Annotated in this window: 50 protein-coding genes, 2 tRNA genes and 1 pseudogene (1 of these 53 running past the window's edge); 30 read left to right on the top strand and 23 right to left on the bottom strand. The window is 57.7% G+C overall.

Translation table 11 applies throughout. The annotated features are described in order from the left end of the window. The first annotated feature begins 106 nt into the window (after positions 1-106). The 10 genes from mobC to HMPREF9720_RS09720 all read left to right on the top strand — a co-directional run bounded on the left by mobC (position 107) and on the right by HMPREF9720_RS09720 (position 13,540). Complete coding sequence (gene mobC / locus HMPREF9720_RS09675; protein WP_009598258.1) at positions 107-2,119, top strand: conjugal transfer protein MobC; 2,013 nt, start codon at positions 107-109, stop codon at positions 2,117-2,119. Between the two features lie 114 nt (positions 2,120-2,233). Continuing rightward, on the top strand, positions 2,234-3,511 hold the full coding sequence (locus HMPREF9720_RS09680; protein WP_009598178.1) for a DUF3945 domain-containing protein: 1,278 nt from the start codon (positions 2,234-2,236) through the stop codon (positions 3,509-3,511). Between the two features lie 12 nt (positions 3,512-3,523). Continuing rightward, positions 3,524-4,036 carry a DUF1896 family protein gene (locus tag HMPREF9720_RS09685; protein WP_009598276.1) on the top strand — a complete coding sequence of 171 codons (513 nt, stop codon included), beginning with the start codon at positions 3,524-3,526 and terminating at the stop codon, positions 4,034-4,036. Between the two features lie 27 nt (positions 4,037-4,063). Beyond that, complete coding sequence (locus HMPREF9720_RS09690; protein ID WP_009598198.1) at positions 4,064-5,095, top strand: DUF4906 domain-containing protein; 1,032 nt, start codon at positions 4,064-4,066, stop codon at positions 5,093-5,095. 61 nt (positions 5,096-5,156) lie between these two features. Then, positions 5,157-7,754, top strand: coding sequence for a DUF4906 domain-containing protein (locus tag HMPREF9720_RS09695; protein ID WP_009598130.1), 2,598 nt, complete (start codon positions 5,157-5,159; stop codon positions 7,752-7,754). Between the two features lie 27 nt (positions 7,755-7,781). Next, positions 7,782-9,275: a DUF4906 domain-containing protein gene (locus HMPREF9720_RS09700; RefSeq protein WP_009598242.1), complete on the top strand. Its 1,494-nt coding sequence runs from the start codon at positions 7,782-7,784 to the stop codon at positions 9,273-9,275. Positions 9,276-9,279: 4 nt separating this feature from the next. Then, complete coding sequence (locus HMPREF9720_RS09705; RefSeq protein WP_009598318.1) at positions 9,280-11,112, top strand: DUF4906 domain-containing protein; 1,833 nt, start codon at positions 9,280-9,282, stop codon at positions 11,110-11,112. A gap of 23 nt (positions 11,113-11,135) precedes the next feature. Further along, positions 11,136-11,693, top strand: a complete 558-nt coding sequence (locus tag HMPREF9720_RS09710) for a DUF3575 domain-containing protein (protein WP_009598168.1) — start codon at positions 11,136-11,138, stop codon at positions 11,691-11,693. A gap of 2 nt (positions 11,694-11,695) precedes the next feature. Further along, positions 11,696-13,351, top strand: coding sequence for an OmpA family protein (locus HMPREF9720_RS09715; protein ID WP_009598310.1), 1,656 nt, complete (start codon positions 11,696-11,698; stop codon positions 13,349-13,351). A 9-nt stretch (positions 13,352-13,360) separates the two neighbouring features. After that, positions 13,361-13,540 carry a hypothetical protein gene (locus HMPREF9720_RS09720; RefSeq protein WP_009598202.1) on the top strand — a complete coding sequence of 60 codons (180 nt, stop codon included), beginning with the start codon at positions 13,361-13,363 and terminating at the stop codon, positions 13,538-13,540. 16 nt (positions 13,541-13,556) lie between these two features. Here HMPREF9720_RS09720 and HMPREF9720_RS09725 read toward each other — a convergent pair whose 3' ends face one another. Further along, positions 13,557-14,123 carry an AbiH family protein gene (locus HMPREF9720_RS09725; RefSeq protein ID WP_083817623.1) on the bottom strand — a complete coding sequence of 189 codons (567 nt, stop codon included), beginning with the start codon at positions 14,121-14,123 and terminating at the stop codon, positions 13,557-13,559. Between HMPREF9720_RS09725 and HMPREF9720_RS09730 the strand changes: the two genes are divergently transcribed. Further along, positions 14,115-15,092, top strand: a complete 978-nt coding sequence (locus tag HMPREF9720_RS09730; RefSeq protein WP_009598283.1) for an IS982 family transposase — start codon at positions 14,115-14,117, stop codon at positions 15,090-15,092. The genes HMPREF9720_RS09725 and HMPREF9720_RS09730 overlap by 9 nt on opposite strands. Here the strand turns inward: HMPREF9720_RS09730 and HMPREF9720_RS09735 are convergent. After that, a complete protein-coding gene (locus tag HMPREF9720_RS09735) occupies positions 15,089-15,904 on the bottom strand; it encodes an AbiH family protein (RefSeq protein ID WP_009598187.1) in 816 nt (271 codons plus the stop codon). The two genes, HMPREF9720_RS09730 and HMPREF9720_RS09735, sit on opposite strands and share 4 nt — an antisense overlap. 209 nt (positions 15,905-16,113) lie before the next feature. Here HMPREF9720_RS09735 and HMPREF9720_RS09740 point away from each other — a divergent pair, with 209 nt between their 5' ends. Together HMPREF9720_RS09740 and HMPREF9720_RS09745 are read left to right on the top strand one after the other, a co-directional pair. Then, the gene (locus tag HMPREF9720_RS09740) at positions 16,114-16,431 is read left to right on the top strand and encodes a DUF2958 domain-containing protein (protein WP_009598209.1); all 318 of its coding nucleotides are present in this window, start codon (positions 16,114-16,116) and stop codon (positions 16,429-16,431) included. A gap of 69 nt (positions 16,432-16,500) precedes the next feature. Further along, a complete protein-coding gene (locus tag HMPREF9720_RS09745; RefSeq protein WP_039940391.1) occupies positions 16,501-16,890 on the top strand; it encodes a hypothetical protein in 390 nt (129 codons plus the stop codon). Between the two features lie 27 nt (positions 16,891-16,917). On the opposite strand, the gene HMPREF9720_RS09750 is transcribed toward HMPREF9720_RS09745, so the two are convergent. The 6 genes from HMPREF9720_RS09750 to HMPREF9720_RS09775 all read right to left on the bottom strand — a co-directional run bounded on the left by HMPREF9720_RS09750 (position 16,918) and on the right by HMPREF9720_RS09775 (position 20,429). Further along, entirely contained in the window at positions 16,918-17,214 is a 297-nt protein-coding gene (locus tag HMPREF9720_RS09750; RefSeq protein ID WP_009598269.1) for a helix-turn-helix domain-containing protein, read from the bottom strand. Between the two features lies 1 nt (position 17,215). Beyond that, the gene (locus tag HMPREF9720_RS09755) at positions 17,216-17,500 is read right to left on the bottom strand and encodes a helix-turn-helix domain-containing protein (protein WP_018696786.1); all 285 of its coding nucleotides are present in this window, start codon (positions 17,498-17,500) and stop codon (positions 17,216-17,218) included. Positions 17,501-17,861: 361 nt separating this feature from the next. Next, positions 17,862-17,947: transfer RNA gene (locus tag HMPREF9720_RS09760), tRNA-Leu, on the bottom strand. A 42-nt stretch (positions 17,948-17,989) separates the two neighbouring features. Next, positions 17,990-18,895 (bottom strand): tRNA (adenosine(37)-N6)-dimethylallyltransferase MiaA, encoded by a 906-nt coding sequence (miaA, locus tag HMPREF9720_RS09765; protein ID WP_009598191.1) that lies wholly within the window; start codon positions 18,893-18,895, stop codon positions 17,990-17,992. Then, positions 18,888-19,397, bottom strand: coding sequence for an IS1096 element passenger TnpR family protein (locus tag HMPREF9720_RS09770; protein WP_009598246.1), 510 nt, complete (start codon positions 19,395-19,397; stop codon positions 18,888-18,890). The genes miaA and HMPREF9720_RS09770 overlap by 8 nt, the downstream gene beginning before the upstream one ends. Before the next feature lie 48 nt (positions 19,398-19,445). Beyond that, positions 19,446-20,429: an acyl-CoA reductase gene (locus HMPREF9720_RS09775; protein WP_009598164.1), complete on the bottom strand. Its 984-nt coding sequence runs from the start codon at positions 20,427-20,429 to the stop codon at positions 19,446-19,448. Positions 20,430-20,586: 157 nt separating this feature from the next. Here HMPREF9720_RS09775 and HMPREF9720_RS09780 point away from each other — a divergent pair, with 157 nt between their 5' ends. Both HMPREF9720_RS09780 and HMPREF9720_RS09785 read left to right on the top strand, forming a co-directional pair. Further along, positions 20,587-21,189, top strand: coding sequence for a nitroreductase family protein (locus HMPREF9720_RS09780; RefSeq protein WP_014776542.1), 603 nt, complete (start codon positions 20,587-20,589; stop codon positions 21,187-21,189). A 109-nt stretch (positions 21,190-21,298) separates the two neighbouring features. Beyond that, positions 21,299-21,371, top strand: a tRNA-Gly gene (locus HMPREF9720_RS09785). A gap of 167 nt (positions 21,372-21,538) precedes the next feature. Here the strand turns inward: HMPREF9720_RS09785 and HMPREF9720_RS15180 are convergent. After that, positions 21,539-21,733 carry a helix-turn-helix domain-containing protein gene (locus tag HMPREF9720_RS15180; RefSeq protein WP_009598271.1) on the bottom strand — a complete coding sequence of 65 codons (195 nt, stop codon included), beginning with the start codon at positions 21,731-21,733 and terminating at the stop codon, positions 21,539-21,541. Between the two features lie 810 nt (positions 21,734-22,543). Between HMPREF9720_RS15180 and HMPREF9720_RS09795 the strand changes: the two genes are divergently transcribed. The 7 genes from HMPREF9720_RS09795 (at position 22,544) to HMPREF9720_RS09825 (ending at position 30,216) form a co-directional block, all read left to right on the top strand. Then, positions 22,544-23,119 (top strand): hypothetical protein, encoded by a 576-nt coding sequence (locus HMPREF9720_RS09795; protein ID WP_014776545.1) that lies wholly within the window; start codon positions 22,544-22,546, stop codon positions 23,117-23,119. 357 nt (positions 23,120-23,476) lie between these two features. Then, positions 23,477-24,631 carry an acyltransferase family protein gene (locus tag HMPREF9720_RS09800; protein ID WP_009598319.1) on the top strand — a complete coding sequence of 385 codons (1,155 nt, stop codon included), beginning with the start codon at positions 23,477-23,479 and terminating at the stop codon, positions 24,629-24,631. A 22-nt stretch (positions 24,632-24,653) separates the two neighbouring features. Continuing rightward, the gene (locus HMPREF9720_RS09805) at positions 24,654-26,267 is read left to right on the top strand and encodes a hypothetical protein (protein WP_009598195.1); all 1,614 of its coding nucleotides are present in this window, start codon (positions 24,654-24,656) and stop codon (positions 26,265-26,267) included. A gap of 215 nt (positions 26,268-26,482) precedes the next feature. Next, positions 26,483-26,938: a hypothetical protein gene (locus HMPREF9720_RS09810; protein ID WP_009598148.1), complete on the top strand. Its 456-nt coding sequence runs from the start codon at positions 26,483-26,485 to the stop codon at positions 26,936-26,938. Between the two features lie 94 nt (positions 26,939-27,032). Continuing rightward, positions 27,033-27,683, top strand: coding sequence for a hypothetical protein (locus tag HMPREF9720_RS09815; protein WP_014776548.1), 651 nt, complete (start codon positions 27,033-27,035; stop codon positions 27,681-27,683). Between the two features lie 91 nt (positions 27,684-27,774). Next, positions 27,775-29,106 carry a hypothetical protein gene (locus HMPREF9720_RS09820; protein WP_009598128.1) on the top strand — a complete coding sequence of 444 codons (1,332 nt, stop codon included), beginning with the start codon at positions 27,775-27,777 and terminating at the stop codon, positions 29,104-29,106. A 21-nt stretch (positions 29,107-29,127) separates the two neighbouring features. Next, positions 29,128-30,216, top strand: coding sequence for a serine protease (locus HMPREF9720_RS09825; RefSeq protein ID WP_009598248.1), 1,089 nt, complete (start codon positions 29,128-29,130; stop codon positions 30,214-30,216). Positions 30,217-30,321: 105 nt separating this feature from the next. On the opposite strand, the gene HMPREF9720_RS09830 is transcribed toward HMPREF9720_RS09825, so the two are convergent. The 6 genes and pseudogenes from HMPREF9720_RS09830 to HMPREF9720_RS09855 form a co-directional block, all read right to left on the bottom strand. Further along, the gene (locus tag HMPREF9720_RS09830; RefSeq protein WP_009598170.1) at positions 30,322-31,632 is read right to left on the bottom strand and encodes a hypothetical protein; all 1,311 of its coding nucleotides are present in this window, start codon (positions 31,630-31,632) and stop codon (positions 30,322-30,324) included. Between the two features lie 98 nt (positions 31,633-31,730). Further along, positions 31,731-32,108, bottom strand: a pseudogene (locus tag HMPREF9720_RS09835) (4Fe-4S binding protein); the annotation flags it as partial. 10 nt (positions 32,109-32,118) lie between these two features. After that, positions 32,119-32,676, bottom strand: a complete 558-nt coding sequence (locus HMPREF9720_RS09840; RefSeq protein ID WP_009598160.1) for a flavodoxin — start codon at positions 32,674-32,676, stop codon at positions 32,119-32,121. A 19-nt stretch (positions 32,677-32,695) separates the two neighbouring features. Next, positions 32,696-33,235, bottom strand: coding sequence for a flavodoxin family protein (locus tag HMPREF9720_RS09845; RefSeq protein ID WP_009598263.1), 540 nt, complete (start codon positions 33,233-33,235; stop codon positions 32,696-32,698). 16 nt (positions 33,236-33,251) lie between these two features. Beyond that, entirely contained in the window at positions 33,252-34,718 is a 1,467-nt protein-coding gene (locus tag HMPREF9720_RS15185) for a cupin domain-containing carboxymuconolactone decarboxylase family protein (protein ID WP_009598311.1), read from the bottom strand. A gap of 34 nt (positions 34,719-34,752) precedes the next feature. Next, entirely contained in the window at positions 34,753-35,604 is an 852-nt protein-coding gene (locus HMPREF9720_RS09855) for an aldo/keto reductase (RefSeq protein WP_039940401.1), read from the bottom strand. A gap of 232 nt (positions 35,605-35,836) precedes the next feature. Here HMPREF9720_RS09855 and HMPREF9720_RS09860 point away from each other — a divergent pair, with 232 nt between their 5' ends. After that, positions 35,837-36,733 (top strand): helix-turn-helix domain-containing protein, encoded by an 897-nt coding sequence (locus HMPREF9720_RS09860; RefSeq protein ID WP_009598129.1) that lies wholly within the window; start codon positions 35,837-35,839, stop codon positions 36,731-36,733. 175 nt (positions 36,734-36,908) lie between these two features. On the opposite strand, the gene gpmA is transcribed toward HMPREF9720_RS09860, so the two are convergent. The 4 genes from gpmA to HMPREF9720_RS09880 all read right to left on the bottom strand — a co-directional run bounded on the left by gpmA (position 36,909) and on the right by HMPREF9720_RS09880 (position 40,721). Further along, positions 36,909-37,652, bottom strand: coding sequence for a 2,3-diphosphoglycerate-dependent phosphoglycerate mutase (gene gpmA, locus HMPREF9720_RS09865; protein WP_009598232.1), 744 nt, complete (start codon positions 37,650-37,652; stop codon positions 36,909-36,911). A gap of 3 nt (positions 37,653-37,655) precedes the next feature. Continuing rightward, entirely contained in the window at positions 37,656-38,672 is a 1,017-nt protein-coding gene (locus HMPREF9720_RS09870; protein ID WP_009598270.1) for a 2-hydroxyacid dehydrogenase, read from the bottom strand. 57 nt (positions 38,673-38,729) lie between these two features. Continuing rightward, positions 38,730-39,782: a class I fructose-bisphosphate aldolase gene (locus HMPREF9720_RS09875; protein ID WP_009598180.1), complete on the bottom strand. Its 1,053-nt coding sequence runs from the start codon at positions 39,780-39,782 to the stop codon at positions 38,730-38,732. Positions 39,783-39,872: 90 nt separating this feature from the next. Then, entirely contained in the window at positions 39,873-40,721 is an 849-nt protein-coding gene (locus HMPREF9720_RS09880; RefSeq protein WP_009598196.1) for an AraC family transcriptional regulator, read from the bottom strand. 162 nt (positions 40,722-40,883) lie between these two features. Here HMPREF9720_RS09880 and HMPREF9720_RS09885 point away from each other — a divergent pair, with 162 nt between their 5' ends. The 4 genes from HMPREF9720_RS09885 to HMPREF9720_RS09900 are packed head-to-tail and all read left to right on the top strand — an operon-like array spanning position 40,884 to position 47,183. Beyond that, positions 40,884-42,041: an efflux RND transporter periplasmic adaptor subunit gene (locus HMPREF9720_RS09885; RefSeq protein WP_009598234.1), complete on the top strand. Its 1,158-nt coding sequence runs from the start codon at positions 40,884-40,886 to the stop codon at positions 42,039-42,041. A gap of 3 nt (positions 42,042-42,044) precedes the next feature. Further along, positions 42,045-45,224, top strand: a complete 3,180-nt coding sequence (locus HMPREF9720_RS09890; protein WP_009598268.1) for an efflux RND transporter permease subunit — start codon at positions 42,045-42,047, stop codon at positions 45,222-45,224. A 4-nt stretch (positions 45,225-45,228) separates the two neighbouring features. After that, on the top strand, positions 45,229-46,602 hold the full coding sequence (locus HMPREF9720_RS09895; RefSeq protein WP_009598125.1) for a TolC family protein: 1,374 nt from the start codon (positions 45,229-45,231) through the stop codon (positions 46,600-46,602). Continuing rightward, positions 46,602-47,183 carry a TetR/AcrR family transcriptional regulator gene (locus HMPREF9720_RS09900; protein WP_009598266.1) on the top strand — a complete coding sequence of 194 codons (582 nt, stop codon included), beginning with the start codon at positions 46,602-46,604 and terminating at the stop codon, positions 47,181-47,183. The genes HMPREF9720_RS09895 and HMPREF9720_RS09900 overlap by 1 nt, the downstream gene beginning before the upstream one ends. 152 nt (positions 47,184-47,335) lie before the next feature. Here HMPREF9720_RS09900 and HMPREF9720_RS09905 read toward each other — a convergent pair whose 3' ends face one another. Continuing rightward, a complete protein-coding gene (locus tag HMPREF9720_RS09905; RefSeq protein WP_009598153.1) occupies positions 47,336-49,519 on the bottom strand; it encodes an LruC domain-containing protein in 2,184 nt (727 codons plus the stop codon). Between the two features lie 387 nt (positions 49,520-49,906). On the opposite strand from HMPREF9720_RS09905, the gene HMPREF9720_RS09910 reads away from it, so the two are divergent. From HMPREF9720_RS09910 to HMPREF9720_RS09920, 3 genes are read left to right on the top strand one after another with little or no spacing between them, the layout of a single operon-like run. Next, positions 49,907-51,190 (top strand): O-acetylhomoserine aminocarboxypropyltransferase/cysteine synthase family protein, encoded by a 1,284-nt coding sequence (locus tag HMPREF9720_RS09910; protein ID WP_009598260.1) that lies wholly within the window; start codon positions 49,907-49,909, stop codon positions 51,188-51,190. Next, positions 51,190-52,206, top strand: a complete 1,017-nt coding sequence (locus HMPREF9720_RS09915; RefSeq protein ID WP_009598176.1) for a homoserine O-acetyltransferase family protein — start codon at positions 51,190-51,192, stop codon at positions 52,204-52,206. Before HMPREF9720_RS09910 ends, HMPREF9720_RS09915 begins: the two co-directional genes overlap by 1 nt. Before the next feature lie 18 nt (positions 52,207-52,224). Continuing rightward, positions 52,225-53,427 (top strand): homoserine dehydrogenase, encoded by a 1,203-nt coding sequence (locus tag HMPREF9720_RS09920; RefSeq protein WP_039940461.1) that lies wholly within the window; start codon positions 52,225-52,227, stop codon positions 53,425-53,427. A gap of 103 nt (positions 53,428-53,530) precedes the next feature. On the opposite strand, the gene HMPREF9720_RS09925 is transcribed toward HMPREF9720_RS09920, so the two are convergent. From HMPREF9720_RS09925 to HMPREF9720_RS09935, 3 genes are all read right to left on the bottom strand, one after another. Next, positions 53,531-54,871, bottom strand: a complete 1,341-nt coding sequence (locus tag HMPREF9720_RS09925; protein WP_009598290.1) for a fimbrillin family protein — start codon at positions 54,869-54,871, stop codon at positions 53,531-53,533. 72 nt (positions 54,872-54,943) lie between these two features. After that, a complete protein-coding gene (locus tag HMPREF9720_RS09930; protein ID WP_009598138.1) occupies positions 54,944-56,146 on the bottom strand; it encodes an MFS transporter in 1,203 nt (400 codons plus the stop codon). A 97-nt stretch (positions 56,147-56,243) separates the two neighbouring features. Continuing rightward, on the bottom strand, positions 56,244-57,671 hold the 3' portion of the coding sequence (locus HMPREF9720_RS09935; RefSeq protein WP_009598265.1) for a hypothetical protein. It continues 39 nt past the right edge of the window; 1,428 of the gene's 1,467 nt are visible here — the last part of the coding sequence; its start codon lies off the right edge, out of view; its stop codon occupies positions 56,244-56,246.

Raw genomic sequence — 57,671 nt, forward strand, 5'->3', positions numbered from 1 at the left:
CATCGGAGCGTTCTTTATGCGGTGCGGACAGTGACGGACTGGAGCGGACATGGGTACCTGTTTTTCTGCCGGAGATGTATCTTCGGGACTTTTAATATTCTCTGCCATGCAACAGGAAGATGATTTGAAAGCCCTTGAAAATATCGTGCAGTTCGCCCGCGGGCTGGGCGTGTTTTTTTTGGTGCTGCACGTGTATTGGTATTGCTACGAATGGCTCTCGTCATGCGGCCTGACCTACGGTTATGCCGACCGTCTCCTGCTCGATATCCAGCGGACAACTCTTCTTTTCTCCTCTCCCGTCATTACGAAACTCTGCGCCTTTCTGTTCCTCGCGCTTGGCTGCTACGGCACGAAGAGCGTCCGCAACGGCAGGGTCGACAGGCGGCATATCGTCGCTGCCGCCTGCCTCGGCTTCCCGCTGTTCTTTCTGAACGGCTTTCTGCTGTCGCTGCCCGCTGGGATCGGCTTCCAGGGCTGGAGCTACACGCTGACCCTTGGTGCGGGCTACCTCAGCCTGCTGGCCGCCGGCGTGTGGCTGCGGCGATTGATGAAACAGCCGCTTATGGACGATCCTTTCAATGACAATAACGAAAGTTTTCTTCAGGAGGAACGTTGTATTGACAACGATTGCTCGGTGAACTTACCTACGCGTTACCGCTATAAAGGACAATGGCGGAACGGGTGGATATCGGTTGTAAACGTCTACCGTTCAACGGCCGTTATCGGATTGCCCGGCTCCGGGAAAAGCTACGCAGTACTGAACAACTATATCAAACAGCATATCGAGAAGGGATTCTCGATGCTCATCTATGATTATAAGTTCGACGATTTGACGCGCATCGCCTATAACCACTTGCTCCGGCATCTGGACAAATACACCGTCAAACCGAGATTCTGCATCATCAACTTCGACGATCCCCGCCGCTCGAACCGCTGCAATCCCATCGACGCCCGCTTCATGGACGATATCTCGGATGCCTACGAAAGCGCCTACGTCACGCTTTTGAACCTCAATAAGACGTGGGTGGACAAGCAGGGTGACTTCTTCACCGATTCGGCCGTCATTCTGCTGGCGGCGATCATCTGGTACCTGAAAATCTATGACAACGGACATTATTGTACCTTCCCGCACGCCATCGAGTTTCTGTGCCAACCTCTCGAAAAGATTTTCCCGATTCTTTCATCTTATCCCGAACTGGAAAACTACCTCTCACCCTTTATGGATGCGTGGAAAAGCAATGCGCAGGATCAGTTGCAGGGACAGGTGGCATCGGTGAAAATCCCGCTCTCGCGTATGATCTCTCCGCAGCTCTATTGGGTGCTTACGGGCAATGACTTTACACTCGACATCAATAACCCTGAGGAGCCGAAAATCCTCTGCATGGGCAACAACCCCGACCGGCAGAGCATCTACGGCGCGGCGCTGGGACTCTATAATTCGCGCCTTATCCGGCTTATCAATAAAAAGGGGAAATTGAAATCGTCGCTTATCATCGACGAACTACCGACGATTTATATCCGGGGGCTGGATAACCTCATAGCCACGGCCCGCTCGAACAAGGTCTCCGTCTGTCTGGGATTTCAGGACTTTTCGCAGTTGGAGCGCGACTACGGGGAGAAAGAGGCCAAGGTCATCACTAATACTGTGGGCAATATCTTCTCGGGACAGGTCGTGGGCGACACGGCCCGCACCTTGTCGGAGCGTTTCGGCAAGATCGTGCAACTGCGCGAGTCGCACTCGGTATCGAACGAGAACGTCACCACCTCGACCAATACGCAGTTGGAAACACTGATCCCTGCCTCGAAAATCTCCAACCTCACGCAGGGCATGTTCGTCGGCTCGGTCGCCGACAACTTCGACGAGCGTATCGAGCAGAAGATCTTCCATGCCGAGATCGTCATCGACAACGATAAGGTCAAGGCGGAAACAGCAGCCTATGTCCCCATTCCCGAAATATCCTCTTTTGTCGGTGAGGACGGCAAGGATCACATGGAGGAGATCGTCAAAGAGAATTATTACCGTGTCAAAGCCGACGTTGCGGAGCTTGTCCGCCGGGAGATCGCACGTATCGAAGCCGATCCGGATCTCGCGAAACTTTTACCCAAGAAAAAACCGTAATTTTTGCCTCGGTGCGGACTGGAGCGGACTGGAGCGGACATGGGCATCGTTTCGGAAAACATGCTTCTATATTCGCGGCATGAACCTTTTGTTTCACTTAAAACATTTTGTGTTATGCCCGAAGAAAATCAGAATCAAAAACCGATTCAGACCCCCGAACAGGCCGATCCGAAGTACAAGGAAACGCTCCTGCTCTACAACGAGCAGAACGGCGCCGTGGAGGCCGTCTCCGACCTCAAACAAAGCGGTAACCAATACAAGGTTACGACGACGCAACCGCTCACGGCCAACAAACCGGCGTTCTACGAACTTCGCAACAGCTCCGCAGTCGCGGCCTTCATCAAGGGCTTCATGTCGCAGGAGAACGCCAAGCCGTTTCATTTTCTGAAAGTCGCCGCCGACAAGGCCAGCGAAGTCACACAATCGCTGCTGCGCCTTGCCGACAATCCCAAAGACCCTGAGGGCCTCAAAGCCCTTTACGATCATCGCGTCACCTCGTACCAACTCGAAAAGGTCAAGTTCGACACTCCGGATCTGAAGTTGCAGGAGCTGAAAGAGATGGGTATCATCGTTACTCCCAAAGAACTGGAGGCGATGAAGCACGGCCTTCCGACGACGGACCTGCATGACGTGACCCTCAAGATCGGCAATATTCCCGTCGCAGGTCAGTTCGCCCTGCATCCCTATAAGGACATGAACGGTGATGTGCAGGTCGGTCTGACGAGTGCCCTTCCGCGTCCGGAGTTCGAGCGCGAAGAGTACCGGATGATGTTCTCCACGAGTGAGAAGGAGCAGCTGTTGGCCGGAAAGACCCCCGACCGGCTGTACGAACTTCCCAATCCGCACACGGGAGAGAAGGAGTGGTGCTTCGCCACGCTGAATCCCGCGACGAACCGCCTTGTCACCATTCCGAAAAACGAAGTTCCCGATCTGCGTTATTTCAACGGCGTGCGTCTGGATGATACGCAGCAGAACGAACTGGCTCTGGGCGGCCGCGTCTTCGTCGAAGGCTGCTCCATGCGCGGCAGCGACATCACCTATTCAGGCAAAGTGGGCTTCGATGTCCTCTCGAACGAATACAAGATGACCGACTACCAGTTCAGCCGCCCCTATATCTCTCCGCAACTCGACAAACAGCTCGACGACCGTCAGCGCACGGCCCTGCTGAGCCCCGAAGGTCTGGATTGTTCGAAAGAGAAGGAACATCCCATTCTGGGCAAGAACGGCAAGGCGCTGAATTGTATCCTGCGTATCGACCCCCGCTCGAACGGCGTGGTCTACGATTTCTCGCAGCAGCGCCGTCAGGAGCAACAGGAAAAGCAGGAGCAGAAGGCCGAGAAAGCGCAGGAGCAGGCTCCGGATCAGGGTCAGGGCCGCGGTCGCAAACGCTAATCCGCTCCTGCGATGGAAACCCCCGATGAAAAATGGTTCCGGGAGCGCCTGCGGCATTTCCTCGAAATACGCCATCCTCCGCGTCAGTTCCACCATGTGATGATCGAACGGCGCAGCCGTCTGGCCTTCGAAAGCTACGCACAAAGCGTCGAGCTGGGAGTGCCTGCCGCTTCGGCTGTCCGTGCCGCCGACAAAGTCCTGTTCCGGGGCCTGCTTTTCTCGAAATACGACACCGTTCACCTGATTCTCACCACGGACTTTCCGGCTATTCCGGAAAACCAACGGCAGGAGATCGCCCTGCGACTGGTGCGTATCTGCGCTCCGATCTTTCGGGCCTACGATCTGAAAGACGACTTTTCGGAACGCCCGGAATTCCGGCAGCTCAAAGAAGAACTCCGCACCGGTATCCGCAGCTGGATCGATGAGAACGGCGTTCCCGGCTACCGCAGCCCGGCGCGCAAGGAAAAGCCGCCTGCCCCATACTCCGAACAACCCCGATATTCAAAACGCAACAAGCGTAAGTAGTTCATTCACTTAATTTCTTATTACCTTATGAAAAAGATTCTTTTTGCAGCGACCGCTCTGGCCGCCGCCCTGTTCGCCTCGTGCGACAAAGACAATGACACAATCAACCCCGCGCTGCCTGAGACCTCCGACGGCGCACGGATCGCCATCACGCTCACCGGAGCGGACGAGGCCGACACCCGCGCGTTCTTCGACGCTTCGGCCAAGGCCGAGTCGTGGGAATCCTCGCTCTCGTCGCTCTCGGTCTTCGCCTTCGACAATAGCGGAGCACTTATCATCCGCCGTGACTTCACTTCGTCGGAGCTCGCTTCCAAATCGGCGACCTTCGCGCTTCCCAAATCTGCGGCCGGCACCGAGTGCTCATTCTACGCCGTAGCGAACTACGACGCCTCGTCGGCCAAGACCCGCGCAGCCCTTACGGTCCTCGTGGAAAAGTCGGCTGCCGACTATAACGGCACCTTCGCCGAAGTGTCCTCCGCGGCCAAACGTTCGGGCGGCTTCGTGATGTCGGGCTCGACATCGAAAACCATCGGCGCCGTGAATTCCACGACGTCGGTAGGCATCACGCTCAAACGTACCGTAGCCAAAGTGGCCCTCCAGACGACCATAGACCCGTCGTTCGCCGACAAGTACGCCGGAGAGCTCACGATCAACTCCGTAAAACTCTCCAAGGCAGCCTCTCAGTCTTCGGTCGTAGCCGGCACGCCGACGCCCGGGGCCATGAGCTACACGCATACCCAAACCCTCGCCGCGGCATCGGGTAAATACAACGCCCTGTTCTACTGCTTCGAGAACGGCTCTTTAACGGCAGGAAACCGTGTGCTGCTGGAAATCAACGCTACATACGATCTGGACGGCAACGGCTCGACCACGGACGACCGCTCGGAGGTGACCTACTCGGTGGAGCTGACGGGCAAGGCCGCGGGCGAGATCCTGCGCAACGGCTACTACCGTATCGCGGCCAATATCACAGGTCTCGTAGGTCAGGATTGCGCCGTGACGGTGACCGTCGCCGACTGGGAGACACCCGTCACGCAGTCCGTCGAACTGGGAGCATAGTCCGCATGTCGTACCGGGTTCCGTCCTGTGTTTCGGGCGGAGCCCTTTTTCTTTCAAAGCTATGAAAAGATTATTATATATCCTGTCGATAAGTCTTGCCGCGACCCTTATGGGCTGCATCGCCGAAGACAGGTCGGCATGCCCTCATCCCCGCGGCGTTTCGGTTCGGCTGACAGTATGTCCCGACCCGATGACGGCCGTAACCCGCACTACGGACGAAGAGGCGCTCCGCGACCTGAACCTCTATCTCTATGACGATGACGGCGAGATCGTCCTGCACCGCTACCAGAGCTCTTCGACGCTGCGCTTCACGTCCTTGCCCGGCAACTACCGGATGCGTATCGCCGCCAATATGGGCCGTGACCTTGGTGAGAATCCCGCATCGGAAGACTTCACCGTTACGCACGCCGACGAGTACGATACGCTGCCGATGTCCTATGAGGGCGACGTTACGATCACGTCCTCGTCCGGCGGTATTCTGACACTTCCGGTCGTGGAGGTGCAGCGTGTCGTGACGAAGGTATCCTACGATATCGCCGTCAAACCCGCAGACATCGAGCTTCGCTCCGTGCAGCTTTGTTCCGTGCCGCGTGCGGTGTCGGTCTTCGACGTGGCGGCCCGGCCGTCGGACGCCCCCGACGACTACACGGACTGCCCGGAAAGCGGGATTTCGGGACAGCATATTTCGGGGAACTGCTATCTGCTTCCGAATATGCAGGGCACGGTTCCGTCCATTACCGACCAGCGCGATAAGAATCCGGACAATGCCCCCGCGAATGCGTCGTATCTTCTGATCCGGGCTGTACGGGGAGCTAAGGTATTGGCCTATTACATTTACCTGGGCGATAACAACACCACGGATTTCAATGTCCGGGCCAACGTACATTACCGGCTCGCGATTTCGATCCTTGGCGACAGCGAGGTCGACACCCGTGTCAGCAGCTATACGCTCAACGTCTATGACTCTTACGCGGAAAATGCGATCGGCGGCTACTGCACATACGACGTGATGGGCGAACTGTTCGTCGAGGTGGAGGGCGATCCCGCGCCCCTGACGCTGCGGGGACGTATCACGGCCTCGCAGGGCGACAAGAACCGCCTGCTCGTAGACGACGCTTCCATTGGCACGGGCCGCGATCTGGAGCTTGCGAACCAACCGGGGCTGAATGAATATTTCCTTTACTACGACCTTCCGGTCTACACCGCGGCGAACTCCCAAGTAGCCTATACCGTGACGGTCGCAGACGATGCGGGCCTTGCGCAGTCGTTCGATTTCGAGCGCCGCTTTGCAAACCGCCTTCAGGTCGTCGTTGAGACTGCCGACAACGGCAAAGGTTGGGTGAACGTCTCCCGAGCGCTCTATACCGCTGAAATCGCCGGAACGCGCAACCATGTGGTCATGTGTCACGAGATGGGCTGTACGCTGGTGGCGCTTCCTGCCGCGGGCTACCGCTTCGAGGGATGGTACACGACGGACGGCTATACGCAGCGGCTGTCGTCATCGACGACCTATCTCTACACTCCCGCATCGAACGATGCGTCGATCTTCCCGAAATTCACGGCCAACACCCGGCCGCTCGACGACGAGGGCACGGCCAACTGCTATATCGCTCCCGCGCTGAACACCTCCTATTCGTTCGACGCCACGACGATGGGCAACGGCTGCACGACGCTCAACGTCACTCCCAAGCGTCTGTCGGGCGTCTCTGCCCGCATACTGTGGGAAACGGGAACGCTGAGCGAGGCGATCGTTAAGGATGTGCGATATCAGGACGGACGAATCACCTTTACGACCGGTACGACGCACGGCAACGCCGTGATCGGGCTTTTCGACAGCCGTGGGGAATGCCTCTGGTCGTGGCATATCTGGGCGACGGACTACGATCCGGCGGCCACGGCACAGACCTATGCTTCGGGAGCTGTCTTTATGGATCGCAACCTCGGAGCGCTGGAAACGGATTATACACTGCCCGCCTCGCGCGGCCTTTACTACCAGTGGGGTCGCAAAGACCCGTTCCCGTATCCGGCCACGGCGACGGACGCTTATATACAGGCTCCGACCATCTATGCCGCGGGATTCGAATATGCCGAGAGCGATCCGCGGACTTCCGGAACCGAGTCGCCCTACGACGTGATGACCCTCGAATGGGCCACAGCGCATCCTACGACCTATATGGACGGCGTTTCCTTCGAGGACTGGGAAGAGTGGGCTTCTTCGCTGGACTGGCTCTGCGACCACCACCCGAACCTCTGGGGCAACGTCACGACCGGGAAAAATAATATCAGCCGCACCAGCCATAAATCCATTTACGATCCGTGCCCTCCGGGCTGGAAAGTACCCGGTGCCGAGGATTTCGCGGGAATAGAGCGGATAAGCGTATCGGCACCTTATTACGTTACGATCCGCTGCAACGGCACGCAGACGGCGAAGATACCTTTGGGCGGAACATTCTATGAGGGGCGTTACGACCGCAACGGGTCGCTCGGAAGGCTCTACACCAATGCCCCGTATTATCTGCATTGGGGAGGCTCGACCGGCGTGTTCCACGACGTGGCCTGCACCTCGATCGTATTCGACACGAGCAACTACCCGCCGTTCGTCAATACGACGGATTTTTACCGCTATGCCGCCAATCCCGTGCGTTGCGTCCGGGAATAGTTGAAACCTCGTAAAATTCCCACTGCCATGAAAAGATACCTGTGGATATTCGCAGTGCTCCCGTTTCTGTGGAGCTGCATCGCCGAGGACAGCTCGGCATGCCCGCAGCCCCGCGGCGTTTCAGTCCGCATGTCCGTATGTCCCGACCCGATGACGGCCGTGCCCCGCGCTGCGGACGAAGAGGCGCTCCGCGACCTGAACTTCTACCTTCTCGACGCCGACGGCAATGTCGTCCAGCACCGTTACCAGAGTTCCCCGACGCTGCGCTTCGAGTGCCTGCCGGGCAATTACCTGCTGCGCATTGCAGCCAATATGGGCCGTGACACGGGCGATAGCCCGGCATGGGAGAATCTCGCCGTTACGCACGCCGACGACTACGATACGCTGCCGATGGCTTATGAAGGCGAGGTGTCGATTCCCTCGTCGGATGAAACGGTGACGCTTCCGACCGTCGAGGTGCAGCGCGTCGTGGCGAAAGTCACCTATAACATCTCTGTCGCACCGGATGCCGGCGACATCCGCCTGCACAGCGTCCAACCCGTGAACCTCCCGGCCCGGATGCCGGTCTTCGACCCCGGGCTGCGGGCTGCGGAATATACGGCGGGAGAAATCGTCGGCTCGTCGTCGCAGACCCTGACGGGGACGTTCTACATGCTTCCGAACCTGCAGGGCGAGGTTCCCTCGATCGCCGACCAGCGGGACAAGGGCCCCGCGAACGCCCCGGCGGATGCGACGTTCCTGCGCATCCGCGCTCTGCGGGGCTCCAAGGTGCTGGACTACTATATCTATCCGGGCGGCAACAACACCTCGAACTTCGACATACGGGCCAATACGCACTATAGACTCGATATTATGATCCGTGGCGACGCCGAGGTCGACACCCGTATCCGGGCCTATACCGTAGAGGTGCTGTGCACGCCGGAGGCTGCGCTGTCGAACGGTTTCCTGCTGGAGCGGCAGCCGATGCGCCTGACGCTGCGGCTCGGCGGGGCCTACGAAGAGACCGGGGTCGAAGCCTTCGTGGAGCTGAAGACCGGAGATGTGCGGTATTTCGGGTTCGAGGGCCAATGGGGCGCCGTTGCAAGGACGATGGAGATCCGGGGCCCGGAGAACGACTACGATATCCGTTACTGGCCGCCGTCCTTCACGCGCGAGGAGTGCCGCTTTATGTTCCGGGTTCAGATCCTCGACCGTTACGGGGAGGTCGCCTCGTTCAGTTTCCCGTACTGTTACGCCCACCTGCTTCGGGTCTACACCAAATGGTTCGACGGCAGCAACGGGAAAGGCACCGTCGCCTCGCCCGATGCGCTGCGTGTGGTCGAAGACATGACGCTCGCTTCGTGGTACTCGCTCATATATTGTCCTGACGAAGGCTGTACGCTCGTCGCCACACCCGATGCGGACCGGTTGTTCGAAGGCTGGTGCCGGAATGCCGACCATACCGGGGTTCTGAGCTACGAGGAACAGTACCGTTTCTCCCCGGACGACGATCCCGCCGTTATTTACGCTTATTTCAGATAAAACCATGAAAACCCTCATTCATATCCTTTTGGGAACGCTGCTTTTCGCCGGCTCCTGCTCGGACGAGATGCCCGTATGCACTCCGGCCGTACACGGCCCCCGGCATGTGACCTTCACGTTCTCCTGCGACGCTCTGCCCGGCACGCGGGCTGTTGCGGACGAGAGCCGCGTCGAGGATATCAACCTTTACCTGTACCCGGCAAACGATGCTCAGGCACGGCACGTCTACGCCGCCTCGCAGCGCACTGTCGCGCTGGAGCTTCCCGACGGCCGATACACCCTCTATGCCGTCGCCAACCTCGGCACGGACACCGGGCCGCTGCCCGAAGCCGAGGTGCGGGCGCTGCGCAGCGCATGGAACCCTGACGGATCAGACTCCGGAACGCTTCCCATGTCCGCCATGCGGACGTTTACCGTGCGCGGCACGACGCAGATCGCTATTGAACTCGTGCGGGCCGTGGCGAAGGTCGATTTCAGCTATACGGTGGCTGCCGATTTCAGAAATTCGCTCTCCGTGCGTTCCGTACGTCTGTGCAACGTCCCGCGCTTCGCGGCGCTCTTCGGCGAGGGCCGCATCACCGCAGACGGGGAGTGCGCCGCGACGGAAGCCTTCCCGGCGGACGGCGACGGCTATTCCGCCGTTTACTACCTCCCGGAGAACCTGCAGGGCAAGAACGTCTTGATTCCGGGACAGGAGCAGAAGAACGAGGCCAATGCCCCGGAATATGCCGCTTATATCCTGATCGAGGGCGAGGCGGACGGCCTGCACGTCGTCTACCGCATCTACCTGGGGGAGAACAACACCTCGGACTTCAACATCGCCCGCAACCGGGTCTACCGCATCGAGGCCCGGATTCTGGGACGCAATACCGTGGACTGGCGGGTTTCGACCACCGAGGTATCCGTGACGCCTTTCACCGAACGTCATGCGCCCGGCAGAACCGCCACGGCGCAGCTCCGGGTCGTCAGCACGAACAACGATCGGAGCACCTGCTTCCTGACCTGCGAGCGGGAAGAGGGTGACGGCGATGTTACCTTGGACGGCGAGCCGATCCTCTTCGGAGTGCCTTATCCGTTCCTCTCCGGCGACGGGGAGAGAATCGCGGAGATCGCCTATACGCAGCAACGGGAGGGCGACGTGCGGCTGCGCCTCGTCCTGACCGACGAAACCGGGCTGCATGCCGAGCGGGTGCTGCAGACGAGCTATGTCCGCGAGCCGCTGCGGGTATCCTTCACGCAGGACAAGTTTGAACTGGCGGCGCTCGACCGCGCCCGCGTGAACTTCACCGTCGAGCAGGACGACTACGACGGGACTTATACCGTGCAGGTCGAAGGTACGCCGACCCTGTTCCGGAACCTGACGGATGACATCGGGCCCGTCACGGGCTATACGGTGGCGGGGAACGGCACCTACCCGCTGCGTATTCGTCCCGAGGCCGTCGGGGAGAATCCCTACCGCATCACCGTGACGGATGAAAAGGGCAACAGCGCCTTCTTCGACTCCTTTGTCACGGGAATCAAAACCGTTTCCTGCTTTACGTGCTCCTTCAGTAAAATATCGGGCGGTATCGAGGTCGTTGCGGAAGGGACCTATCCGGTTATGAACGATCTGACGATTACCCTAAACCCCACAGTGACGGTAGTGCTGCGGGGCGGGGCGACCAAGACGCTGACCTGTACGATGAACGTAAAGATCGAGGCGGACCGGATGAGGGGACGCGCCTCGGCGACGCTCGATCTCGGAACTGGCTACACGGACTACTTCATGACCGATTACGAAGCGACTTTCTCCCGCACGGCATCCGAGAACGGAATGGTCGAATACGCCGTACGATAACTTTCAAACAGACAAAAAACGACATGAAAAAACAACGAATATTCATTACGGCGGTTTTGCTGCTGGCGGCTTTGTGGGGAGCGCCCCGCAGGGCTGCGGCGCAGATCTTCGCCGTGAGGGCCAACGCCCTTGCGGCATGCAGCGCGACGCTGAACGTCGGGGCCGAAACGGCCCTGACGGACAACTGGTCGCTGGAGCTGTCCGGCTATTGGAATCCGGTGAATACCGCATCCCTCTCGATGAACTTCCACGCCGTACAGCTCGGCGGCCGCTACTGGTTCTACGAATCCTTCGTCGGGCACTTTCTCGGGCAGCACCTCACTTATGCCGACTACGACCTCGGAAGCCGGACAAAACGCTATAAGGGCAATGCCTACGGTCTTGGTGTCAGCTACGGATATGCGTGGATGCTCTCGAAACGATGGAATATCGCCCTCGAAGCCGGCATAGGGCTGTTCCATACCGAAGACACACGCCGCGACCCGACCGTCTCTGACTGGGAGGATGAATACATCTACCGTTACCGACGCTGGACGCTGGCGCCGACAAAACTGGAAGTCTCATTCTCTTATATCTTTTAGCCATGAAGATATGCAATAAGATATTGCAGATAGGTCTGCTGTCGGCAGCGCTCGGAAGCCTGTTCGGCTGCTCGGTAGCCGGACGGCTTCAGCGGCAGCAGGCGACGGCAGGTTTGGCGCAGCTTACCCGCGCCGAGCGGCAGGAGCGGCAGCAGGACTCCCGCCTGCAGGTCGTAAAACTCCAGCGTGACAGCAACACATTCTTTCTTGCACTCGTGGATACGCTTGCCGACGGAGAACGCGTGATGGCGCTTCAGATCGAGCAGGTGACGGTCGTGGCGAAGATGCGGTCTATTCCCGAACGCAACGGGCGCGTCGTGCTGGATTTCATCGTGACGCTGCCCAAGCAGTTGTTGGGCAAGAGCCGCAGCGTCGTAATCACGCCGATATTGCACAAGCCCGACGAATCCGTGGCGCTCGAAGATCTGGTGATCCGCGGCGGACGCTTCTCGCTGCTGCAAGAGCGCGACTACTGGCAGTACGAAACCTATGTCGAACGCTTCCGCCCCGATACCGAGGGGCGCGAGGCGGCCTTCAACCGTTTCGTGAAGTTTCCCTATCCCGAAGACGTCCGGCTCGATTCACTGGTCGAAGGACGAAGCACCGTCACGTATTACTATTCCCAAGCAGTGAAAACCGACGAGACCTCGAAAAAGATGCTGGTAACGCTTCAAGGACAGGTGTTGGCCGTGGACGACAGCGCCTACCGGCTGCCGCCGTCCGATACGTTGAGCTACGTCGTATCTTCGATGCTCTCCTTCGTAGATACCGTGCCGAGGTATCGCATCAAGGTCATCGACAAGTTCGTGACCGTCGAAGATCGCAATTACATTCAGTTTTTCGTGGGCGATACCCGCGTGGTCGATACGCTGGGCGACAACCGGCAACAGCTGGACAAGATCACCGGCCTGATACGGCAGATCGTCGAACAGCAGGAGTTCTGGGTCGATACCATCACGCTGACGGCGGCATCGTCTCCGGAAGGAGCTTACGCTTTCAACGACCGTCTTTCGCAAGGACGGGCACAGGCATTGAAACGCTATCTTGTCCGCCGATACGGCAGAAGCATCGACACGATGCTTATCGTGCGGTGGGTGGCCGAGAACTGGCCGGAGCTGACGCAGCGCATTCGCACGGACAAAAGCATTGAAAACCGCGAGGCGATTCTTGCGCTAATTGCATCAGAAAAGAATCCCGACCGGCGGGAGCAGGCCATCCGGCTGCGGTTCCCGAAAGAGTATGCCTATATCCGTTCGGTGATCTACCCGCAGCTGCGAGCCGTGAATTTCCGTTACAATCTGCGCCGCAAGGGGATGGTAAAGGATACGATTCACACCACGGAGTTGGACACGACCTATGCCCGCGGCGTGGAGCTGTTGCAGAAACGCAAATACGCCAAAGCACTCTATATTCTGAACGACTACAACGACCGCAACACGGTCGTGGCCCATCTGTCGCTGGATCACAACGAGCGGGCGATGGAGTTGCTGGCCGCGATGCCCGAAGATGCCGCGACGGAGTACCTGCGGGCTATCGCCTGCTCGCGGCTGGGGCGCAAGGAGGAGGGCCGCCGCCATTTCCTCGAAGCCTGTCGATTGGACGAGCGCATGGAGTATCGGGGTAATCTCGATCCGGAAATTGCTGAACTCTTAAAATGACAAATTATTATGAAGCAACAAAAAATCAAGCATGCAATTCTGTTCTGTCTGCTTGTTGCAATTTGGGGTACACTGGCAGCTTCTCTTTTCGGCAGTTGCAATGTTTATGAATACGAAGAAGTGGAAATCATTCACTGTCCCCAAATACAGGACACAATACAGATTCCGGACTGGGAACCGGAGGAATAGACACAAGTGGCAGCGATCATTCAATCGCTGCCACTTTAGGTTTTTGCGGCAAAGGCCGACAATACAATTTATTTACGATACGGTCGCGCATCAACTGCATGGAGTTGAAATTACGCGAAATATTCTGGATGATCTCGATATAATTATCGCTATGACCTCCTTCTTCGTCAGTCCATTCGTAATAATAAGGTTTTATCGATACACAATTTTTATGCTCGAATAAAGTATTGAGCAATGTGCGGTCCGAATTGCCGCACGAATGCCCCATGATATAGATCTGATAGGGACCGGTGTCAATAAACTGAAGTAATTGACGGTAATTGTCCGTTTCCAGATAACGGATAGATTTGATATTGGTTAGGTAGCTATTATCATTCAGATTCGAAATAGTCTTATAATCCTCGTCCAGTTCGTCCCCATAACCGAAAATAACAGGATTCTGCTCATTATCCAATTCTCCGTGAATATGATTTACGGGAATGTCTGAATTTGCTGGAAGATATAAGTCGGCAGTCTTCGTATAGTTGAAGTTCAATAATAGGGTTACCCGTTGTTGAATTAAAAAGTTAGTAAAATGACAAATGAAAGGTTGTGCATATTTCTGGTTTTTAGTAACTTAATAGCATCCAAACTATTGAGTTCAAACCGTCGTATGCACAACTTCATCGAAAAATTCACAAAAATCAACGACATCTGCAAGAAATTTGCAGGAAATCGTGTAAATGAACATGGCAATGTATCTCGCCGTGGAGTTATTCCCACCTTTTCTGATTTGGAAGTTATAGCTCTTTCTCTTACAGCCGAAGCATTCGGTTATGACAGCGAGAACAACCTCTTTAAGAGATTGGCTGAATCTCCCGAACATATCCCTAACCTTATATCCAGAAGACAGTTCAACGTCCGTCGCAAACTCACGGCTTGTCTTGCAGAAGACATCCGCAGGGATATTGCCAAGAGCATAGACGGTGGGGAAAATGTCTTTGTGATAGACTCCAAGCCTGTCAAAGTATGCCAGCTGGCACGAGCCAAGCGTTGCGTTATGGGAAATGATAATCCGCAAAGCGCACCTTCCAAAGGCTTTTGCGCCTCCCAACAAATGTATTACTATGGGTATAAGCTCCACGCTATCTGTGGAATAAGTGGTGTTATTCACTCTTATGATATAACGGCTGCAAATGTTCATGATATACATTATCTGGATGATGCAAAGTGGGATTATCACGACTGTCTTATGCTTGGAGATAAGGGGTATTTAAGTGCTGAGGTGCAACAAGACCTTTTCGAAACGGCTCATATCAAGCTTGAAGTCCCGTATCGCTTGAACCAAAAGAATTGGAGAAATCCTTCGTGGGCTTACAGGCGTTTCAGGAAGCGAATCGAAACCGTTTTCTCTCAACTTAACGACCAATTCATGATGGTACGCAATTATGCAAAGCAGACAGGCGGACTGTTTACACGTACTGCCGCAAAAATCGCTGCTATGACCGTGCTGCAATACATCAACTTCTGTAACCATCGTAAAATTGGTCTTGTTAAAGATGCTTTATTTTAATTCAACCAACGGGTTAGGGTTCTCTCCGGATATGCAAATTCGTCGCAAACTGCACCATTGCCGTTTTTAATTTCTTCAATGAATTTGGACTTCAGCCCTTCATTTTCCCAGTTTGTTACGAGGTTTGATGCTATTGCAGCGAAACTCTCATCCGCCTTGGTTTCTTCGCCTGTCGATTCAATCCTGTTTTTCTCGGCCCACTTGTTCACGATATATTCCAGAAATTGCTTTTGAGCACTCACGGCGACATCACGAAAGTTAAATGGCTCATGAATAATTTGTTCAATATCCGGATTCCTTAACTCTGATTTGATATAATGCTTTTGAACAGATTTTAGATAGCCCGTCAAAGCCCCCTTTATCAATTCCAGTTCTTCATTGAGTTGAATGGGATCTCCATACTTACAAGACTTGTCCTTGAAAACTTTTTTGAGCAGTGAATAGTATTCTCCCTCGATATCTACCCATTTTTTTGATTCGACGGCTTTATTTATTGTTTCGAAGAACTTACTTTCATAAATTAAATGATCACTGACGAAATGATCATATTGTTCTGCTGGTGTTATTTCTCCCAAATTTCGTATAAACCGAAACGTATTATCTTGCAACATCCAGCGAAACTGTTCCAGGGTTTTCCTATCCTCCGGATCAGAAATATTGACAGAACATAGACCATCATATCGCTCATATTCACCCTCCAGCAATCCTAATTTCAAAGTGATATTGTATCCACGAATAAAATCCGCATAACTCGTCGGCAGTCCGTGCGCCAGATCGAAGCCGTTACCGATTAATATGATCCGATTCATCATCTGCTTGTCATTTAGAGTAGTCCATAACAAAGATAACCATTTATCCTGCTGTGAACAAGGATTGTAAATGATTTTTTCTTACGCCGACCCGTCCAGCAAGATAGCCGCTGCGGACGACACGCCAAGGTCTTCGCCTTGTCTTTGTCGCATGCAGCGGCTATTCGTCTCTTGCTGTCCGGGCGTTCCGGACAGTCAAAATATTATTTCTTATGAAACTGCTCACGAAAGAAATTATCTCGAAATTCGAGAAACACCCTTTCCACTCACAGGATGGAAAAGGAATGGATGCCGAAGTCCTCGTCAAATATTTCAACCCCTGCGGTACGGGGACATGGCTCATTACCGAAGCCGAACGTGAAGGCGACGACTGGCGCCTGTTCGGTTATTGCCATATCTACGAATGGGAGTGGGGCTACCTAATGCTCTCCGAGCTGGCATCTCTTCGTCTGCCGTTCGGACTTACCATCGAACGCGACATTTACACGGCCAGGAAATACGTCCGGGATTTTCTGCCGCAGGATGAATGACGGCAAAGGCCTCGGAATTTTACTGCCCCTTGCCGACAACAGAATCATTACACAAAAAGAACTATAAATATGGCCACATTCGAAGAAAAAGCCGAACGGTTGAAGAAAGAGTTGGAGGAAGCTACAAACGACGACCAACGTCGAAATCTGTCCCGCGAATACGAACTTACCTTGCGTCTGCTGCGCATCATCCGCGGAGAGGTCTTTACGCTCGACGACATCAATAAATGCCGCATGGAGATCATGCGACTATATCCCGGATACGATCGTCCCATAACGGCCGAATCGGGAATCCTGCTGGCTGCGGAGGCAATCCGCAAGTCCTTCGGAAAGAAATACTATCTTCCGCTTTACAAATATCCGATCCTCATTGATTTCGGGACACCGGATGGGCAGATATGCGTGATCCATTCGAGCAACTATATCAGTTATACGTCCAAAAAAGGAGGGGAAGAGTGATTTGATCTTCCCCTTATACAGGCTACATCAGCGCTGCGCTTTCATATAATGCTGTTCCAGCAGTTTATAAAGCGAGGACTGTGGATAAAGAATCTTTCCACCAAGAGTAGTATAAGGGATTTGGCGGTTGTCCCGGTAATTCTGCAAGGAGCGTTTCGAGATGCTGAAGATGCTGCAAATCTCCTCACTGGTCAGGTACAGTTCATTTCCGATGGTCGGGCGGTGCGTGTCGATCAGAATATCGACAGCCCGGATGGCTTTGACGATGTCGCGGTACAGTTCCTTGAACGCGGCGCTGTCGCGGGTGATGATCTCTTCGGGCATGCTACAGGCTTTTTATCAGATTCTTTTCCAGGAGATGCCGGATGTCGTCGTCCCGGAACAGTACTTTATTCCCTAATGCTGTATAAGGGATAATGCCGGCGGAGCGGTAGTATTGCAAGGCCCGCTTGGTGATGCTCAAGGCCTTGCAGACCTCCTCGGCCGTAAGCCACCGGACAGTTGTCGGTTGGGCGGAGAGGGAATGGAGCGCAGACACTCGCTCCAGAAGACGTTGAAGGTGCGCCTGCAACTCTTTATAGGCGCTCGTTTCCATAAGGACGCAATCCATAATGCTGAGGGTTTAGGTGATTTCTGCGTTAAGGATGTGCAAGATAATCCAAGCCTTCAGAAAACGATTCCTATGTCCGCTCCAGACCGTTCCAGTCCGCTCAAAGGAAAAAATGATCGACGGTGACGCTGATGTCCGCCATAAATCGGCAAATGGAGTAATAAAAATCATATTTGCTTTTTTTATCAGATATTTCGTATATTTGTATAGAGTTGTTTGACAGGATGAACCTCGATGTAAGTTTATTCGAGACTTGCGTTTCTAAATCATTACCTCATAAAAAAGCAATGCCGTAACTCATTCAGTTACAGCATTGCTTTGTAAATCCCCGGAAACTGTTCCGATTGACCGGAGTTTTACGTACTCGGAGCGGGAATCGAACCCGCACGACCATTGCTGGTCACAGGATTTTAAGTCCGGCGTGTCTACCTATTCCACCATCCGAGCCACTGTCTTTCGGCGAAAGACGTCGGCAAAAGTACGATTTTTTTACGATTTACCAAAATCTATGTAACTTATAATCGCGTCGGTTTCGTCGGACCGGAACCAGCGGATCTCCCCGTCGCGGCGAAACCACGTCAGCTGACGCTTGGCATAGCGGCGCGAATTGCGCTTGATGAGTTCGACAGCTTCGTCGTACGAAATACGCCCGTCGAAATAGTCGAAAAACTCGCGGTAACCGACGGTTTGCAGGGCATTGAGACTGCGGTAGGGGTACACGGCGCGCGCTTCGGCTTCGAGTCCGTCGGCAAGCATCCGGTCAACACGGCGGTTGATCCGGTCGTACAGCTCCCCGCGGGGCATATCGACGCCGACCTTCACGATGTCGAACCAGCGCTCGCGGCGCAGGCCGGTCCGCAGCTGCGAATAGGGCAGTCCGGTCAGCAGGCAAACCTCCAAAGCCCGGACGACACGCGCGGGATTGCTGCGGTCCACTTCGGCGTAATAGGCCGGATCGAGCGTCCGAAGCTCTTCGGCGAGCCTCTCCACGCCTTCGGACGCCAGCCGCGCGGCGAGATTCCGCCGCAGGGTTTCATCGGCCTGCGGAAGGTCGTCCATGCCTTCGCACAAGGCGCGGACATAGAGTCCGGAGCCGCCGACGGCCACGACGTAATCGTGTGCGGCGAACAGTTCGCCGAGACGCACCAATGCCTGCGTCTCATATTCGCCGCAGTTCAAGTTGTCGTTTATGTCATGGGATGCAATAAAATGATGCTCAACTGCCTGCAACTGTTCGGGCGTAGGCTGGGCCGTGCCGATGGGCAGCCCACGGTAGACCTGCCGCGAATCGGTCGAGAGAATCGGGGCGTCGTAGTTGAGCGCAAGGCGGATGCTCAGGTCCGTCTTGCCCGATCCCGTCGGTCCCACGACGACGATAAGCCGTTTGTCACTCATCGTCGTAATTGTCGTCCCCTTCGAAATCGCTGAATTCGCTCATCACGTCGTCGAAAATCGAGCCTTCGCCCGAAACGACATTCTTGGACGGATCGTACTGGTCGGGGGCTTCGGCCTGCGCATAGATCTCGCGCGGGTAGGAGATGCCGGGCTTCGATTCGAAGCTGCCCGTCAGTTCGAGGAAATAGGCCCGGTCGCCGAAGATGTCGAACAGATAGATGAGCCGGTCGCGGTTGTTGTGGATGATCTGCCCCAGCGTCACCTTTTCCATCGCCAGCGGGGCGTCTTCCGCACCGTCGTCCATATCCATCCGCGTGAATTCGCGCAGTTTCTCCCAGCGGTCGTCGGCCGTGAAGAAGGACGCCATACACTCCTCGTATTCGAGCGAACGCAGAATGAAATCATGAAATTCGAGCAACGTCGTGTCGTACAACACTTCGTAATCGCGCACGAAGTTGTCGTTTTCATCGCTCAACATCCGGAATCGGAAAACCATCGACATAGCTGTAGGTGTTTAGAATATATCTCTATACAAATATAATACTTTTTGTCAATTCAGCGCCGCGAGAAACGCAATTACATCCCGGTCGTCGGGATAATCGGTCAGCGCCGGGGACTGGGCGCGGCCGAATCCCGTGCGGCGGCCGTGGGAAACGCACTCCGAAACGACGCATTGCAGTTCGGCGTCGTGCTGCGCGAGCCACGCTTCGACTTCGCCGAGCGTTTTGTAGCGCGAGCAGGCGATGCGGCTCAGCGCGGCGGGAAAAGCCCGCTCTTCGACGGCGACGGCGCTCCCTAGATCCCGGAAAGGACGGCCCGTCATCGTCAGCAGGGCTTTTTGCTGGCGGTAATTGTTCCGGTATTTTTCGTTCACCGCAGGCATCCGCAGCCGCAGGTCGTACCCCTCCGGAACGAAAAGCAGCGACACGCTGCGGCACCCAAGCCCCGAATAGGCCCAGATATCGTCGGCAAGGCCCTCCAACTGCGCTTCGGTCTCGCGGCCCGACAGCACGGCGACCGACTGGCGGCTGCCGCGCAGCAGGGCGGGGATTCCGGCGTACTGCGTCCGGAAATAGCGGTTGGCGTTGTCGCTGCCCGTGGCGATCACCGCATCGACCGGCGACGAGCCGTCGCAAAACCCGACCGGAACTTCGGGATCAAGCTCCCGCAGCATCCCGACGACGTATTCCGTCAGCACCCGGTCCTTGGCCGAAGGCTTCACCAGACAGCGATGGCCGGCGGCCAAGACGCACAACAAGTCGAAGAAGCCGACCAGCGGAATATTCCCGGCCATGACGACCAGCACGCGGCGCGGCACGGCGACCGGAACGGGGTAGGGGGCGAGCCATGTTTCGAGCCGGTCGCGGCGAAGCATGCCGTCGGCGATTGCGGCCACGGCGCGGCGGACATCCGCAGGCGTGAACCAGCCGTTGGCCCGGCAGGCACGCTCCGCGACCTCCTGCGTAGGGACGTCGCCGCCGAAGTCGGCCAGCCTGCGGCCCAAGGCCGAAAAGAGTTCGATTGCGCTTTTCATGGGGACAAAGATAGTGAAAGCCGAACGGCAAAAAGAAAAACTCGTTTGCATTTTTTTGCCTGAGGCGCATCCTATTTTCCGTAAAGATCGTGAAAACCGCATAAAATATCCAAAGTTGTGCTATATTTGTATTATACGGAAAGTAAAACTCACGACTATGGAAAGAACATTCAAAGAGGCACTCCGCCACCGCCGCAGTTATTACGCGCTGGCCCCCGAATCGCCCGTCGAAGACGCACAAATAGAGGAAATCGTACGCTTCGCAATCAAGCACGTACCGTCGGCCTTCAATTCGCAGTCCACGCGCGCCGTGCTGCTGCTGCACGAACACCACGAGGAGTTGTGGAAAATCGTGAAGCGCACGCTGCGGGCGATCGTTCCCGAAGATGCGTTCGCACGCACCGAGGAGAAAATCGAGCGCAGTTTCGCGGCGGGATACGGCACGGTGCTCTTCTTCGAAGATACGAACGTCGTCCGCGACCTGCAGCAGAAATTTCCGGGTTACGCCGGCAATTTCCCCGTCTGGTCCGAACAGACCTCGGCCATGCACCAGCTGGCGATATGGACGATGCTCGAAGACGCCGGGTTCGGCGCGTCGCTGCAACATTACAACCCACTGATCGACAACGAGGTGCGCAAACGCTGGAGTCTGCCCGAAGAGTGGAGGCTGATAGCGCAGATGCCGTTCGGCACTCCGGCGGGCGAGCCGGGCGAAAAGACGTTCAAACCGCTGGACGAACGCATCCGGGTGTTCAGATAAGGGCATTCAGGCCGGTTTCGCAATAAAAAAATCCGCAGAACCCGCAGAAAAAATTTGGAGTTTCGGATTTTTTGTTTACCTTTGCACTCGCAATTGCGAAACACGCCATGCGGAAATAGCTCAGTTGGTAGAGCGCAACCTTGCCAAGGTTGAGGTCGCGGGTCCGAGTCCCGTTTTCCGCTCTCGTAAATGGTTGATAATCAGTCGATTATCAACCATTTTCTTTTTTTTCGAAAAATACGGAAGACGGGCAGAATGTTTGCCATAACAAGCAAAACGGCGGATAAAACAAGCCGGGCATCAGAGTTATAAACTGCTCCGATGCCCGGTTATTATTTTTGCAATCACATTATTTCTTTTGTCCTTTTGGATAGGTCATTCCCGCAAAAAAATCTTCCAAAGAAATATCGTAAAATTCGCAGAATTTAGAAATCGATCCTAATGAGGGGAATTTTTGTTCACTTTCATAATCCCATATCTTTAAGTGAGTATTATTGGATAAATACTCTTGTGTATGGTCATGCTGTTCCCGAATTTCACGCATTCGTTGAGCGACCAAATTTACTAATATGGGATTTGTCGGTTTCAGTTCGCTGAATTTTTTACAAAAAAATCACCATTTCAATCTTTTTCATTACCCCATAAAAGGGAAATCCGTTTTTTTGTTTATATTTGTAGACCAAACTTTCATGTATGCAGAAATTATGATAACTTTGTATCAATATAGCTCGGCATAGCCGACGGACATAACAATAACATATAGAGAGCAGCAACTCTTTATACCGCTCAGAAAATTTGGGCATTTTCACAAGTCAGGTATAGATGTTGCCAGTCCTTGTTATGTCCTGCCTTCGGGCAGGACTTGCAAGGGCGCGGTACACATTTCCTGACTTTAGGCCGCCTAAAGCCTTCTGAGAGGATTTGTTATCGCGTCCCTTGCTTTTTTTATGCCCTTGCGGGACGCGGATTCACACCAACGAAAACCGAAGAAAATGTCCCGTCGCATCCGATTCCGGAATTACCCGAAAGCCCAAAATCCCCATTATATTTTACTGCTCTGGCACAATACGGGCCGGACGTTCCTGCCGTTCGATTTCGCGCGGCAGGACGTCCGTTTTTGGGCCGGGGAGCGGGGGAACGCCCTCACGCCGCACGATCCGGCGCGGCGGGCGTCATAAGGCTCTCTGAGCGACACGTACAATCCCGCATTCCGGATGCAGCCGGCAGGCATTGCGCCGGAAGCGGTCCCTGAAATCTGGCAGCCGGGGCGGTCTCCGCATTGAATTCTTCCTAAAGTGAAGTTGCGTCACTTGTTCGGTCGGAACCGCCCCTTTTTCAAACCCAAAACCACGCGATGAACGAAGAGGACCCCGAATTCGAGAAGACCCTGCGGGCCATCAACCATTATTACATAACGCAGGTGGGCATCTGCACCGCGGCGCTGAGCAAACTGCGGTCGGCGGAGCTAAGCGACAAGAACATCATCATCCGGGCGATCATGTGCGACATGCCCGACTGCGGCGTCGAGACCGAAGCGTCGGCCGACGATTGCGGCGTCGATCTATGGGCCGACCGGGCGGAGTATGTGAACGAGACGTCGTTCAATCTCTACGTCACGCAGGCCGAGGAAAACGTGCTCTGGAACGCCGGGGAGAAAGGCCGGAAACCGGGGCGTCTGGCGGTTCCGCAGCAGCGGATCACGGTGCGGAGCGACGGGATGGGCACGGCGCCGGTCATTCCGCTCATCTACCTGACACTGCTGAGCGCCAAACTGCTGGCGATGGCGTTTCCCGACGGGTGCACGGACGCGGAATTGTCCGGCTACAACGACGAGCGGACGATGGCGGCCCTGACGGACCGTGTGATGACGGTACTGGAGCAGCTGGCCCTGCGGGACGGGGAGGAGGAGACCCGAAGCCCGGCAAGCTGAGCGGGGACGGGCAGGGTAGAGTGCGGAGCAGGCGACGGGGAAACGGGCCGGGCCGGAACGCAGGGCAGGGACGCAGAGCAGGGACGCAGAGCAGGGACGCAGAGCAGGGACGCGAAGCGGGCGGCCGGGAAACAGGCGCCGGGGCCGCGGATGCAAACGGGAGGGGCGCAAGAGGGCGGGCGGAGACGGACGACGGAAGCGGGCAGCAAAGCGGGCGGCGAAAGCGGGCGGCGAAGCCGGCGAAATACGGCAGAAGAGATGAAAAGTGGGGTTCATGACCGATTTGAACCGCACTTTTCGTATATTTGCATCCTGTAAAAGCCAATTCACCCCAAACAACAGCAAAAACAACCACCCATGTCGGAAACAAAAGTCTCTGCGGCGGCATTTGCAGATACGAAACCCCACTACAACATACTCGACGGATTGCGCGGCGTAGCGGCGCTGATGGTCGTCTGGTTTCACGTGTTCGAAGCCTTTGCGACAAGTCACGTCGATCAGAGAATCAACCACGGCTATCTGGCCGTCGATTTCTTCTTCATTCTGTCGGGGTTCGTGATCGGCTACGCCTACGACGACCGGTGGAAACGAATGACGGTAAGGGAGTTTGTCACGCGACGGTTCATCCGTCTGCATCCGATGGTGGTAATCGGCGCGGTGATCGGAGCCGTCATGTTCTACTTTCAGGGCTGCTCCGTATGGGACGTCTCGAAAGTCTCGGTGACGATGCTGCTGGCAGCGACCCTGATGAACGCCTGCATGATTCCGGCCACGCCCGGCATGGAGATCCGGGGCGTGACCGAAATGTTCCCGCTGAACGGTCCGAGCTGGTCGCTGTTTTACGAGTATATCGGCAACATCCTCTATGCGCTGTTCATCCGCAGGCTGCCGACCAAGGTGCTCGCGGCGCTGGTGCTGCTCGCCGGATGCGGACTGGCGGCGTTTGCCGTATGGGGTCCCTACGGCGACATATGCGCGGGGTTCTCGCTGACGGGCGACAACATAGCCGGAGGGTCTCTGAGGCTGTTGTTCTCGTTCTCGGCGGGACTGCTGATGTCGCGCGTATTCAGGCCCGTGAAGGTAAAGGGGGCGTTCTGGATATGCAGTCTGGGCGTCGTCGTCCTGCTGGCCGTGCCGCGAATCGGCGGAGAGGAAAACTACTGGATGAACGGGCTGTACGACACATTGTGCTTTGCGCTGGCCTTTCCGCTGCTCGTCTACCTCGGAGCGTCGGGCAAGACGACGGACAGGACGACCGCAAGGATATGCAAATTCATGGGAGACATATCGTATCCGCTCTACATGGTGCACTATCCGTTCATCTATCTGTACTATGCGTGGGTGAAAAACGGGAACCTGACCTTCGCGCAATCGCTGCCCGGCGCAGCGGCGCTGGTCATCGGGTCCGTGCTGCTGGCATACCTGTGCCTGAAACTGTACGACGAACCGGTGCGCAGGTTCCTGACGAAGCATCTCCTGCGCACGCAAAAGCCGGTACGGCAGACACCCTGAGCCACATAACACGAAACAGACCATGCACCGCATCCGCCTCGCCATCCTCCTGTTCCTGTGCGTCTCAGCCGCAGGCTGCCAGCCCGTTCCCGGCGTTCTGCTCGACGCCGAAGCGATCGTCATGGAGCACCCTGACAGCGCCGCACGGCTGCTGGAGGGCGTTCCGGCTCCGGAGAAAAGACTCTCCCGACGCAACTATGCGCATTATGCGCTGGTGCTGACCCAAGCCCGGTGGCTCGCGGGGGAGAACATGATCGACGACACGCTTTCGGACGTAGCCCTCGACTATTACCGCACCCACACCGACGATTTCGCCGCAGCGCACAAGGCCTATTATTATGCGGCCAAGATCGCCCATCAGCGCCGGCAGCCGGAGGTGGCGATGACGCTGCTGCTCAAAAGCCGCGACATGCTGCCCCCGAAAGGGGAGTGGAGGCGGCATTACGTCGTGGAGACATGGCTCGGCGTATTCTGCGGCCAGCAGCATCTCTTCGAGGAGAAGATACGTCACGCGCAGCAGGCGTACGCCTACGCCGACAGCATGGAGCGTTACGACTGGATGTGCATATCGCTCGGCGACATGGCGCACGCCTATATGGGGCTGGACAATTATGACAGCATGGAATACTATGCGATCAAGGCGCTCAGGCTCGCCGAAGAGAAGGGCATAACCGAAAACACCTCCCCGAAGTGGGCCATGCTGATCGAAAGCGCCCTGAAACGGAAAGAGTACCGCAAGGCCGAAGAGTATTGGGAAAAGGGGTTCGGGCACGCCCCGGCATGGACCCGGTATTCATGGCTGAGCACCAAGGCCGACATCTGCAACCGCACGGGCCGCTACGACACGGCGCTGGAGCTGACAGACAGTTCCCGCCGCATGTGCGCCGACACGACGCACCTCACCTCGCGGGCGTTATGGGCGCTCAACACCTCGAACGCATGGGAGGGGAAAGGCGACGCGGCAAGAAGTCTCGAAGCCCTGAAGCAGTACATCCGGCTCAAGGACTCGATCGACGAGAAGGTGCACAGCGCCGAAGTGCTCAATATCCGCAAACTCTGGCGTTACGAACAGCTCAAAACCCAGAACGCCGCCCTTCAAAGCCAGAAACAGCACCGCGAACGCATCGTCTACGAGACGATTCTGATTTGCGCGGCGCTCATGCTGCTCGGCGCATGGTTGGGACTGCGCATGTGGCACCGCGCCAAATTGCGGGAATTCGCCCAGCAAAAGCGCATCCTGCGGCAGGAAAACGAACTCGACGCCATGCGGCGCAAGGAGGAACACCTGCGCACGACCTTTTTCCGCCAGCTCAACAGCCGTTTCATCGCGCAGGTCCGGCAGGGCGGGGAGAGCAGGAAATGCCGCATGTCGGACGAAGACTGGAAGACGATCTTCACCCATGCCGACGCCGTATTCGACAATTTCACGGTCCGTCTCCGCGGGCAATTCCCGGCGCTGAACGAGGAGGACATCCGCTATTGCTGTATGGTGCGCATGCACCTGTCGCAGGCCGAAATCGCGAGCGTCGTCTGTCTGGAAAAGGATTCGGTGAAAAAACGGCTGAAGCGCATCCGCACCGAGAAGCTGGCTTCCGCGAAGGGTTCGACGCTGGAGGAGATCCTCTCGCGGCTGTAAAATATACCCCCGGCTGCCGCCCCCGACGAATGGAAACAGCAGGCGGTCAGTCTGTTGAAAAACGCCCCGTACATTGCGATATCCCCCTGCAAACCTCCGGAAATAGCCGCGGGGCGTTTAACTTTGCACACGAAACAAGCCCTGCAATCCGGCTCCCGCAGCAGACCCGGAGAGACATACGGCAAGATTTACTAATCCCAAATTCATAGAAAAAAATGCAGAAATTCAACTACACCCCCAGCAACCCGTTCAGCGGCTCGGTCTCCTCGCTGGCCATCGGAGCAGGCATGGTCGTCGTACCTTTGGTCTATCCCTTCGGCATCCGCATCGGCCGCATGCGCATCCTCGGCCCGACGGCCGTCACGATCATCTTCGTGATCGGCGGTCTCGCGCTGCTGGCATTCACGGTCCGCGAAATCATGCAGGCCCGCAAACTCATCGCCCAAGGCGGCGAGATCACCGTGGAGGGCGGCAAGGTGACGATTCCCGTCGTCCGGAAAAAAGAGGTCGTCAACGAGTCGTTCCTGCTTTCGGAGGTGGAATACACCAAATTCGACGAGGAGGAAAACGAATTCAAAATTTCGCTGCCCGCCGACCATCACGTCATCCGCGGCGCGTTTTTCGAAAACGCGGAGGCGTTCGACGCGTTCAAGTCCATTTTCGACAAATAGCATTGCCGGCCGGAAATTCCGGCCGGTCTGCAAACACGACGTACGGAAACCTGCGCCGCTGAAACTTACCGTATAAAACAAAACTCAAACGAATATGACAATGCGCCCAATTATCAGACTCCTCGCCGCAGCCGTCGCCGCTGCCGCAACGATCCAGTCCTGCTCCACCCTGACCGGTTATCCGACCGACGCCGAAGCCAGCTACGCCAAGGCCATCGAACTGACGAAAAAGAGCGTGGACACCGACAAATTCAAAATCTACTCGCTTTCGATCATGGAGGGAGAAACGCTCTCCGACAACCTGTTCCTCGTGACGGTGAAACTGGTGAACAAGGACGATCAGGCATTCAGCCAGAGCTACTACATGAACGGTCTGGAGCCTACCGACCTGCGCGACGTACAGAGCACGTTCGAAGCTCCCGAATACGAAACGACCGTCGGCATCGACCTGTCGGAACTCGATCCCGCCCGGATCGCCGCCCAGATCGCCCAAGCCAAAACGATGCTTCCCGAAGGACACTCCTACAAATCGGTAGGCCGCTACGAAATCGAGGAGGAGGTTCCGGCCGGCAATTCCGCATTCAACCGCAACCGCAAACCGGGCCAACAGCACACCTCGTTCATCGTCCGCTTCACCGAGGACGGCAAGGAAACGGAGAGCAGCGCCGGCAAAACCTCGTACATTTATTACGAAGCCAAAGTGACCGTGGGGCCGGACGGCACGCTCACGATCGAAGAAAATTGAGATTTCGATCCGAAAAAACGGGAAGTTTCCCGTTTTTTTTCTAATTTTATATCCCGATGCCCCGCTGGGACATTCCGATAATACCAAAACTATGAAAACTACACACTCATTCGTCGCTCCGGTACTGAACTCCACGCAGAGCAAAGTCAATACGGAGGCCTATGAGCAGGCTATCGACAACTATAACGAGGGCAAACACCTCGAAGCGTTCCGATTGCTGCTCGATCACCTGAACCCGGAATTCCGCACGAAATACGGCAACGCCGAAGGTACGGAATTCCATATTCCCCACGGTTCGATTCTGGTAAACATCCGCATCGGGGAGGGGAAGCTGCACATAAGCGCGGACTTTCTGGAGCTGCCCGAAAAGGGCCGCGTCGCCATGCTGCGTCAGGTCGCCGACCTGAACATCAACCGGCTGATGCTGCCGCGCTTCCGCAAGGAGGGCGACAAGCTGAAGATGGAATACGTGTGCCCGCTCTCGCAGAGCCATCCGCACAAGCTCTATTTCATCCTGCGCAACATCTGCCATATCGGCGACCGCTACGACGATGAATTCTGCGCCAAATTCGGTGCCAAGCGCAGTTACGAACCGCAGGTGACGCCTTATTCCGAGGAAGAGGTGACGCGAATCCACGAGGCGGTGCGGCAGACCTGCCGCGAGACGCTCGAAGCCGTGAAGGAGTATGAGGCGGAACGCAAATACGGCTACTCATGGAACGTGATCGACATCGCGCTCTACAAGATTTCCTATTTCGCCCAGCCGCAGGGCCAGCTGATGAACGACCTCGACAAGGCCGTCGACGACATGGACAAGGAGCTGCCCGTAGCCGAGCTGGTGACCAAAGGCAAGGCGTTCCTCGAACGCCTGCTGGCGATGCCCCGCGAAGAGCTGGCGCGCGACCTCTATTTCGTCGATACGCTGGTTTCGGCCAAACGCCGCTCGTCGCTGAACAACGTGCAGGAGAATTTCAAGGAGGTTTACAAGGAGGCCGCGGATGCCATCGAAGCGGAGAACTATGAACGGAGCGCGGTGCGCATACTCTACAAGTTCTATGAGATGTACTTCTACAACGACGTGCAGGACGACCTGAACGCCGTGATCGCCAATGCGTTGCGCAAATCGGCCGGAAAGTCGATGGAGGAGGCGTCGGAGATTCTGTTCGAAGCGCTCGAAAAGGTGATGGACGACGATCTGACGACGGACGACGACGACGACGAGGAGACCGGAGAGCTGGGAGCCGCCGCGGCCGCAGCCGTGGAACAGGTACAGCAGATGGCCGCCGCCATGCAGGGCGAGATCGTTCAGATGCAGGCTGCGATGCAGCAGGCGCTGATGAAGGGCGACATGGCCGAATACATGCGTCTGGCGCAGGAATTCCAGCAGAAAATGATGGAACAGGCACTCGGACAACAAAAATAACAGCTCAAAATCCGTATATCCATGGAACATAACAATATCTACAGGTCGGTATTCAAAGTAACCCACTCAGGCGGCTCCGGCAGTTGTTTCTACCTGAAAAACTACGATCTTTTCGTAACGAATTACCATGTGGTCGAAGGGTACCGCACCGTCGCCGTACACGACAACGACCGCAATCCCTATCTGGCGAAGGTCGTGCTGGTCAATCCGGCGCTGGACATCGCCCTGCTGGCCGCCGAAGGCGACTTCTCGGCGCTGCCCGAAATGACGCTCGCAGCGGACGACTCGCTTACCATCGGTCGCAAGGTATACGTCGCGGGATACCCCTACGGCATGCCCTTCACGATCACCGAAGGTTCGGTATCGTCGCCCAAACAGCTGATGGACGGCAAATACTACATCCAGACCGATGCCGCGGTGAACCCCGGCAACTCAGGCGGTCCGATCCTGAACGACGCGGAAGAGGTGGTAGGCGTGACGGTCAGCAAATTCACGCAGGCCGACAACATGGGCTTCGGCATCCGCGTCGAAACGCTCCACGGCCTGCTCGAATCGCTCGGCGAGCTGGACCGCACGGCATTCCAAGTGCAGTGCGGCAGCTGCGAGGAGCTGATCTGCGAGGAAGAGGAGTTCTGCCCCTCGTGCGGCGACAAGCTGCCCGAAGGCGTTTTCGACGAGCGCGAGCTTTCGCCGCTGGGCGGATTCGTCGAAGGCGCGATTCGGGAGATGGGCGTCAATCCGGTGCTTGCACGCGACGGATACGACTCATGGCTCTTCCATAAAGGCAGTTCCGAAATCCGCATCTTCGTATACGACGGCAACTACCTCTTCTCGACCTCGCCGATCAACCTGCTGCCGAAGAAGGAGGTGGAGAACGTACTGGACTATATGCTCAGCGAGGACTTCGGCCCCTACAAGCTGGGAATCGAAGGCCGGCAAATTTACATCGCCTACCGCATCCATCTGGCCGACATCACGGACGAATCGGAAGACGAAATCCGCAAAAACATCGTCGGACTCGCACTGCGGGCCGACGAGATGGACAACATGCTCGTAGAGCGTTTCGGCTGCGAATTCTCGGAATATTCGAAAACCGACGCCGAGGCATGACCCTCGACAGCGAACGGAAAATCCGGACCTTTTTGAAAAGGTCCGGCTTTTTCGTATCCGCGTCCCGGCCGGGGGATGCGCAGGATTCCCGCGGCGCAAGTCCGCTCAGCGGAAAATCTCCTTCATTTCGAGCCAGAGATTCATCGGCCGGCGGCCCTTGTAAACGCAGTGCTCCGACAACGCTTCGCACAATCCGTTATAGTTTTTGAGGTAGAATGCGGAGACGCGGACGACGCGCCTGCCGGCCTTCATCAGATAACGGTATTCGTACGCGCCGCCCCGGCTGACGAGTATCGTCGAAGTGATGGCGTCGAAACTTTTCAGATCGTATCTGCGCGTAAATCCCAGTCCCGCGAACGACGTGACGGCAAGGGTGTCGCCGTCGATACGCAATCTCACGGCCGAGCGTCTCAGCTCCCCGAACACCAGCCAGCAGACACAGAACAGCATCAGGAGCGTCACGCCGTAAACCGGCAGCCGGGATGCACCCTCCGCCCGGAGGGCACCGCAGATGAACAGGCCGCAAAACCCGATAAAGAGCAGGGCGGCCGCCACGACGAAATACACCTGCCACGAGAAGCGGGAAACGACGGCGTTACGGCCTGCGGCGGGTGCATGATCGCGCACGAAAATCGCCGTCCACAAAAAAAGGAGCACGCCCGCAAAAGCATATACGATCCGCCTCCGGCCGGGCGTCGCAGGCTCAGTACCTTCGGGACCGGCTTCGCCTTTCAGCCAGACGACGTAAGAGGGGGCTTCGAACGGTTTTCCGCCGAACGACAGCCGCGGCGTAAGGATATGTTTTCCGGGGGTGTCCACGTCGATCCGGTATCGGTAAATACACTCTTCCCGCCCGTTCCTGCTGGAATAAGCGGTCGAAAACGGGGTGCAGGTCTCCGTATCGTCCAGCACCAGCACCGGATCGGCCTTGTCGGGCTTGCGATCGCAGACCAGCCGGACGATACAGCCGCCCATGGCCGCCATAGCCGCCGAATCCGGTTCCAGCCGGCACTGCGGCTCGCAATGCGCCGAATCGGGAAGCACCGTAATCCTTTTCCGCTCAAAACAACATTCGCGACCGCCGACGACGGCCGTCGTTCCCGGCACGAAGACCTCGCCGCTCACGCGCGAACGGACCCGGTAGCGGTAAGAGAAGAGTTCGGAGTCGGTCCGGACGCCGTTCACGATCGACAGCTGCGAGCCGTGCGACTGTCCCAGTTCGCGGACCAGCGTCAGAGCACCCCAGCGCGGCGGCGCGATCGACTCGATCTCACGGTCCGCCGTGTATGCCACCTCGAACTCCTGAAATACCGTCGGACACGCAGGCGTGACCTCGACGCCGAGCCGCTGCGCCCTCAGGGCGACACTCCAAGACAACGCCGGCAGGAGCATGAACAGAAAATAAAGCTTCCTCATTGCGGGATTTCGTAATTGCACCCCAAAGATACGAATAACCGGCTGAAATTGCGCAATTTCACGCCGCTTTCCTGCAACATTATCCACCCGGAACGCTAAGGCGCCAGCAGTTCGGCGACGGGCTTGATATGGGCGACCATCACCGCAACGAACAGCGCCAGCATGCCGTAACGCAGCCACGGCAAGGCACGGGAATAGGTAAAACGGTTTTTGCGCCGTTTGCCGCCCGCCCACGAAGCGACGTCCTGAAAGACGCCCAGCGGGCAGATCACCGAACAGTAGACCCGTCCGAACAACAGCGTCAACACCAAGAGCGCCGCAACGACGGCGACATTGACCGCCAAAACAGCGGGCAGCAACTGCACTCTGGCCATCCAGCCGAACCACGCATGCAGCGTCCCCGTGAAATCGAGGAAGAGCAGCGTAATCATCGTAAAGAAAACGGCCGCGGCCGCGATTCTGATTTTTCGCAACATCTGGTATAGTTTATTTTGTCAGATTCAATCCCTGAACCCACTTCCGCACGACGTCCCGCGAGTCTTTCACGGCCCCGCCGCGTAGGGGAAGCCCGCCGAGCAGGGTAGCGCCCGCACAAAGTTTCCGAATATCCTCTTCGCTGCGGCCCATGCGGCTGCCTTCGTGGGTCATAAACGGCACGACGGTCTTGCCCGCCCAGTCGCAGTCCGCGAGGAACGTCGCCACCGGCGGCGCGACCGTGGACCACCAACAGGGCGAGCCGACGAAAATCACGTCGTACGCCCCGACATCGGGCAGCCGGCCTTTCAGCGCAGGGCGGACGCCGCCGCCGATCTCTTTCTTGGCCTGATCCACGACGGCTCCGTATTCGGCGGGGTAGGCCGCGGCCGGAACGATCTCGAAAAGATCGCCGCCCGTCGCTTCGGCGATCTGCCGCGCCATGGCGCGCGTATTGCCGCTGTGGGAGAAATAGGCCACCAGCACCTTCGTGCCGGATGCGGTCTGCGCCTGTGTATTCATATCGGGTAAGAACATCGTCATAATCGCTATCAAAACAATCCGTTTCATTTTGTTCTCTATTTTAGGTTTACACCCGGCGGCCCAGCTCATAGACTTCGTCCATCGCAGGCATTCCTTCGATTTCACCCGCCTGCCAAGCTCCGACGCCGTAAACGACACCCCGCTCTTCGGGGTCGTCGAGACAGTCGAGAAATCCGCGGAAACACTCCACGGTGCGCTCCATCATCTCAACGCTCTCTTCGGCGGCCGTCAGGATGAAGTAAAACTCCTTGCCGCCCATCTCCGTATAGCGGGCGCAGGTGCGGTCGATCAGGGTCTTCATCTGCGCGCAGAGCGTATAGAAGTAAACCGGCGTAGCCATCACGATCACCTCCGCGCCGATCATCTTGCCGACCACCTCGGCCGCATCGTCCCGCTGCGGACAGGGCTTCGCCCCGCCGTAACATACGCCGCAGCCCGTGCAGTAATTTATCTTCTTATCCCGGAGGAAAATCTTCTCCACGTCGTGTCCGGCCTGCTGCGCCCCGGCCATGAAACGGTCGCACAACAAATCCGAGTTACCCCCGCGCCGCGGGCTGGAGGAGAGGATCAATACTTTCTTCGCCATATCGTTTTCTTCTTTTTTATTCGTTTTCAGGTATCGCTTCGTTCAGGCAGGCGATCGCATTCAGCGTACGCGGATAGCCTGTATAGGGCAGCAGCTGGGTCACCACAGCCAACAACGTCCGCTTGTCGTTGCCGACATTCAGGTTGCCCTGAATATGTCCCCTGAGCTGGGGTTCGCAACCGCCCAGCGTGAGCAGCATCGAGAAAGTCAGCAGTTCGCGCACCTTCGCATCCAGCCCGCCGCGGGAGACGTAATCGCCGAAACAGTTGGCTGACAAGTAGTCCTGCATATGCTTCTGGTTCTCCGGCGCGGCGGCGCGCATCGCGTCGATCCGCTCCCCGAAAATAGCCTTCTGCACCGCCAGTCCCTTTTCGAAGCGGGTTTCGGGCGAAGTCGCCGACTGGCCTTCGAGCGGAAGCGCAACGCCCCGCGCCGTCAGCACCCCGTTGACGATATGCACGAAATCGACCGTCCGCGCCATGCCGACGTAGGGAACCGCCTGATAGACCACCTCTTTCGCTTCGACGGGCGTCACACCCACGTTCAGCGCGCCTTCGAGCATCGTCCGAAACTCGGTCTGCGCGGCTCCGGCAATGCACGACGCGAGGATGCACATCATCCGCGTCTTAACGTCGAGATCGCCGTAGCCGAGTACTTCAGCGAACGTAAAGTTATCAAAAATTTCGATTAATTCGGGATCGGTCGCCGCAAGTTCCGATTCGCACCCGGAAAACAGCTGCGCACGGGTCTCGACGGCCGCGGCGCGCAGGCGCGAAGCCGCGCTCTTGGCCGAGGACAGGGGCGCTGTTGCGGACATGGACATTGCCGCAGGAATGGGCGCTGCGGAGGACATGGACATTGCCGCAGGAATGGGCGCTGCGGAGGACATGGACATTGCCGCGGAAACGGCCGCGGCGGAGGATTCGGCAGTCGCAGCAATCCCGGCGGCGGGAGCGGTCGCAGAGGCGGGTGTGGAGGCGATCGCGGCAGCCCCGGCGGTCACAGCGGAATAGTGCGCGTCGTCCACCGGTCCGAGCCACGTATTGCGGTTGGTCTGCGGATTGGGTTCGATCGCCAGATGCGAGAACCAGCTGTCAGGAGCCGCGCCGTGCCAGTGCACCGCATCGGGAGCGATTTCGACCACGTCGCCCGGCAGCAGCTCGCGGGCCGGCTCGCCCTCGGCCTGATAATATCCCCGGCCGCCCACGGCGACGAGAATCTGGCCGCCCGTATGGCTATGCCAGTTGTTGCGGCATCCGGGTTCGAACGTTACGTTCGAAATCGGGCAGTTGAGCGCCCCGTTCCGCGTCAGCCGGGCCAGATATGCCTGACCAACAAAATATTTCGAGAATGTTTCGGGCAGTTTGTCCCCGACGGGGAACGCACTGATTTTCTTCGGTTTTTCCATATTCCGAGCATTTATCCGGTTACACGTTCCGGCCGCAAGCAGTGCGGCCGCAATTATAAAAATTAGTTGCTTCATCGTTTCGCGTTTTCATCATATCCTCAGTTGCCGATCAGTCCATCTCGTATTTCATCGTCCCCAGCCACTTCACGGTCTCAGGATCGCGGTGTGACAGAAAACAGCTCCGCCGGGTGTCGAGCGTTGCGATCAGGTCCATGTCTTCCGGCGCGAGGTGAAAATCGAAGACGTCGATATTTTCGGCCATGCGCTCCGGACGCACCGACTTCGGAATCACGACCACGCCGCGCTGGATCAGCCAGCGCAGGACGACCTGAGCGACCGATTTCCGGTATTTCGCGGCCAGCGACACCAGCGTCCCGTTGCCGAACAGATTGTTGCGCCCCTCGGCGAACGGCGCCCACGATTCGATCTGCACGCCCTCGGAGGCCATCACCGCGGCCGCTTCGGCCTGCTGGCAGAAGGGATGCGTCTCGACCTGATTGACGGCGGGCACCACCTCATTGTGAAGGATCAGGTCCACCAGCCGGTCCGGCTGGAAGTTGCTCACCCCGATGGCCCGGACGGCCCCTTCGCGGTAAAGCTCCTCCATCGCCCGCCACGAACCGTAGACGTCGCCGAACGGCTGATGGATCAGGTAGAGGTCGAAATAATCGAGCTGCAGGCGTTCGAGCGACTTGGCGAAAGCCCGCTTCGTGCTCTCGTACCCGGCGTCCTGCACCCAGAGCTTCGTCGTAATGAAAAGTTCCTCGCGGGGTACGCCGCTCCGCCGGATCGCCCGGCCCACGGCCCGCTCGTTGAGATAGGCCGAAGCGGTGTCGATCGAACGGTAACCCGCCGCAATCGCATCGCGTACGCACTGTTCGCAGACCGTCTCCCCGACCTGATAGACGCCGAAACCCAGAACCGGCATTTCGACGCCGTTGTTTAAAATTCTATGCTCCATTTTTTCTCCTTTTATTGATTTCAAACCCGTATTCCGACCGACGGAACCACCTTCCGTTTTCCCGGTTTATCGGGTTCGGGTCCGTTTCACACTGCAAAAGTAGGGCGATTCCGGCGGCGTGTCATTACCCGAATTACGGTTCGTCATACCATTATTACCGATTCGGCCGCGAAGGTGCGGCGGGCATGGAAAAAAGCATTAACTTTGTGACAGACAACAATAATCGAAGCATATGGACGAGATCGTAAAAATGGAGCACGTCTACCAGTACAACGAAATGATGGGGCAGGAGACGCTCCATCCGCTGGTCAGCGTCATCGACTTTTCGAAATGCCCGAAGGCCCGGCACGCCCGGCGCATGTACGGATTCTACTGCGTCTTCCTGAAAGACGTCAAATGCGGCGACATGCGCTACGGACGCCACTATTACGACTATCAGGAGGGAACGCTCGTATTCATCGCACCGGGGCAGGTGGTCGGCATCGAGGACAACGGCGAGGTGTTTCAGCCCAAAGGCTGGGCGCTGCTGTTCCACCCCGACCTGATCCGGGGCACGTCGCTCGGACGCAGCATGGACGAATACACCTTCTTTTCGTACGAAGCCAACGAGGCCCTGCATCTCTCGGAGCAGGAGCGGCTCGTGGTGCTCGAATGCCTGCAGAACATAACGGGCGAATTGAACCACGCCATCGACAAGCACAGCAGACGGCTGATCGTCTCGAACATCGAACTGCTGCTCAACTACAGCATACGCTTCTACGAACGGCAGTTCATCACGCGCAGCGAGGTCAACAAAGACGCGCTGTCCCGGTTCGAACGGCTGCTGAACGACTATTTCAAAGGCGACACGCCCCAGCGCGACGGGGTGCCTTCGGTACGCTGGTGCGCGGAACAGCTGCACCTGTCGGCCAACTATTTCGGCGACCTGATAAAGAAGGAGACCGGCAAATCGGCGCAGGAGTACATTCAGCTGAAGGTGATCGACATCGCCAAGGAACGGATATTCGACGCGACGAAGTCGATCAGCGAAATCGCCTACGAGCTCGGTTTCCGCTATCCCCAGCACTTCACCCGGTTGTTCAAGAAGTGCGTCGGGATGTCGCCCAACGAATACCGGACGACAAACTGACGCCGCAACGAAGCATCATCGCATTCAGGCGGCGGCAACCGGAGCCACCCCAGAGGATCGCATCACCCGCGCCGAAAAAAAGCCCCCGCTCGCAATGAGCGGGGGCTAAAACATGAAGGCCGGGAATCCGGCACGGCTGGGAATTCGACCTTCCCGCGCCGGAATTCGCGCCGTGCTATTTCCGACCCTGATCGGCGACGGCGGCCATCAGCGCGGCGATCTCTTCGGGGTCGCCGAGGAAATAGTCCCTGACGTAATTCAGCCCGTCGTCGAATTCGAAGACATAAGGCACGGCGGTCGGGAGATTGAACTCCGAAATCGCTTCGTCGGAGATGCCTTTCAGGTGTTTGATGATGCCGCGCAGGCTGTTGCCGTGGGCCACGACCAGCAGGGAGTCGTGGCGGGCGAGCGCAGGCAGGATTTCGCATTTCCAGTAGGGCATGATGCGGCCGACGGTGTCGAGCAGCGACTCGGTGCGGGGCAACTCCGCTTCGGGTACGTCGCGGTAGCGGGGATCGAAGCGCGGGTTGCGCGGGTCCTCTTCGCCGAGCGGCGCCGGAGCCACGTCGTAACTGCGGCGCCAGATGTGCACCTGCTCGTCGCCGTATTTCTCTGCCGTTTCCTTTTTGTTGAGTCCCTGCAAAGAGCCGTAATGCTTCTCGTTGAGCCGCCAGCTCTTCGAAACCGGCACCCAATCCTGATCCAGCTTGTCGAGTACGACGCCGAGCGTCTTCACGGCCCGTTTCAGGTAGGAGGTATAGGCATGCCCGAACAGAAAGCCCTCCTCGCGCAACAGCAGGCCGGCCTTTTCGGCCTCGGCGACGCCTTTTTCGCTCAAATCGACGTCCGTCCATCCCGTGAACCGGTTTTCCCGGTTCCATGTGCTCTCGCCGTGGCGGAGCAAAACAACTTTTTTCATCGTTCAATTCATCGTTTTTTCCGGTTCGGCGCGCACCTCGTTCCGCAACTCCCGGTGCACAGCGAAATCGTTGATATTCTGCAAAGTGGTGTGCGCTATATTATCCAGCGCTTCACGTGTAAAGAACCCCTGATGGGAGGTCATGACGACATTGTTGAACGAGAGCAGGCGCGCCAGCACGTCGTCGTCCATGATCCGGTCCGACGTGTCCTCGTAGAAATAGGCGGCCTCCTCTTCGTACACGTCCAGTCCGGCCGCACCGATCTTCTTCTCTTTCAGCCCCTCGATCAGCGCTTCGGTGTGGATCAGCTGACCGCGGCCCGTATTGATGAGCATGACGCCGGGTTTCATCCTGCCGATGGCGGCGCCGTCGATCATGTAGCGGGTTGCGTCGGTCAGCGGGCAGTGCAGCGAGATGATGTCGGAGCGGCGGTAAAGTTCGTCCAGCGACACGTATTCTATCTGCGCCCGCACGGCATATTCCGGGTCGGGGTAGATGTCGTACGCGAGGACCTCCATGCCGAATCCCTTGAGGATGCGGATCAGTTCGCGGGCGATCTTTCCGGTGCCGACGATACCCGCCGTCTTGCCGTACATGTCGAATCCCAGCAGGCCGTGCAGCGAGAAGTTGCCGTCGCGCGTGCGCCAATAGGCGCGGTGGACCTTGCGGTTGAGCGTCAGCATCAGCATCACGGCGTATTCCGCCACGGCATGCGGCGAATAAGCGGGAACACGCACGACGGGAATGCCGTATTCCGCCGCGGCTTTCAGGTCCACGTTGTTGAATCCCGCGCAGCGCAGGGCGATCAGCTTCACGTCCATCGCCGCCAAAGAGCGTATCGTGGCGGCATCGGCCGTATCGTTCACGAAGATACAGACCGCATCGGCCCCCTGCGCCAGCGAAGTGTTGTTGCCGTTCAGGTGGCTGCGGTGGTAATTGAATTCGAATCCGTAACGCTCGTTGGCGCGGTCGAACGACTCCCGGTCATAGGGCTGCGTGCCGAAGAAGGTTATTTTCATAATGCACGATTTTATCTTTTTCTTACTTATATAGAAACGGTATACGCCGGGCCGTTATTACGCGATCGTCACTTCGGGATCGAGATATACGTCCTGAATGGCGTTGAGCAGGGCTATGCCTTCGTCCATGGGCCGCTGGAAAGCCTTGCGGCCGCTGATGAGACCCATGCCGCCGGCGCGTTTGTTCACCACGGCCGTCATGACGGCCTCCTGCAGATCGGACGCGCCGTGCGACTCGCCGCCCGAATTAATCAGCCCCACGCGGCCCATATAGCCGTTGGCCACCTGATAGCGGCAAAGGTCGATGGGGTGGTCGGTGGTCAGCTTCGTGTAAACCTCGTCGCGGGTCTTGCCGAAACCGATGGCGCGGAAACCGCCGTTGTTCTCCGGAAGCTTCTGCTTCACGATGTCGGCCTTGATGGTCACGCCCAAGTGATTCGCCTGCCCCGTGAGGTCGGCCGAAGCGTGGTAATCGACGCCGTCCTTCCTGAAGCTCCCGTTGCGCAGGTAACACCACAGGATCGTCGCCATGCCCAGCTCGTGGGCATAATCGAACGCCTCGGCGATCTCGACCAACTGGCGGCGGCTCTCCTCCGAGCCGAAATAGATCGTGGCGCCGACGGCGGCGGCGCCCATGTTCCAAGCGTCGCGCACGGTGCCGAACATCACCTGATCGTAGGAATTGGGGTAGGAGAGCAGTTCGTTGTGGTTGAGTTTCACGATGAACGGAATCCTGTGCGCGTATTTGCGCGCCACGGCGCCCAGCACGCCGAAGGTCGAAGCCACGGCGTTGCAGCCGCCCTCGACAGCCAGCTTCACGATATTCTCCGGATCGAAATAGGCCGGATTCGGAGCGAACGACGCGCCGGCCGCATGTTCGATGCCCTGATCCACGGGCAGGATCGACACATAGCCCGTACCGGCCAGACGGCCGTGGGAGAGTATCCACTGCAGGCTGCCGAGAGTGCGGATATTGCGGTCGGACTCCATCCAGACCCGGTCGACGGTGTCGGGCGCGGGAAGATACAGCAGTTTCTTGTCGATGGTCCGGCACACATGGGAAAGGTAGTATTCGGCCTTTTCCCCAAGAATTTCAATCGTCTTGCTCATAATCTTTCGTATTTTACGACATGCCCTGCAATTCAGGGTCCAAACACGACAGACGGCGCGAAACAAAAACTGCCCCGGTATCGGGGCTGCTTATTTTTTCGTGTTGCGGTACTCGGTGGGAGACTCGCCCGTATGCTTCTTGAAATAACGCCCCAGATAGGACTGGTCGGGAAAATGCAGGCGGTAGGCGATCTCCTGCACCGACAGATCCGTCGACTGCAGGAGCATCTTGATCTCCAGCAGCACCGAGCGGTCGATGAACTCCTTGGCCGAGCTATGCGCGATATTGCGCACGATGGTCGAGAGATAACGTGTCGAAATGCAGAGTTTGTCGGCATAGAACGACACCTCGCGCTGCTGCGAACTGTGTTCGTGCACCAGCGCGACGAAACGGTGGAAAAGCTCCGTCTGGCGCGTCGTCGTTTCGGGCGTCTGCTGCTGCATGTTGGCGTAACGCTGCAATTTGTCGTAAATCTCCAGCAGCACGTTCTGCAGGCGGTTGCGGATGATCGTATTGCGGAACACATTGTTGCGGTCGCGGTAGGTGTATGCGGCCATCTGAAACCAAGTACTGGCGCCTTCCACGATGCGGGCGGGCGGATAGGTGATCGGATTTTCGCGCAGGATTCTGAAAAACGACGGTTCGAGACGGAAACCGGCTTCGGCGAAAAGGTCGCGCGAGAAGGCGCAGAAGGTCATCCGGAAATCCTCCGTGCGGTTGGTCAGCATCAGCAGCGAGCCGGGCAGCACCAGAATCAGCGTGTTGCGCCGCACCTGACCGCAATATTGGTTCACGGTGGCGTCGGCGCTGCCCTTGCGGCAGTAGAGGATCGCCCCGCCTTCGCAGCGGCTCGCATAATTGCCGAAAAAGGCGAAATCGGACTCTCCGACGACGAACTGTTCTTCCGGTGTGGTTATTATGGGGTTAGTCGCTGACATAACAATTCTTTTTTCGAACAAATTTAACGCTTTTTTCATTAATTTCCTAAATTTTGTTCCGAAAAACACCAACACTGTTCGCAATATAATGGCACATCGTCGGCCTTTTTACGGTACTTTTGCACCGTAAAAAGTTTTTTTAGTTTAAAAAAGAGGAGAATTATGAAGCAAACATTTGTGAAAGCAGCCGTCATGGCCTGCTTCATGGCAGCCGTTTCGTGCGGACAGGCACCGACGGCAATGGGCCCCGCGGAATACGCCGTGATGACCATAGCCACTACCGACCGCGAAATCCCGATCAACTACTCGGCGACCATCCGCGGACGTCAGGACATCGCCATCTATCCGCAGGTTTCGGGAACCATCTTCGAACTCTGCGTAAACGAGGGTCAGACCGTTTCGAAAGGCCAGCCCCTTTTCATCATAGATCAGGTGCCGTACAAAGCGGCGCTGCAGACCGCAGAAGCCAACGTGGCGGCTGCCAAAGCCGGCGTAGCCACGGCGCAGCTCACCTACGACAGCAAAAAGGAGCTTTACGCCAAGAACGTGGTTTCGCAGTACGACCTGCTGACGGCCGAAAACACGCTGCTGACTGCCAAGGCCCAGCTCGCGCAGGCCGAAGCGCAGCGCGTAAACGCCGCCAACAACCTCTCCTATACGGTCGTGAAGGCTCCGGCCAACGGCGTGGTGGGAACGCTGCCGTACCGTGTCGGCGCGCTGGTCAGCGCATCGATTCCGCAGCCGCTGACGACCGTATCGGACAACTCGGACGTATACGTCTACTTCTCGATGACCGAGAACCAGCTGCTCAACCTGACCCGTCAGTACGGTTCGATCGCCAACACGCTCAAGAACATGCCCGACGTACGGCTGGTGCTCAACGACGGTTCGGTCTATGACCGGACGGGCCGCATCGAGTCGATCAGCGGCGTCATCGACACCTCGACGGGCAGCGTACAGCTGCGCGCCGTGTTCCCCAATGCGGACGGCCTGCTCCATAGCGGCGGCGCCGGCAGCGTGATCGTGCCCAACATCCACAAAGACTGCGTAGTCGTACCGCAGGTGGCGACCTTCGAACTGCAGAACAAGGTATACGTATATAAGGTAGAGGACGGCAAAGCCACATCGTCGATGATCGACGTGGAGAAGATCAACAACGGCAGAGAGTATATCGTCAAGTCCGGACTTACGCCGGGCGACGTGATCGTTGCCGAAGGCGTAGGTCTGCTGCGTGAAGGTACGCCCATTGTCGTCAAGGGGCAGGGCGCCGCAGCACAGACAGCTCCTGAGGCCGCAACCCAAACCGAAAAGGAGGAATAACCTATGACACTGAAACATTTTATCGAACGACCCGTACTGGCGTCGGTCATATCCATCGTAATCGTAATCGCCGGTCTTATCGGTCTCGCGACGCTGCCCGTCGAGCAGTATCCCGACATCGCTCCCCCGACGGTGATGGTGCGCGCCTCCTATCCGGGAGCCAGCGCAGAGACCATCCAGAAATCGGTCATCGTACCGCTCGAACAAGCTATCAACGGGGTGGAGGACATGACCTATATGACCTCCAGCGCCGCAGTCGGCAGCGCATCCGTAACGGTTTACTTCCGTCAGGGAATCAATGCCGACATGGCCGCCGTCAACGTGCAGAACCGAATATCGCGCGCTACCGGACAGCTGCCCTCGGAGGTGACGCAGATCGGTGTGACCACCATGAAGCGCCAAACCTCCATGGTGAAAATATTCTCGCTTTACAGCCCCGACGACTCCTACGACGAGACGTTCCTGTCGAACTATCTGAAGATCAACATCGAGCCGCGCGTTCTCCGTATCGCGGGCGTCGGCGAAGCCTTCACGCTGGGAGCCGACTACTCGATGCGTATCTGGCTCAAGCCCGACGTGATGGCCCAGTACAAGCTCATCCCGTCGGACGTAACGGCGGCCCTCGCCGAGCAGAACATCGAGTCGGCAACCGGTACGCTGGGTGAAAACTCGCAGAACACGTTCCAGTATACGATGAAGTACCGCGGACGTCTGATGACTCCGGAGGAATTCGGGGAAATCGTACTCCTCGCACAACCCGACGGTACGATCCTGCACCTGAAAGACGTCGCCGACATCGAGTTGGGCAGCGAATCCTATGCCTACAAGGGCTACACCAACGGCCATCCGGGCGTTAGCACGATGGTCTTCCAGACTGCCGGTTCGAACGCCACGCAGGTCGTCAACGAGATCAACGCACTGCTCAAAGAGGTCGAAAGCGAACTGCCCAAAGGCGTCGCCATCGCACACCTGCAGAGCGTGAACGACTTCCTCTACGCCTCGATCAACGAAGTGATCAAGACGCTGATCGAAGCCATCCTGCTCGTTATCCTCGTGGTATACGTCTTCCTGCAGGATATCCGTTCGACGCTGATCCCCACGATCTCGATCCTCGTGGCGCTGGTCGGAACCTTCGCGTTCCTCTCGGTGGCCGGGTTCTCGATCAACCTGCTGACGCTCTTCGCGCTCGTCCTTGCCATCGGTACGGTCGTCGACGACGCCATTATCGTGGTGGAGGCTGTCCAAGCGCGTTTCGACGTGGGATATAAGTCCTCCTATATGGCAACCATCGACGCCATGTCGGGTATCACCTCGGCGATCATCACCTCGACGCTGGTCTTCATGGCCGTGTTCATTCCCGTAGCCATGATGGGCGGAACGTCGGGCGTATTCTACACGCAGTTCGGCATCACGATGGCCGTGGCCGTCGGTATCTCGGCGATCAACGCCCTTACGCTCTCCCCGGCCCTCTGCGCACTGCTCCTCAAACCGTATCTCGACGAGAACGGCGAAATGCGCGACAACTTCGCGGCACGCTTCCGCAAGGCTTTCAACAGCGGATTCAGCGCCATGATCAACAAATACAAGCACGGCGTACTGCTCTTCATCAAGCACAAATGGCTGATGTGGTCCACGCTCGGACTGGCGTTCGCCGCCCTTGTCTTACTGATGAACACCACGAAGACGGGTCTGGTGCCCGACGAGGACCAAGGTACGATCATGGTCAACGTCACAACGGCTCCGGGCACTTCGCTCGCCGAAACGCATCAGGTCATGGAAGAGGTCTCCGCCCGCATCAAGGCCATTCCCCAGATCAGGGACTTCATGCAGGTGGCCGGCTACGGTATGATCGCCGGTCAGGGCTCGTCCTACGGTATGTGTATCATCAAGCTGAAGGATTGGGAGGAACGTCCCGAAAAAACGGATGCCGTAAACGCGGTCATCGGTCAGATCTACGGACGCACGGCCGATATCAAGAACGCGCAGATCTTCGCCGTGGCGCCGCCGATGATTTCGGGTTACGGCACCTCGACCGGCTTCTCCATGCACCTGCAGGATAAGTCGGACGGCAGCCTGACCGACTTCTACAACATCTACCTGCGGTTCATCGGAGCGCTGAACCAGCGTCCGGAGATCGCAATGGCCTACTCGACCTTCAACATCAACTTCCCGCAGTACGTCGTAAGCATCGACGCGGCGAAGGCCAAACGCGCCGGCGTATCGCCCAACGCGATTCTCTCGACGCTTTCGGGTTACTACGGCGGCCAGTACGTTTCGAACGTCAACCGCTTCTCGAAGATGTACTATGTGACGATTCAGTCCGACCCGAAATACCGTCTCAACACCGAGTCGCTCAATAACGTCTTCGTGCGTACGAACAACGGGGAGATGGCTCCGCTGGGACAGTTCGTGGACCTGACGAGGGTTTACAGCTCCGAAGTGCTCAACCGCTTCAACATGTACAGCTCGATCGCCGTGAACGGCACCGCCGCCGACGGATATTCGTCGGGCGACGCCATCCGCGCCATTCAGGAAGTCGCGGCGCAGGTGCTCCCGAAAGGCTACGGTTACGACTTCGACGGCATCACCCGCGAGGAGGCGCAGACAGGCAGCAACACGACGATCATCTTCGGCATCTGTCTCCTGCTGATCTACCTCATCCTGAGCGCTCTGTACGAGAGCTTCCTGATTCCGTTCGCCGTCATTCTCTCCGTGCCGTGCGGTCTGCTGGGTTCGTTCCTCTTCGCCAAGATGATGGGGCTGGAGAACAATATCTACCTGCAGACGGGTATCATCATGCTGATCGGTCTGCTTTCGAAGACCGCCATCCTGATTACGGAGTACGCCGCCGACCGCCGCGCCGCGGGCATGAGTCTCACGCAGGCCGCCGTATCCGCCGCCAAGGCCCGTCTCCGTCCTATCCTGATGACCGTCCTCACCTGCGTATTCGGTATGATTCCGCTGGTGTTCTCGCACGGTGTGGGCGCCAACGGCAACTCCACCCTCGGTTCGGGTGTCGTGGGAGGTATGATCGTCGGAACGCTGGCGCTGCTGTTCCTCGTACCGACGCTGTTCATCGTCTTCCAGACCCTGCAGGAGAAGGTCAAGCCGCTGGAGTTCGATCCCGATCCGCAGTGGGCCGTGCGCGCCGAGCTGGAGGAGTGTAAAAACGAGAAAGAGTAACAAGATGAAAAAGCTTATTATCATACTGGCCGCAGCGGCCATGACCGGCTGCGGCATCTACAAGCCCTATACGCGTCCCGAAGTGAAAACCGACGGACTTTACGGCACGGCCGAAACCGCCGATACGATGACGATCGGCAATATCGGCTGGGAAGAGATGTTCTCCGATCCCTACCTGCAGACGCTTATCCGGCAGGGACTGGAGAACAACACCGACCTGCAGTCGGCGCAGTGGCGGGTAAAGGAGGCCGAGGCGACGCTTAAATCGGCGCGTCTGGCTTACCTGCCGTCGTTCAACTTCGCACCGCAGGGCAACCTGAGCAGTTTCGACTGGGCGACGCCGTCGAAAACCTACAACATTCCCGTGACGGCAAGCTGGCAGATCGACATTTTCAACGGTCTGACCAATGCCAAGCGCAAAGCCAAAGCGCTCTACGCCCAGAGCCGGGAGTACGAGCAGGCCGTGAAGACGCAGCTGATCTCAGGCATTGCAAACCTCTATTACACGCTGCTGATGCTCGACGGGCAATATGAGGTAACCGAGCAGACCGCCGTGAAATGGCGCGAGAGCGTGCGCACGATGCGGGCGATGAAGGAGGCCGGCATGGCCAACGAAGCCGCCGTCGCCCAGTACGAAGGCACCTGTCTTTCGATCGAAGCGTCGCTGCACGATCTGCAATACCAGATCCGTATGGCCGAGAACAGTCTCTGCACGCTGCTGGCCGAAGGCCCGCACCAGATCGAGCGCGGCCGGCTCGAAGGACAGCGGCTGCCCGACGACCTGACGGTGGGCGTGCCCGTGCAGATGCTTTCGAACCGTCCCGACATCCGCAGCGCCGAGTATTCGCTCATGCAGTCTTACTACGCCACCAGCGAAGCACGCTCGGCCCTTTATCCCACGATCACGCTGAGCGGCACGCTCGGATGGACCAACAACAGCGGCATGGGGATCAAAGATCCCGGCAAGATCCTTTGGTCGGCGGCGGCATCGCTTCTGCAGCCGATCTTCAACGCCAATGCCAACCGCGCCCGCGTGAAGATCGCCAAGGCACAGCAGGAGGAGACCAAGCTGGCGTTCCAGCAGGCGCTGCTCAACGCCGGCGCCGAGGTGAACAACGCTCTTACGCAGTGTCAGTCGGCCCGCGCGAAGGCCGATCTGCGGGTACAGCAGATCGAGGCGCTGGAGCGCGCCGTGGAGAGCACGGAACTTTTGATGAAGCATAGCAGCACGACCTATCTGGAAGTGCTGACCGCCCAGCAGTCGCTGCTTTCGGCCCAGCTGTCTCAGATAGCCGACCGCTTCGACGAAATACAAGGCGTCGTGAACCTCTATCAGGCTCTCGGCGGCGGTCGTGACATGGCTGAGGAGGCGAAATAATGAAGCGGGGAGCGACCAAGGAGGAGATCATCCGCATTACGCAGACTCTCATCGCCCGGAACGGCATCCGTGCCGTCCGGGTGGATGAGATCGTCCAGACGCTGGGTATCTCCAAGCGCACCCTGTATGAAATGTTCGCAGATAAAGACGAGTTGATAAGCTCCTGTCTCGACTCTATGAGCAGCCAGCAGCGCGCACGCATTGCAACGTACCGGAAACGGCGCAGCGGCAGCGCCCTGCAGAGGACTTTCAAGCTGGCATACGAATATATCGCCAACCTCTACATGGTCGAAAGCAGTTTCTTGTCGGACCTGCGCCATAAAATAATTTATGCGGACCATTTCGACGAACACCGCGAGTTCTGGCGCCGCGAGCTGGCGCACCACCTCGAAGCCAGCAAGGAAGAGGGGTTGCTGCTTCCCGAAATCGAGGGCGCAAGTTTTGCAGACCGCATACTGGAGACGATTCTGGAACTACGGCTCAACAACGCCACGCGAGAGGAGGTTTACCTTTTTTGCAGAACGATTCTGCGCGGTGCGGCGACCCGGCAGGGCATCGAACGCATCGACAGAAAACGATAAACCGTATTTCGTAACATCAGAACGCTCCGCAACGAATCGTTGCGGAGCGTTTTTTTCGACGGTTCAATAGAGGAAGAGGAAGGTCTCCCCACACAAAACAAGGCCGCAGGAAAAACCTGCGGCCTTGCGGTTCGGAATAACCGATACGAACTTTAATAGAGCATATCCTCGTCGGCTTCGTCCTCGTACCAATCCACGTGCTGGGCACCGCCCGATGCGGCCCATGCGTTGAAATAGGTATAGGCGGTGCGGATGTCCTTGCGCTCGGCAGGGTAGCGGAACTCGCCCGAAATCATCAGCGCCCACATCATGTAGTTGTCCTTCATACCCGTTCCTTTCGACACGAAGTATTTGTAAGGCTCGGCTTCGGTGAACGTATTGCCCGAAACGACCGCGAATCCGGTCGGCTTATAGGTCGGCATATGCACCTCGGTATCGCGGCTGAATACGCCCGAACTCTTCGAATTGACGACGATAAAGGCGTTGACGGCCGATTCCAGCACCGCAGCCGCATCGACGGGCCGGGTGAAAGTCACGGTAGTCGTATGCTTCACGGTCGGAACGGGCGCCGTACCTTTGGAGGTATTGATGTAGGTGCCTTCGCCGAGAATCTCCTGCGCGGTGTTGAAGAGCGGAATGACGGCATATTCGTTGCCGGATTCGAGACCCGGTCCAGCGAATGCCCCCTTGCCGAAGGCCGTGTTCGTCGTCTCGACACTGGCGACCTGCGAAGCGGCGACCTTGTCCAGCTGCACGGCGAACGCATTGAGGTGCGCGGCGCCGGCGGCTTTCAGCTCCCAGTTGATGCGGATGGAACCCACCTTGCCGCTTTCCTTGTTCACGAGCCGGTCGATGCCGGTCACGACGACCACGTCGTTCATATCGTAATCGCCGATCCACGGCCAGCCGTCCTCGAAACAATAGGTGTAGGGCGCACCGATCACCTCGATGATTTCGGGTTCCGGCTCCGGGTCGGGAGTCACAGGCTCCTTGCCTCCGTTGCATTTGCTCCCGGCAATCACGACCGTCTGCCTGTCACGCATCACGGCGCCGTCAATCAGGCTGCCGGCGTCGATGACATATTTCGCATCGGCCGCATTGTCGTAGACGACCTCCATAAGACCCTCGAACTTGGTGCCGTAATAACGCGAGCTGACACCCTTCTCCCGGATCACAACCACGGCCATCGGCTGGTCGGCCTGCGCCTGACTGACGATGCGCACGTTGCCGCCCGATCTGCTCGCATTGTACTCGTCCATCGAGAAGATCGAGCCGGCTGCGGCATACAGCTCCGTATTGCTGTTGAAATAGACCGTTCCGGCGTCGAGACCCGAACCCGAAGCGATGTAGAACTTCGCCCCTTCGGCAATGACGTCGTCCGCTGCGGTATGGCAGTTCACGTAGAGCGTACCGCCGCCGCGGGCTTCGAGCCTATCCATCCGGGCCACACCTTTCTGGTAGGTCACCGAATAGTTGGTCACGTAGAAGGTCCCGTCGATGGCAACCGTGCCGTTCTCGCAGTTGTGAAGCTCGGCGTAGGTATTGAGCCGGAAATCAGCACTTTCGACCTTGCCGTCGTTGTAGAGCTTCGCCTTGTTGGTGACTTCGACTTCACCCGCCTGCAATGCGGCCGACGCTCCGTTGTAGAACTCGCAGGAGGTGTTGACGTTGAACAGTCCGTTGACAACGAACGTGCCTTCGTTGACGATGGTCTTGCAGGAGAAGCTCGTCTGATCGGTGGTGAAAGTACCGCCCTCGAATACATAGATGGCCGGATAGACCGCATTCTGCTGGAGGTTGGCTTTCGCCTCCCTGATATATACTTCACCGCCCGGAAGCACCGCAAGGGTCGCCTGTCCGATAGTAACCGACGCATTGAGCGTCAGTTTGCCCGCCACGTAGAGAACCGGAGCGGAATGAGGCGAGAACTTGCCGTTCAAATTGATATTGCCCGTAATCTCGGCGCCCGCGGGAATGTAATATTCCGCCGCCGCGGCATAGGGTTTGGCGATCCAGATGGCTCCGAGGTCGATATTGCCCGCCGGCGTCTGGCGGATAACCGCGCCTTCGGCGAAGTCGCTTTCCGTCTTAACCGGCAATGTCGGATAATCGGGCATCGACGAGCTTTCGCTGCGTGTAGCAGCGGAAGTGCGGATTTTGTGCGCTTCGGCGCTTTTCATCACGGCGCCCGCAACATTGAGAGCCGCGGAAACCGGCTGCATGCTGACCGACACGGTACCGTCGGGCAGGGTAGTCTGCACATAAAGGTTCCTGACCCCGGCGGGCAGCGTCATGGCCGTCGAGAAAACAGGCTGCGAAGCCTTTACCTTGTGCATTGCGCACATTCTTCGAGACAAAGATAAACATTATTTTCAACTCCAAATCATTTCCGCTCATTTATTTAACAAAACAGGCCACAATCGCATCTTTGGCATGCAAAATTCCGACCGAGGAAAAGGTTTTTCCAAAAAAATATCCCGCGGCGAGCGTAAAACTCAAAAAAACCGCTATATTTGCACCATAGGAAACAGATCCGAACGCTGAAATGACTGCAATGAACACATACGACAGCCCGTACCGCGGAACACTCCGCGGTATGATGACCATGGGTATGATGTGCATGCGCAGCCGATTCCGCCGGGTGTAACCTTTCCGTATGCACGAACGACACAATCCGGCTTCCTTCGAGGTCGGATTTTTTTGTAACGAACAAACAGCGAAATATGACTCCGAAAAACTACCGATTCGAAACGCTGCAGGTACACGCAGGCCAGCAGCCCGATCCCGCGACCGGTTCGCGCGCACTGCCGATCTACCAGACCACGTCCTATGTTTTCGACAGCGCCGAACAGGGCGCGGCACGCTTCGCCCTGCGCGAAGAGGGTAACATCTACACCCGTCTGAGCAATCCCACGACTTCGGTTTTCGAAGAGCGCATGGCTGCGCTCGAAGGGGGCACGGCGGCCGTGGCCGCCGCATCGGGCATGGCCGCCCAGTATCTGGCGTTCAGCAATCTGGTCGAAGCGGGCGACAATATCGTCAGCACGTCGTTCCTCTACGGCGGCACGTTCAGCCAGTTCAAGCATACGTTCGCCCGCATCGGCGTCGAAGTGCGCTTCGCTCAGGGCGACGACATCCGAAGCATCGCATCGCTCATGGACGACCGTACGAAAGCGGTTTATCTGGAAACGATCGGCAATCCCGAATTCAACGTACCCGACTTCGAACCCATCGTCGCGCTGGCGCACAAGCACGGCATTGCGGTAGTGACCGACAATACGTTCGGCGCGGGCGGATTCCTCTGCCGGCCGATCGAATGGGGCGTGAACGTCGTGACGCACTCGGCGACCAAGTGGATCGGCGGGCACGGCACGAGTCTGGGCGGGGTAGTCGTGGACGGCGGCAACTTCGACTGGGGCAACGGCAGATATCCGCTGCTGAGCGAACCCTCGGAGGGGTATCACGGCTTCAATTTCTGGAAAGAGTGCGGCAAAACCGCCTTTGCGACCCGCACCCGCTGCGAAGGGCTGCGCGACATCGGCCCCTGCATCAGCCCGTTCAACGCGTTCCTGCTGACGCAGGGACTCGAAACGCTCTCGCTGCGCGTACAGCGCAGCGTGGACAACGCACTTGCGGTCGCGGAGTGGCTGGAAAAGCATCCCAAGATCGAACACGTCAGCTATCCGGGACTCAAAAGCAGCAAGTACCACACGCTGGCGAAGAAATACCTCCGCAACGGTTTCGGCGGCGTGCTGACGTTCCGTGTGAAAGGCAGTGCGGAGCAGGCGTCGAAGATCGTAGACAACCTCGGTCTGATCAGCCATCTGGCTAACGTCGGCGACGCGAAAACGCTGCTCATACACCCCGCATCGACCACCCACGCCCAGCTCGGCGAACAGGAACTGGCCGCTTCGGGCGTATATCCCAACCTGCTGCGGCTTTCGCTCGGCATCGAGCATATCGACGACATAAAGGAAGACCTGAACAAAGCGCTGAAACATCTGTAATGGAACCCCGCATTTACATAGCCCCCGAACCGTTCCAGCTGGAAACGGGACACACGCTGCCGGAGCTGAAGATCGCCTATCACACCTACGGCGAACTGAACGCCGCGCACGACAACGTGGTGTGGGTATGCCATGCGCTGACGGCCAATTCGGACGTCGCGGACTGGTGGCCGCACACGGTCGAAACGGGGAAATTCCTCGATCCGGCGCGTCATTTCGTCGTCTGCGCCAACATCCTCGGCTCGCACTACGGCACGACGGGACCGCTTCACACGAATCCGCAAACCGGCACACCGTACTACCGGGATTTCCCGCCCTTCACGATCCGCGACATCGTGCGGGCGCACATCCTGCTGGCCGACGCCCTCGGCATCGGACGCATCGGCGCGCTGGTCGGAAGTTCGGTGGGCGGATTTCAGGCCGTCGAATGGGCCGTCACGGAGCCGCAGCGCATCGGCAAACTGGTGCTGATCGCCACCTCGGCCAAGGCGTCGCCGTGGAGCATCGCCATCGACGAGACGCAGCGCATGGCCATCGAAGCCGACCGGACGTTCGGCGAGCCGCGCGACGACGCGGGAATGGCCGGTCTTGCGGTGGCCCGCGCCATCGGCCTGCTGACATACAGGGGATCGCTGGGCTACAACCTCACGCAGCAGGACCGCGAAGAGCTTCCGGCCGTGCACCGCGCATCGAGCTACCAGCAGTATCAGGGAGAGAAGCTCTGCAGACGCTACAACGCCTACTCCTATTACGCCATTCTCAACGCATTCGACACCCACGACGCAGGACGCGGCCGCGGCGGGGTAGCGGCCGCCCTGAGTCGGATCGCGGCCCGCACGATCGTCGTCGGCATTACGACCGACATCATCTTCACCCCGACCGAGATGCGTGAACTGCAGGGCATGATCGCCGGAAGCGTCTACCACGAAATAGACTCGCCGTTCGGACACGACGGATTTCTGGTCGAGCACGAACAGCTGAACGACATCCTCCGTCCGTTCATGAATAACGAATAATCAACAAACATGCAGCATATGGGTAAAATTAAAATCGGCCTGTTCGGATTCGGCGTCGTCGGACAAGGTATTTACGAAGTGGTCCGCAAATCGAAGAACGCCAATGCCGAAATCGTCAAAATCTGCGTCCGCTCGCTCGACAAACCCCGTTCGATCGACCGTTCGCACTTCACGGACTCCCCGGCAGAGATCCTCGACAATCCCGAAATCGACCTGATCGTCGAGGTGATCGACGACGCCAAAGCGTCGTACGACATCGTGAAAAGCGCCCTGCTGAAAGGGATTCCCGTCGTTTCGGGCAACAAGACGATGCTGGCGCACCACCTGCCCGAAATGATCGAAATCCAGAAAAAGCACAACGTGGCGCTACTTTACGACGCCTCGTCGTGCGGTTCGATTCCGGTCATCCGCAACCTCGAAGAGTATTACGACAACGACCTGCTGCTCGAAGTGAAGGGTATCCTGAACGGTTCGTCGAACTACATCCTCTCGCGCGTTTTCGACCACAAGGATTCCTACGCCAACGCACTCGCGCAGGCGCAGGCGCTGGGATTCGCCGAAAGCGACCCGTCGTTCGACATCGGAGGCTACGATTCGCTGTTCAAACTGGTAATCATCACGGTACACGCGCTGGGCACCTATGTCGCGCCGGAGCGCATCTTCACGTACGGCATCTCGACGATTCACGATGCGGACATCCAGTACGCCCGCGAGAAGAACGTGAAAATCAAACTGGTGGCGCAGGTCGTGAAGGTAAGCGACGAACACTTCACGATGTTCGTCATGCCGGAGTTCGTGACGCCCGCCAAGTATATCTACAGCGTCGACGACGAGTACAACGGCGTGGTGATCCGCGGCGAGTGCTACGACCGGCAGTTCATGTTCGGCAAGGGGGCCGGAAGCCTTCCGACGGCTTCGTCGATCCTGAGCGACATCATGGCCCGCCTGCACGGCTACCGCTATGAATACAAGAAGCTGAGCTATATCCAGAAGCCCGACTATACGACCGACATCACGCTGAAGATATACGTCCGGTACACGGATACCGACATTCTCGGCATCCTGAACTTCACGAAGATTCACGAACAGTACACCAGCGAAAAGAGCAACTACGTCATCGGCGACATCCTGCTGAGCGAACTGATCGCCAAACGCGACCGGCTCTGCGGCGACGACGTGTTCGTGGCCAATATTCCGATCTTCTTCCTGAACCGCGACTGACGCCGGGCGCGACCGGGCAAAACACAAAAAACGCAGTGCAACCGCACTACAGAAAAGGTCCCCGAAAACGGGGACCTTTGTTTCGTTGCAGCGCTTCAGCGCACTATTTCGCGTCTTTCACGCAGCGAAGCGAAACTCCGTTACCCGCCGGCAGCGATGAAGGCGACGGGTTGCCGCCGGACGCATAGAACAACAGCGCACTGTAGCTGCTTCCCCCGTCGTCGGTCGCGGCGCTCATCAGATAACCGCTTTTAGCAGACGAGACATAGTTCTTTGAAACGGAATTCCACATGCCGGCGAGCGTAAATCCGCAATCGGGACCCACGGCCAGCGTTTGTAGTTCGTCGATATAAGGTACATGCCAGCCCTCCGGGCAGATTCCCCGAACCGGAGCGCCGGAAACGGCCTGTGCGCCGCCCAGCGCCGCAGTAAAGCTGTACAGCATGCCGTGTTCGCGGACGTACTCCGCATCCTCGTTGCCGTCGGGATACCAAATGCCCTTCGTCAGCAACGCTTCGTCGGGCACATAGCGCAGGTTCTCGGCCATCCAGACCGTTTCCCCGACAGTCGTCGTCCGGTAGGTCACGCCCCCGTAGGAGAGCGTCTGCGAATCGTCGTCGCCGCCGTCACCGCCGCCGCTGCCGTCGAGCGATCCGCCGTCTTCCCAATCACCGATATCGCCGCTGAGCGAAATTTGGATCTCCTCGTTGGTAACGAGAACCGACATATCGTACCGTCTGCCGCTTTCGAGCTGTGCCGAAGAGAGGGTTTTGCTGTGGCTCCTGCCGTCGTCCGTGGTGACCGTGACGGTCAGGGCGGCCTGCTGGGGCGCCAGTATCGCGCGATAGGTAGCGCCGGGCTTCACCTCGCAGGTTTTGACCTCCGCAGCGGCGACGCCGCTTTTGGCCGCCGCCTTCGGCGCCGAATAGTCGATCTCGGCCGTCGGAACGAGTCCGCCGACGCTGACTCCGGTCACCGCCGCACTCGAACTGTTGGAGACCACGATCGTCAGCTGCGACATCACATGGTAGAAAATCATGCCGACAGGCGCCGAAACGGGCGTAACGTCGGTTTTCACGGCCGCCAGCAGGTCGGACGGCCCGTTGCCCTGCGTCTGGTCCGAGGAGACGGTGAATTCGTCGGGTCTTCCGCCTTCGGCATAGGGATAATAGGCCGTCAATACGGACTTTTCATTCAGGTCGTTGTACCACGACAGCCCGGACGCCGTAAAAGCCGTGCCGTCGTAGGTCATCGGCACGTTCTCGGCGTACGGGGCACTCCCTTTGGAGATCGTCAGACCGATACGGTCGCCGGTATCGAAATGCAGACCCGTGACGCGCGTACGGATAGCCGGAGCGATCTTCACGCAAAGCGTACCTTTCTCGGACTCCGCGCAGCCGGCCGCAATAAGGACCGCCAGAGCCATGAACAAAATCTTTCTCATCTCTTGATAATCGTAAAAAGTGACTTTTCAGTACAAAAATAAACCTTTTTACGTTATTACCAAGTGTTTCCGCTAATTTTTGTAATAGGATTCGTCGAGTCCGAGAATGAAATCGTCCCGGCGGCGGAACGTGACGAGCGTGAGCGCCAGCACCAGCGCCGCATTGAAGAAAAACGGGAAACGGTCGCTGTGGGTTCCGAACAGATGCCGGAAAAGGTCCACGATAAAGGGACAGACCATCACGGCCAGATAGTTCATCGCCATCACGAACGACAGCGCCAGCGTCGCCGAGCGCGGCGGAGCGATCGTCGCCGCCTTGTCGTAAATGACGGGCTGGATCACGCCGTAGCCGAAGCCCGCGCACAAAACCCCGACGACGAGCATCGTCTTGTCGCGGAAAATACCCACGCAGAGCAGCCCGGCGCAGATCAATGCGAGCGAGACGAGATTGACGCTGCGCGTCAGCCGCCGGATAATCTTGTCGATGAAGAGTCCCGGCACCATGATCGCCAGAAAGAAAAGCGAGATCAGCACGCCGGAGAACGAGCTGTCTATCTTGTAGTCGTCGACAAGAAACGAGGCGTAGAACGTCACGACCAGCACGGCGTAGGTGGCGAAAAAATAGAACAGCATCAGCCCGACGAGCTTGCGGCGGTCAATCATCTTATGGCGCATCTGGATGCTCTGCTCCGGTTCGGGAGTGGAGCGTCCGCGCCTGAGGAAAAACGACAGGGCCAGCGAGACGCCCGGCAGGGTATAGACCAGAAAGGGCAGATGCCAGTTCACATCGGCCAGATAGCCGGCGACGACGGTGGCCAGCACGAGGGTCAGGTTGTTGATCGCCGAACTGTAGCCCAGCTGGCGCACGCGGTAATCGCCCGTGAAGTAATCGACCACAAGTCCCGTCGAAAGCGGAATCACCATGCCTGCGCCGATGCCGAGAATACAGCTGATGACGATCAGCCACGCCATGCTCTTGGCAAAAATGCAGGCGACGCCGCTCAGGAAGAAGACCGCAAGTCCGACGGTGAGAATCCGGAGTTTGTCCCTGCCCACGGAGAGGCGTCCCGAAAGCAGCACGAAGGGGATGATAAGCAGCGACGGAAGCGAGGTCAGCATCTGAATTTCGAGGTCGGTGGCTTTGGGAAATATCCGGTTCAGATCCCCCAGAATCGGAGATATGGCAAGTCCCGGCAGCGAGGCGATCGCCGACACGGACCAGATCGCCAGCAATACCGTAAGCGTGATCGTACCTTTTCCTGTTTTGATTTTCATTGCCCGGCAGTTTACCGCCCGACACCGCAACTGTTATACCAAACAACAACAGGCCGGCATGTTGCCGGCCCGTTGTCTTGTCTTGCATATCGGTCGTCTACAGATTCTTCACCTTCACGCAGCGCACCTGCATGCCGTTGGCGCGGGCATACGCTTCGGCAGGCGCGATGCCGCCCGTCCCGGTGAGCTTCTCGTACCAGAAATGAAGCGCGTGCGACTGCGTGCCGTTCACGGCGGTAGTCCAGTAAAGTCCCTCCCAAGGCTGCGCGATATCCGCACGGGTATACAACTTCATCTTCGCTTCATCCTTCGGAATATAAATATTCTGAATCTTGCCGTCGTCGTAGCGGCGGCGTCCGCCGCCCATGAAGAACGATTCGGCTTTTCCGTCGGTCAGCGTCCAGCCGAATTTCTCCTCGTCGCCCGCGGCGGGAGTTCCGACGATCTCAAGCCCGGCAAAAGCGGCCGAAGGAGCGACGCGCCAGCCGTAGGGGCAGGGGTCGTTCACGCTCTTTGCGCCGGCATCGCCGTCCGACGACCAGCCGGCATCGGACTTGCTCCAGAGCCAGTCGTTATTCGACTCGGCGACGCCCGTAACAAAGGTAAGCGGGTGTTTGACGGCATAATCCATCGTTCCGGTCTCGGCACTCGACGCGACCATCGTCACATAGGTGCGGCTGCCGCTGTCGTTGTACATCGCGGCGCCCTGACCGCTGGAGATCTTATAGGTGCTCGGCCCGATGAACGGATCCTTGCGGCCCCACTGGTAATAAAGACCGTAGGAGGCCAGTATCTCGGACGTCGTCGCATTGCCGTTGGCCAGCGCGCCCAGATTGCGGGTCATCATCGTATAGCCGTTCAGCTCGACCGAAGCGTTTTCGCCTTCGGGATCGTAGTCCGTCGCCCAGACGTGCCAGCTCCAGATCAGTTCGTCGTTGGCATCGTAAGCGCCGATCACGGCGTTGCCCTTGAGGATCTTATTGCTGTCTTCGGTGTCGGCTCCGATGTAGAACGACGCCTTGCCGTTCTCCATCTGCAGATACTGCACCAGTCCCGACGCAGATTTCCAGATAACGCCCAGATGATCCGTCGCCAGCGGCGAACCGTCGCCTTTGTGCATGACGTCGAACAGGTAGTTGGTCTCTTTCACGGATGCCATATAACTGTTGGCCACGCCCGCCGCGCTCAGGTCCACGGTCTTTACGACGCCGACGAAAAGCACGCCCGAAACGCTCGTCCCGCCCGGAGTGACCCCGGCCAGCACGACCGTACCCGATTCGACGGCCGTACCCTTTTCGAGTGCCGTGGCCGAAGGAGCTATGACCGTAAGCATGCCCGTGGTTTGGTCGAGCATCGGCTCGTCCCAGCCCGTGGGCTGGCTCGTAACGGAGAGCGTCTTGATGTTCCGCAGGGTGAAGCCCACTGTAGCCATGCCGCTCGGCGCGTCGATGAAGACCGCAGGTTTGTCGAACGATACGGCGCCCGAATCCTTGTCCTTACTGCACGACACGGCAAACGCCGCCGC

This window comes from Alistipes sp. HGB5 (assembly GCF_000183485.2).
GTDB lineage: Bacteria > Bacteroidota > Bacteroidia > Bacteroidales > Rikenellaceae > Alistipes > Alistipes finegoldii.

Excerpts from the sequence above, each read along its gene's own strand:
- HMPREF9720_RS09870 (WP_009598270.1), bottom strand. The coding sequence starts at position 38,672 with ATGAAAATAACCTTCTTCGGCACGCAGCCCTATGACCGGGAGTCGTTC.
- HMPREF9720_RS09740 (WP_009598209.1), top strand. The coding sequence starts at position 16,114 with ATGAAACTGCTCACGAAAGAAATTATCTCGAAATTCGAGAAACACCCT.
- HMPREF9720_RS09845 (WP_009598263.1), bottom strand. The coding sequence starts at position 33,235 with ATGGCGAAGAAAGTATTGATCCTCTCCTCCAGCCCGCGGCGCGGGGGT.
- HMPREF9720_RS09755 (WP_018696786.1), bottom strand. The coding sequence starts at position 17,500 with ATGGATTGCGTCCTTATGGAAACGAGCGCCTATAAAGAGTTGCAGGCG.
- HMPREF9720_RS09915 (WP_009598176.1), top strand. The coding sequence starts at position 51,190 with ATGGAACCCCGCATTTACATAGCCCCCGAACCGTTCCAGCTGGAAACG.
- HMPREF9720_RS09770 (WP_009598246.1), bottom strand. The coding sequence starts at position 19,397 with ATGTCGATGGTTTTCCGATTCCGGATGTTGAGCGATGAAAACGACAAC.
- HMPREF9720_RS15180 (WP_009598271.1), bottom strand. The coding sequence starts at position 21,733 with ATGCGTGAAATTCGGGAACAGCATGACCATACACAAGAGTATTTATCC.
- HMPREF9720_RS09860 (WP_009598129.1), top strand. The coding sequence starts at position 35,837 with ATGGACGAGATCGTAAAAATGGAGCACGTCTACCAGTACAACGAAATG.
- HMPREF9720_RS09735 (WP_009598187.1), bottom strand. The coding sequence starts at position 15,904 with ATGATGAATCGGATCATATTAATCGGTAACGGCTTCGATCTGGCGCAC.
- HMPREF9720_RS09715 (WP_009598310.1), top strand. The coding sequence starts at position 11,696 with ATGAAGATATGCAATAAGATATTGCAGATAGGTCTGCTGTCGGCAGCG.
- HMPREF9720_RS15185 (WP_009598311.1), bottom strand. The coding sequence starts at position 34,718 with ATGAAGCAACTAATTTTTATAATTGCGGCCGCACTGCTTGCGGCCGGA.
- HMPREF9720_RS09910 (WP_009598260.1), top strand. The coding sequence starts at position 49,907 with ATGACTCCGAAAAACTACCGATTCGAAACGCTGCAGGTACACGCAGGC.
- HMPREF9720_RS09685 (WP_009598276.1), top strand. The coding sequence starts at position 3,524 with ATGGAAACCCCCGATGAAAAATGGTTCCGGGAGCGCCTGCGGCATTTC.
- HMPREF9720_RS09800 (WP_009598319.1), top strand. The coding sequence starts at position 23,477 with ATGTCGGAAACAAAAGTCTCTGCGGCGGCATTTGCAGATACGAAACCC.
- HMPREF9720_RS09695 (WP_009598130.1), top strand. The coding sequence starts at position 5,157 with ATGAAAAGATTATTATATATCCTGTCGATAAGTCTTGCCGCGACCCTT.
- gpmA (WP_009598232.1), bottom strand. The coding sequence starts at position 37,652 with ATGAAAAAAGTTGTTTTGCTCCGCCACGGCGAGAGCACATGGAACCGG.
- HMPREF9720_RS09820 (WP_009598128.1), top strand. The coding sequence starts at position 27,775 with ATGAAAACTACACACTCATTCGTCGCTCCGGTACTGAACTCCACGCAG.
- HMPREF9720_RS09900 (WP_009598266.1), top strand. The coding sequence starts at position 46,602 with ATGAAGCGGGGAGCGACCAAGGAGGAGATCATCCGCATTACGCAGACT.
- HMPREF9720_RS09855 (WP_039940401.1), bottom strand. The coding sequence starts at position 35,604 with ATGGAGCATAGAATTTTAAACAACGGCGTCGAAATGCCGGTTCTGGGT.
- HMPREF9720_RS09885 (WP_009598234.1), top strand. The coding sequence starts at position 40,884 with ATGAAGCAAACATTTGTGAAAGCAGCCGTCATGGCCTGCTTCATGGCA.
- HMPREF9720_RS09730 (WP_009598283.1), top strand. The coding sequence starts at position 14,115 with ATGACAAATGAAAGGTTGTGCATATTTCTGGTTTTTAGTAACTTAATA.
- HMPREF9720_RS09920 (WP_039940461.1), top strand. The coding sequence starts at position 52,225 with ATGGGTAAAATTAAAATCGGCCTGTTCGGATTCGGCGTCGTCGGACAA.
- HMPREF9720_RS09830 (WP_009598170.1), bottom strand. The coding sequence starts at position 31,632 with ATGAGGAAGCTTTATTTTCTGTTCATGCTCCTGCCGGCGTTGTCTTGG.
- HMPREF9720_RS09810 (WP_009598148.1), top strand. The coding sequence starts at position 26,483 with ATGCAGAAATTCAACTACACCCCCAGCAACCCGTTCAGCGGCTCGGTC.
- HMPREF9720_RS09825 (WP_009598248.1), top strand. The coding sequence starts at position 29,128 with ATGGAACATAACAATATCTACAGGTCGGTATTCAAAGTAACCCACTCA.
- HMPREF9720_RS09745 (WP_039940391.1), top strand. The coding sequence starts at position 16,501 with ATGGCCACATTCGAAGAAAAAGCCGAACGGTTGAAGAAAGAGTTGGAG.
- HMPREF9720_RS09705 (WP_009598318.1), top strand. The coding sequence starts at position 9,280 with ATGAAAACCCTCATTCATATCCTTTTGGGAACGCTGCTTTTCGCCGGC.
- HMPREF9720_RS09930 (WP_009598138.1), bottom strand. The coding sequence starts at position 56,146 with ATGAAAATCAAAACAGGAAAAGGTACGATCACGCTTACGGTATTGCTG.
- miaA (WP_009598191.1), bottom strand. The coding sequence starts at position 18,895 with ATGAGTGACAAACGGCTTATCGTCGTCGTGGGACCGACGGGATCGGGC.
- HMPREF9720_RS09895 (WP_009598125.1), top strand. The coding sequence starts at position 45,229 with ATGAAAAAGCTTATTATCATACTGGCCGCAGCGGCCATGACCGGCTGC.
- HMPREF9720_RS09805 (WP_009598195.1), top strand. The coding sequence starts at position 24,654 with ATGCACCGCATCCGCCTCGCCATCCTCCTGTTCCTGTGCGTCTCAGCC.
- HMPREF9720_RS09795 (WP_014776545.1), top strand. The coding sequence starts at position 22,544 with ATGAACGAAGAGGACCCCGAATTCGAGAAGACCCTGCGGGCCATCAAC.
- HMPREF9720_RS09925 (WP_009598290.1), bottom strand. The coding sequence starts at position 54,871 with ATGAGAAAGATTTTGTTCATGGCTCTGGCGGTCCTTATTGCGGCCGGC.
- HMPREF9720_RS09680 (WP_009598178.1), top strand. The coding sequence starts at position 2,234 with ATGCCCGAAGAAAATCAGAATCAAAAACCGATTCAGACCCCCGAACAG.
- HMPREF9720_RS09690 (WP_009598198.1), top strand. The coding sequence starts at position 4,064 with ATGAAAAAGATTCTTTTTGCAGCGACCGCTCTGGCCGCCGCCCTGTTC.
- HMPREF9720_RS09710 (WP_009598168.1), top strand. The coding sequence starts at position 11,136 with ATGAAAAAACAACGAATATTCATTACGGCGGTTTTGCTGCTGGCGGCT.
- HMPREF9720_RS09720 (WP_009598202.1), top strand. The coding sequence starts at position 13,361 with ATGAAGCAACAAAAAATCAAGCATGCAATTCTGTTCTGTCTGCTTGTT.
- HMPREF9720_RS09775 (WP_009598164.1), bottom strand. The coding sequence starts at position 20,429 with ATGAAAAGCGCAATCGAACTCTTTTCGGCCTTGGGCCGCAGGCTGGCC.
- mobC (WP_009598258.1), top strand. The coding sequence starts at position 107 with ATGCAACAGGAAGATGATTTGAAAGCCCTTGAAAATATCGTGCAGTTC.
- HMPREF9720_RS09780 (WP_014776542.1), top strand. The coding sequence starts at position 20,587 with ATGGAAAGAACATTCAAAGAGGCACTCCGCCACCGCCGCAGTTATTAC.
- HMPREF9720_RS09700 (WP_009598242.1), top strand. The coding sequence starts at position 7,782 with ATGAAAAGATACCTGTGGATATTCGCAGTGCTCCCGTTTCTGTGGAGC.
- HMPREF9720_RS09750 (WP_009598269.1), bottom strand. The coding sequence starts at position 17,214 with ATGCCCGAAGAGATCATCACCCGCGACAGCGCCGCGTTCAAGGAACTG.
- HMPREF9720_RS09880 (WP_009598196.1), bottom strand. The coding sequence starts at position 40,721 with ATGTCAGCGACTAACCCCATAATAACCACACCGGAAGAACAGTTCGTC.
- HMPREF9720_RS09890 (WP_009598268.1), top strand. The coding sequence starts at position 42,045 with ATGACACTGAAACATTTTATCGAACGACCCGTACTGGCGTCGGTCATA.
- HMPREF9720_RS09875 (WP_009598180.1), bottom strand. The coding sequence starts at position 39,782 with ATGAGCAAGACGATTGAAATTCTTGGGGAAAAGGCCGAATACTACCTT.
- HMPREF9720_RS09905 (WP_009598153.1), bottom strand. The coding sequence starts at position 49,519 with ATGCACAAGGTAAAGGCTTCGCAGCCTGTTTTCTCGACGGCCATGACG.
- HMPREF9720_RS09840 (WP_009598160.1), bottom strand. The coding sequence starts at position 32,676 with ATGAAACGGATTGTTTTGATAGCGATTATGACGATGTTCTTACCCGAT.
- HMPREF9720_RS09815 (WP_014776548.1), top strand. The coding sequence starts at position 27,033 with ATGACAATGCGCCCAATTATCAGACTCCTCGCCGCAGCCGTCGCCGCT.